Origin of the sequence: Tessaracoccus sp. OS52 (assembly GCF_020687685.1) — a bacterium.
In the GTDB taxonomy this organism is placed as follows: domain Bacteria; phylum Actinomycetota; class Actinomycetes; order Propionibacteriales; family Propionibacteriaceae; genus Arachnia.
Genome location: NZ_JAJEWM010000001.1, coordinates 514,774 through 571,218, shown reverse-complemented (window position 1 = coordinate 571,218; position 56,445 = coordinate 514,774). Strand labels below are relative to the sequence as shown.

The following is a 56,445-nucleotide window of genomic DNA, read 5'->3' as shown; positions in this document are numbered from 1 at the left end:
GGCGTGCTTGATGATGGCGACGCACGGGTCATCGAAGTCGTGGGCGGCACGGTAGGCGGCGTCGCCGTCGGTGTAGTTGTTGTAACTCATGGGTTTGCCGTGCAGCAGTTCGGCCTGCGTGATGCCGGCGGGCGCGCCACTGTCGGAGTAGAGCGCGGCGCGCTGGTGGGCGTTCTCGCCGTAGCGCAGGGTCCCGACCAACTCATAGGAGGCACCCAGCCAGGGCGAGAACCCGTCCTCGGGTGCGGCCACGACGGTCTCGGCCATCCAGGTCGCGACGGCGACGTCGTAGCTCGCCGTGTGGCGGAAGGCAGCGGCGGCGAGCTCCTTGCGGGCTGCCAGGGTGAATCCACCGGTGGCCAGTGCCGATCGGACCTCGTCGTACTGCGACGGGGAGGTCACCACTGCCACCGAAGGGTGGTTCTTGGCGGCGGCGCGGACCATGGTCGGCCCACCGATGTCGATCTGCTCGACGCACTCGTCCTCGCTCGCGCCGGAGGCCACTGTCTCCGCGAACGGGTAGAGGTTGACCACCACCAGGTCGAAGGGAGCCACCTGGAGTTCCTCGAGCTGGCGGACATGGTCGGGCAGGCGGCGGTCGGCGAGGATGCCGGCATGCACCTTGGGGTGGAGGGTCTTGACCCTGCCGTCGAGACACTCCGGGAAGCCGGTGAGGTCCTCCACCCGCGTCACGGGAATCCCCGCCCCTGCCACCTTCGAGGCCGTCGAACCGGTGGAGACGATCTCGACGCCCGCCTCGTGCAGCGCTGCGGCCAACCCCTCGAGTCCGGTCTTGTCGTAGACGGACACGAGTGCCCTGCGCAGCGGGATTTGGTTGGTCATCGAATCACTTCCGTTTCAGTTGTGTGCGCCTGCACGTTTCACGGTTTCCAGTCACGCACGGCTTTCACGAGGAGCCTGCGCTCCACCACCTTGATGCGCTCGTGGAGGCGCTCGACGTCGTCGCCGTCCAACACGTCGACTGCCTCCTGCAGCAGGATCCTACCGGTGTCGATGCCTGAATCGACGACGATGACCGTCGCCCCGGAGACCTTCACCCCGTAGGCAAGCGCGTCCCGCGGTCCGTGGACGCCGGGGAAGCTGGGCAGCAGCGCAGGATGGGTGTTGATGGTGCGTCCACCGAACCTCGCCAGGAACGCCTCACCCAGCAACTTCATGAAACCGGCGGAGGCCACGAGGTCCGGTTCGAACCGGGCGACGATGTCGGTCAGTTCCGCGTCCCAGGCCGCACGGTCCGCCCCCTTGGAAAGGGGATGGGCGATGGCCGGAACCCCTGCCCGCCTCGCTCGCTCCAGACCAGCTGCGTCAGCCTGGTCCGAGACGACCGCGACCACCTCCGCGTCCACCTCGCCGGCGGCGACTGCGTCAAGCAGCGCCTGCAGCAGGGTTCCGGATCCCGACAGGAGCACAACGACTCGTTTCACGGCCGTCATCCTACGGGGCCGGGAACCGGGCGCCTCACCAGTCCGAGCACCAGGCCAGCGACCAGCCCGGAGAGACCGAGGACGCTCGGCGCGACCACGAGCAGGTCGGTGACCACCGGCCCCAGCTGGGCCAGGCGGGCGCCGCCGAGGCCCCCGCCGGAGAGCGAGCACAGCACGACGAGCAGGAGCCCCGCCGCCACGCCCGACAGGCCGCCGACGATGGCGGTCTCGTCGAATCTCGCACGTGGGCGTGCCAGCACCACGACGACGGCTGCCGCGACTCCAGCTGCCACCCCGACCAGCAGCCACCACAGCGTCGTCTCCGGAGACAGGCCCGCATCCGGGATTGCGCCCAGAACAGGGATGGCGGGCAGGAAGCCCGCGTCGGTCACGCTGAGGTTGAGCAGCGAGTCGTCACCGATGGTTATGCCTGCTCCGAGCAGCCAGGCCGACCCCCACAGTGCGAGGTTGGGAAGGTAGAGCAACTGGATCAAGACCAGCAGGATCGTCCCCGAAAGATCCGGTTGGAGGGCGTCGTGGATGCCGGCGACGCGGTCCAGGTGCAGAAACAGCGTGCCCGCGATCACGGCGGCGCCACCTGCGAGGCAGATGCCGACGGCGGAGACCATGGCCGCGGGCACGGAGCGCAGCCAGGCGGGCCAGGTGCGGCGCGGGTCATGTCCGATGGCGCGGCTCGCACCCCACACGCCGGACAGGGCGCCCAGGACGAGTCCGCCCAGCCCCGCACGCCAGGCGTGTGCGGCGTCGTCGACGGTGGTCCCCACCAGCAGCAGCACCAGCGCCTGGACGAGGGCGAACGTCCCCGCAACCCGCAGCACCAGCCCCTGCCCATCCACCCACAAGCGGCCGGTGTCGTCCCGGGTCGCCTGCTGGTGCGCCAGTTGCCTCGCAGCCATGGCGGCCACGGGCTGGCCGAGCAGGACCATGCCCATGGTCATGGTGAGCGGAACGATCGAGACCAGTTGCCCACCGATCGCCACAGGGGTTCCGTGTGCGAGCAGGAGGATCTTCGTGGGCAGCGGCAGGGCGGAGGTGAGGTCCGTGTCGGGTGAGTTCACCCAGCCCAGCACCGACGCGCCGGCCAGCAGCAACCAGCCCGCCGCCAGCACCGCAGCGGCGCCGACGACCGCCACTGCCCACCACGGCCAGTTGAGTTCCCGCTGGGGCCTCTTCTCGCGCTGGGCATCTACGTCCACGGCGATCGTGCGGTGTCGTGGGCTTCGCTCTGCCACGTGGCTTCTCCCTCCCACTACGGTGGCCACCGGGCCACCGGGTACGCTGTTGCAACGGTTGTTCGGACAGACGTCGACTTCGAAGGGTGGAGGTGCTGCGTGGCTGAGATCGGGAAGAGCCGCCCCAAACGGGCAGCGGCCCCGGACCCGGAGAACGAACTCGACCCTCCGAACGGGCCCGACGATACACCGGAGCCCTCGGCCAGCCCCGCCCGGCGCGGCGCGCCGCAGGAGCCCGAAGTGACTGATCAGATCCCGGAGCAGGAAGCCTCGGCGTCCGGCCAGCAGTCCACTGGCAGCACCCCTACGGACCCCACCCCCGTCGAGTCCACCGATTTCGTGAACCCCTTCGCACGTCCCGGAAGCCAGAGCGCCATGGAGCCTCCCGTCGGGCCGGTGCTTCCGCCACGGGACTTCGAGACCCAGCCGGCACCGCAGCCCAGCGCCGGCCGGCGGATGGGTGGGTACGCCGCCGCTGGTTCGGACGAACCGACGCCGGCGCCCCGGCGCTCTGCGGTCAGTTCGACCACTCCCCCGGAACCGGTGATGATCCCACCGCCGCCGCCGAACATCGAAGGCGGACAGGACCGCGTCGGCAGCGAGGGTGCCGCTGGGAACTGGTTCGACCACCACCGCCGCACGCTTACGATCTGGGTGGTCGGCGCCCTGGTGGCCGCCCTCCTGCTGTTGCTCGGGAGCTACCTGGTGCGCAGGGCGACTTCCCCCGAACTGCCACCCGATCCCTCCGCGACAGCCACGGGCCCCGGGTCGCCGTCGGAGTCGGCCTCGCAGGTGCCCGTAGCGAGCACCGCGAACCTCCTGACGGTCGACGACGCCGAACTGATCGTCCCGGGAGCCTCCTGGGTCGTCGTGGACACGGTCGAGAACAAGTCCGACTTCCAGGGGCGCGCCGCCTGTCTCAGCGCCGATCTCGGTGAGGTGAACCCCGTGCAGGCATTCCAGCGGGTGCTGGGAACCTCTGATGCCGACCAGCTCGCCGCGATGCACCAGATCGACGTCTTCGCCAGCGATGAGGCTGCGCAGCAGGTGCAGGCTCAGCGGGTCGCCACCCTGGCAGCCTGCGACGAGCGTCCAGCACGCATCGTCAGTTCCACCTCCGTGTACGGCATCGCAGACGAGGCCCAGCAGCTCACGGTCGAGACCTACGAGGGCGACCCGACGATGTTCCACACCGTGTTGCTCATCCGCAACGGGCGTGCGCTCACGATGGTCGATGTGGTCCGCAACGCGACCCCGGTGGGAGTGGCCGAGCTGACCTCGGGAGTCCTGCGCTCCCTCGAGGACCTCTGCACCCGCAGCGAAGGCGCCTGCCCCGACAACCCGTCGTTCGCGGCCACCGTCCCACCGCCGTCGCCTCCCGAGGGTTGGCTGCTCACGGCGGACCTCCCCCGAATCACACCGGGAAGCGGAGCCTGGGAAAGCCAGCCCGGCGAGGTGACGTTCCAGGGCACCGCCTGCGAGAACCTCACACTGGCGGAGGGGGGCGACAGCCGGGAGCGTCGTACCTACATCCTCACGCAGGACGCCGCAGCACCAACCACCTTCGGGCTCGACGAGATGATCTTCGACTTCCAGACCCCGGAAGCAGCCGCGGCGTTCGTGACCACCCTCGGAAACAATCTCGCATCCTGCAAGGACCGGCTGTTGACCGCCACGGTGACCGAGAGCCCAGCCGTGGCGGGGAAGGGCGCTGGGGACGCTCGCCTGTCCTCACGCCTGTTCACCATCCAGCAGGCGACGGGGAGCACACCGGTGCTCTACCAGGCTGCCGTGGGGGTCACCGGAGCGCGAGTCAGCTACCTGGTGGCCACCGTCAGCGCGGACTACCGATTCTCCGATGAACAGTTCTCCTCGGTCGCCCTGCGGGCCACTGAGCGACTCAGCCAGTTGCCCTGAACCAGACAGGGCCGCCTCCCCGAGGAAAGGCGGCCCGGATTGGCGAACGATCAGCCCGTGGGCAGTTCGTGGCGTAGCTTGGCGATCGCGCTGCGCGCCAGTTCCGCCGTCTGGCTGGGGGTCTCCCCCACCAGGACTCCGGCCGCCTCCAGCGCCTTCTTCTTCGCTGCTGCCGTGCCCTGGCTCCCGGTGATGATGGCGCCGGCGTGGCCCATGGTCTTCCCCGTGGGCGCGGTGAATCCGGCCACGTAGCCGACCACCGGCTTGCTGATGTTGGCGGAGATGTAGTCGGCGGCGCGTTCCTCGGCGTCGCCACCGATCTCGCCGATCATCACGATCAGATCCGTCTCCGGGTCCTCCTCGAAGGCCTGCAGCACATCGATGTGGGAGGTCCCGATGACCGGGTCGCCTCCGATTCCCACGGCCGTGGAGAACCCGTGGTCCCGCAGCTCATACATCATCTGGTAGGTCAAGGTGCCGGACTTGGACACCAGGCCGATCCTGCCGCGCCCGGCGATGTGGGCCGGGATGATTCCGACGTTGGACTTGCCGGGCGAGATCAGGCCCGGGCAGTTGGGTCCGATGATGCGGGTCCGGCTCTGCCTGGCCGCCTCGTGGAACTCCAGCGCGTCGCGGACGGGGATGCCCTCGGTGATGACGACGCAGAGTTCGATTCCCGCATCCACGGCCTCCAGGACAGCGGCCTTCGCGAACTTGGGCGGGACGAAGACCACCGAGACGTTGGCGTGACTGTGCTCCACCGCTTCGTGGACGGAGCCGTACACCGGCACGGGGTCCTCCTCGAACAGGACGGACTCCCCGCCCTTGCCCGGGGTGACGCCGCCGACGACGCGCGTGCCGGACATGATCATGCGCTGGGTGTGCTTTCGGCCCTCACGACCGGTCATGCCCTGCACGATGACCCGGGAGGATTGATTGATGAAGATTGCCACGGTGTCAGTTCCTCTCGCTCGCGAGCTTGGCTGCGAGGCTCGCAGCGCCGTCCATCGTGGACTCCACCCGGATCAGCGGGTGGTTCGCCTCCTCGAGGATGGCCTTGCCCACCTCCACCGAGTTTCCGTCCAGCCGCACGACGATGGGCAGCTTGGCCTCGTCACCCAGGACCTCCAGCGCCGCGACGATGCCAGTGGCAACGTCGTTGCAGGCGGTGATGCCGCCGAAGACGTTCACGAACACCGACTTGACCTGGGGGTCACTCATGATGATGCGCAGCCCGTTGGCCATGACCGTCGACGACGCACCTCCTCCGATGTCGAGGAAGTTCGCGGGCTTGGGGGTGCCGGGCAGGTCTGAACCCGCCTTGTCCACGACGTCCAGTGTGCTCATGACCAACCCGGCGCCGTTGCCGATCACGCCGACGCTGCCGTCGAGCTTGACGTAATTGAGGTCCAGTTCCTTGGCCTGGCGCTCCAGGTCGACGTCCCCGGACGTCTCCTCGTAGGCCTCCCAGCGGGGATGCCGGAATGCGGCGTTGTCATCCAGGGTCACCTTGGCGTCGAGAGCAAGGATCATCCCGGAGCCGGTCTTTACCAGTGGGTTCACCTCGACGAGCGTCGCGTCGGACTCGCGGAATGCACGCCACAGCTTCTGCAGCACCGCCGCCACGGGGGCGCGGTCCTCCTCCGGGAACCCTGCCTCGGTGACGATCCGGGTGGCCACCTCTGGCGTGATGCCGTCGACGGGGTGCAGCGGCAGCTTGACCAGGGCCTCTGGGCGTTCCACCGCGAGCGTCTCGATGTCCATCCCGCCCTCGACACTGCACATTGCGAGATAGGTGCCCGCAGCGCGGTCGAGCAGGATGGAGAAGTAGTACTCCTCGGCGATGTCGGCACCGGGGCTCAGCATGACCTGCTCCACGACATGGCCCTTGATGTCAAGACCCAGGATGTCCGCGGCGGTGCTTTCCACCTCGTCCGCACTCCGGGCCAGCTTCACGCCGCCGGCCTTGCCGCGCCCTCCGACGCGGACCTGCGCCTTGACCACGGCGATCTTCGTCCCGAGCCGCTCGTAGGCCTGCCTGGCTTCCTGGGGCGTACTTGCCACCAGACCGGGCAGTACGGGGACCCCGAACGACTCGAAGACGTCCCTTGCCTGGTACTCGAGGAGATCCACCTTGACTCCAATCGTGCAAACGCGTGGGCGATTAGGTACGGTCCAAACACTAGCGCCGCCGACGCCTCCGTCCCAACCGATGGTGAGACAGGTTGCCCTTACCAGCTGCCGACTTTGAGAAATTCCTGAGAATTGCTAAGGTTTCTCCCGAACCCCCCGGATCGCAGTTACCTGGAGCAGAACTTGAAGACGTGGAGCACCCCGGAAGACCCTCGCAGGGCAGCAGTGGCCGACCCCGTCGAACCCGGAACCATTGAACCCGAGGTAGTGCTGGAGCCCGCAGCCAAGACCGCTCGCGGCCTACACCGCGCGAAGCTGGGCAGGGGTGCTGTAGGGGCGGTGCTGGCTGGGATCCTGGCCGCGGGTTCTTTGTTCGGCTACTCCTTCTCCCAGCGCGGCGCTTCCGAGGACCTCTCGTCGGAGAACGTGGCCGTCGACGCCGCCATTCCGGCTGCCGCCGCCGACGCAGCGGCCAAGGGCTTCGCAGACCGCACCCAGGATGCCTCCCGCAACGCCGTCCGCGACGGCCTCACCGTCGCCGTCGCAGGCGAGGCGGCCAAGCAGCGCGAAGCCGCCCTCGACGCCGTCGCCGAGGAAGCCAACGACACCCTCACCGAAGCCGCCCGCACCGAGCGTGACGCCCAGATGGACGCAGACCTCAAACTCGTCCAGCAGCAGGCCGCGCAGCTGAAGAAGGAAGCCGAGGAGGCCGCCCGCCGCCTCGAGGAAGCCCGCAAGGCCGCCCTCGCCAAGTCCGCCACCGTCGGCATCGACCCGGACAGCCTCAGCGCCGACGACGTCGCCGCCGCCACCACCAAGGGCGGCTCGATGCCGGTCAAGTCCGGCTACCGTGTCGGCGCCGGCTTCGGCGCCACCGGCTCCTGGTCGCGCTACCACACCGGACAGGACTTCCCCGCCCCCAGCGGCACCAAGATCTACGCAGCCGCCTCCGGGATCGTGCTCTCCCCCACCTCCGGATCCTGGGCCGGCATCAACGTCGTCATCCAGCACAACAATGGCGGGGCCACGCTGTACGCCCACATGTCCAAGCGCGTCGTCAAGCCCGGCCAGGCAGTCAAGGCCGGCCAGCTCATCGGCTACGTCGGCAACACCGGACGCTCCTTCGGGTCCCACCTGCACTTCGAGTACTACAAGCCCGGCGTCACCCCCGGCGACGTCTACAGCGCCTCCAACCCCATCAGCTTCCTCCGTAGCCTCGGCGTCCGCTGAGGGTTGCCCGGAGGAACCGTTGGGCTGAGCTCGTCCAACCGTTGTACTGAGCCTGCCGCACTGCGCGCCCCAGCGTCCCGGATCGGCGGCCAGGACGGCTCGCCGTCTCGATTTGGTAATGACGAAGATTGTGTGCGAATCTTTGGCCAGTAGCCTGAAGATTCCTCAGGATTGCTGGTGTTCTCCCGGACCCGCCGTCGTTACCTGGAGCCGAGCTTGAAGCCGACGCACGACCCGAACAGCCCTCGCCGGGCGGCAGCAGCCGACCCCCTCCCACCCGAGGTCGAGGTGCTCCTGGGCAGTTCCCGCCGGGCAGCGCGCCGTCGCGACGAAGGCCGGTTCGGCAGGGGTGCTGTAGGGGCGGTGCTGGCTGGGATCCTGGCCGCGGGTTCGTTGTTCGGCTACTCCTTCTCCCAGCGCGGCGCTTCCGAGGACCTCTCGTCGGAGAACGTGGCCGTCGACGCCGCCATTCCGGCTGCCGCCGCCGACGCAGCGGCCAAGGGCTTCGCAGACCGCACCCGGGATGCCTCCCGCAACGCCGTCCGCGACGGCCTCATCGTCGCCGTCGCAGGCGAGGCGGCCAAGCAGCGCGAAGCCGCCCTCGACGCCGTCGCCGAGGAAGCCAACGACACCCTCACCGAAGCCGCCCGCACCGAGCGTGACGCCCAGATGGACGCAGACCTCAAACTCGTCCAGCAGCAGGCCGCGCAGCTGAAGAAGGAAGCCGAGGAGGCCGCCCGCCGCCTCGAGGAAGCCCGCAAGGCCGCCCTCGCCAAGTCCGCCACCGTCGGCATCGACCCGGACAGCCTCAGCGCCGACGACGTCGCCGCCGCCACCACCAAGGGCGGCTCGATGCCGGTCAAGTCCGGCTACCGTGTCGGCGCCGGCTTCGGCGCCACCGGCTCCTGGTCGCGCTACCACACCGGACAGGACTTCCCCGCCCCCAGCGGCACCAAGATCTACGCAGCCGCCTCCGGGATCGTGCTCTCCCCCACCTCCGGATCCTGGGCCGGCATCAACGTCGTCATCCAGCACAGCGACGGGTCCACGCTGTACGCCCACATGTCCAAGCGCGTCGTCAAGCCCGGCCAGGCCGTCAAGGCCGGCCAGCTCATCGGCTACGTCGGCAACACCGGTAACTCGTACGGCCCACACCTGCACTTCGAGTACTACAAGCCCGGCGTCACCCCTGGTGACGTCTACAGCGCCTCCAACCCCATCAGCTTCCTCCGCGGCCTCGGCGTCATCTGAGCCCCCTCGCCTGCCCGGGAGGGCAGCAGCCCCAGGCGATGTTCGGGGTGGTGCAGCCCCTACAGCTTCTCCATCGGAGCGTGCTTGAGGCTCAGTCGCTTGGTGCCCGACGAGCCGAAGTCGACGTCGGCCTTGGTGTTCTCCCCGCTGGGATAGACCGCGACCACCTCACCCATGCCGAACATGGCGTGCAGCACCCTGTCCCCCACCGTGACGGAGGGCACCGTCTTGATCGGGGCGGAACCGCTCCCGAAGCTGGCCATGGCGTTCGAGGTCTGCCTGTTGCGCGTTGCCGACGTGGCCGCCCAGCTCGTGATCGCGTCTCCCGTGCGCTGCCAGTCGAGGACATGCGACGGAATCTCCTTTATGAATCGCGACTCCGGAGCGTACTGGGGCGAACCGAAGACCGTCCTGACCGCGGACCGGGTGAGGTAGAGCCGCTTGCGGGCACGGGTGATTCCCACGTAGGCCAGTCGCCGTTCCTCCTCCAGCTCGTCGTTGTCGGAGAAGGCGCGCTGGTGCGGGAAGATCCCCTCCTCCAGGCCGGTGAGGAAGACGGTGTCGAACTCGAGTCCCTTGGCCGTGTGCAGGGTCATCAACGTGACCACCCCCAGCCCCTCGTCGGCGTCGGGCACCTGGTCGGAGTCCGCCACCAGCGCGATCCGCTCCAGGAACGCGGGGAGCGAGTCGTCGGGCTCCGGCATGCCGGCTGCCAGGGACGAGACCTCCGCCTCATCCAGGTCGACGGTGTTGGCCGCCGCGACGAACTCAGCAGCGACGCTCACCAACTCGTCGAGGTTCTCCAGCCGGGTCTCGTCCTGCGGGTCCGTGGAGGCGCGCAGCTCGGGCACGTAACCCGAGGCCAGCAGGATGGAGGTGAGGACTTCGTCGGCTGGTTTCCCCTCCGCCACCTGCGCCCGGTGCAGGTTGATCACGTCGACGAAGCCCTGGATCTGCTTGGCCGAACGCGTCGCGAGCCCCGGAGCCTCATGGGAGCGTTGCAGGGCGTCGAAGAACGTGAGCCGCTCCGCCGTCGCCAGGGCGGCGATGGCAGCCTCGGCCCGGTCCCCGATACCGCGCTTGGGGACGTTCAGGATCCGGCGGACCGACACGTCGTCCGCGGGGTTCACGATCGCGCGCAGGTAGGCGATGGCGTCCCGGATCTCACGACGCTCGTAGAACCGCACGCCTCCCACCACCTTGTACGGCAGCCCGACGCGGATGAATACCTCCTCCAGCGCTCGCGACTGTGAGTTGGTGCGGTAGAACACGGCCGTGTCGCCATAGCGGCTGTGCCCGGCGTCGCCGAGACGGTCGATCTCGCCGGCGACGAACTGGGCCTCGTCGTGCTCGGTGTCGGCAACGTAGCCGACGATCAGCTCCCCGTCCCCGAGTTCCGACCAGAGGTGCTTCTCGCGCCTGCCCTGGTTGCGCGAGATCACCGAGTTCGCCGCCGTCAGCACGTTCTGACTGGATCGGTAGTTCTGGTCCAGCACGATCGTGGTGGCGCCCGGGAAGTCGGACTCGAAGTCAAGGATGTTGCGGATGGTCGCGCCCCTGAAGGCGTAGATGGACTGGTCGGAATCGCCCACGACCATCAGCTCGGCGGGTTCCACCATCGGAGTGCCCTCGACGGTGCTGGCGGTCTCCTCGCCGCACAGCTGGCGGATGAACTCGTACTGGGCGTGATTGGTGTCCTGGTACTCATCGACGAGGACGTGGCGGAACCGCCGACGGTACTTCTCCCGGACGTCGGGGAAGGCCCGAAGCAGGCTCACTGTGGTCAGGATCAGGTCGTCGAAGTCAAGAGCGTTGGCGGCCGCAAGCCGCGTCTGGTACTCCCGGTAGGCCTCTGCGTGCTTGCGCTGCCGTGGCCCTGCTGCTTCCCCGAGCGCCGTCTCGAAATCCACCAGTTCGTTCTTGAAGTTGCTCACCTGGTTCAGGACCCCCCGCACCGGGTACTGCTTGGGGTCCAGTTCCAGGTCCCTGCAGACCAGCGACATCAGCCTCTTGGCGTCGGTGTCGTCGTAGATGGAGAAGCTCTTGGAGATGCCGAACCTGTCGATGTCGGCCCTCAGGATCCGGACGCAGGCTGAGTGGAACGTGGAGACCCACATCAGCTTGGCCCTGTTGCCGACCAGGTCCATCACGCGATGGCGCATCTCCGAGGCCGCCTTGTTGGTGAACGTGATGGCGAGGATGGAGCCCGGGTGCACTCCGCGCTGGCTGACCAGATGGGCGATGCGACGGGTCAGCACCCGGGTCTTTCCCGATCCTGCCCCCGCCACCACCAGCACCGGTGAGCCGGCATGCAGCACCGCCTGACGCTGCGGCGGATTGAGGCCCTCCAGAAGTTCCTCCTCCGCCACTTTCCGTTTCGGGGCGGAGTCCTCCACCGGGCGCGACTTCTCCCTCGCCTTGGGGGGCGAGTCGGGCTGGAAGACGGCGTAGAGGTCGGGGAAAAGGGAGTCAGACATGTCGTCGAACAAGACTACCGGGGGTTTGGATAGGCTTCGGTCCATGAGGCGGGCGATTCAGACACTCCGACGGGCCCTGCCCTGGGTGGCAGTGACGCTGCTGCTGACGCAGCTGGCGGCCATGATCACCCTCACCGTGATGGAGAGCCTGCGCCGCAAGCACCGCAAACTGCGCCGCTTTCCCCACACCTCGCCCAAACCGCTGGCGGTCGGCGAGAACGAGGTGACCGTCTACACCTTCGGCAAGGACCTCTACGCCGACATGCTGAAGGCGATCGACGAGGCTAGCGACGTCATCCACTTCGAGACCTACATCTGGAAGGGCGACACCACGGGCCAGGCGTTCAAGCAGGCCCTTATCAACGCCGCGAACCGGGGCGTTGAGGTCAACGTCATCTGGGACGACTTCGCCAACCTCGTGGTCCCGAGGGCGTTCTTCCGCATGCCGGACAACATCCGCGTCGTACGGCACCCTGCGGTGCCTGTCCCCTGGTCCCCCAGGAAGTGGGGGCGCGACCACCGCAAGCTGCTCGTGGTGGACCGGAAACTGGGTTTCGTCGGTGGCTACAACATCGGCACCCTCTACGCCACGGGATGGCGCGACACCCACGCGCGCGTCGTCGGTCCGGCGGTAGCCGAGTTCGAGAACGCCTTCGTGGACTTCTGGAACGACCACGTCGCCCGCGGGAAGCAGCCATTGTTGTCCAACAACATGCCGCGGCAGTGGCACAGCGAGCTGACGCTGCACCGCAACACCCCCCGCATCCAGGTGTACCCGATCCGCAACATGTACCTGGAGGCGATCGACAGGGCCAGCGACCGCATCTGGCTCACCCACGCCTACCTGATCCCCGACGACGACCTCGTGGCCGCGCTGCGGCACGCCGCCCAGCGCGGAGTTGATGTGCGCATCATCGTGCCGGCGAAGTCCAACCACACCGTCGCCGACTGGCTCTCGCGGGGCTTCTACACCGACCTGCTCCGCTCCGGCATCCGGCTTTTCCTCTACCAGGCGGCCATGGTGCACTCCAAGACCGCGACGATCGACGGGACCTGGGCCACCATCGGAACCGCCAACCTGGACCGACTGAGCCTCCTGGGCAACTACGAGGTCAACCTCGAGATCCTCGACGACGACGTCGCAGCCCACATGGAGGATGTGTTCCGGGTGGACCTGTCCAACACCATCGAGATGACCCTCGACGAGTGGCACAAGCGCTCGTTCGGCGCGAAGGCCACCGAATTGCTGCTGAGCCCCTGGCGTCCCCTGTTCTGAGGACTCACCAGAAGACGGCGATCCCGGCGTTCAGCAACGTGAGGGCGAAGACGGACCAGTAGGCGTTGCCGGGGAGACGGTCCCGCTTGCCGTTGATCACCACCAGGACGAGGATCACGACCAGCACCAGACTCTTCACGGCAATCTTGAAGTGGTTGACCTCCCCGTCCCCCATCTCAAGGAACCCCACCAGGAGCAGTCCCGTGACTGCCTGGGTGAGGGCGCCGTGGAACATCGCGGCATTGATGACCCGGTCAGAGCCCTTCAGCTGGACGAAGGCGCCGCCGAACAAGGCGGCGAAGCCCACGAAGTGCAGCAGCAGGACTAGTTTCGCGACGATTTCCATGACTCGGAGGCTATCGGGTCAGGCTCGGTACCGACCAATCGCAAGGGCTCCCTCCAGCCCCTCACAACGGCTCCTGGGAGGTATGTGGCCCCAAGGCGTTCACTCTGGGCTTGATGGCGAATATCCGCCACGCGGGCGAAAAGCGCACGCGTGAACCCCAACTGGTGCATGCTAGAAGCATGTTGTGGACACTGATTATCTGGATCATCGTCGGCCTTATCGCAGGCGCCATCGCCAAAGCGATCATGCCAGGAACGCAAGGTGGTGGCTGGCTGGCCACCATCATCCTCGGAATTGTCGGTGCCTTCGTCGGTGGCCTTCTCGGCTCACTCATCTTCGAGGGAGAGCTTGATTTCGGGGCTCCTGAACTCTCCATCGGTGGCATCATCACCGCCGTCATCGGCGCCCTGATCGTGCTCGCCATCTACGGCATGGTCACCAAGCGCCGCGCCGTCTAGGTCAACTCCTACTACGCAACGAGGGGCCCCGCACTTCGCGGGGCCCCTCGTTGGTTTGTTGGCGGATCAGACCAGGTGTCGGTCAGTTGCCCACTTCGTCAATTGATGACGGTTGCTGAGCTGCAACTTGCGCAGGACGCTCGAGACGTGGGTCTCCACGGTCTTGATGGAGATGAACAGCTCCCTGGCGACTTCCTTGTACGAGTAACCCCTCGCGATGAGTTTCAGGACTTCGCGCTCGCGAGCGCTCAGGCGGTCGAGCTCCTCGTCGATGGAGGAGATGTCGACGGCGCCGGAGAAGGCGTCGAGCACGAAGCCCGCCAGCCGCGGCGAGAAAACCGCATCCCCGGAAGCCACGCGCTGCATACCCTCGACCAGTTCCTCCGACGAGATCGACTTGGTGACGTAGCCCCGCGCCCCGGCACGAATGACGCCGATGACGTCCTCTGCCGCATCGGAGACAGACAGGGCGAGGAACTTCACGTCCGGCTCCGTCTTGCCCACCTGCTTGATGACCTCGGCCCCGCCTCCGCCCGGCAGGTGGACGTCCAGCAGCACCACGTCGGGCTTGGTCTCCGTGATGGCCTTCACTGCGGTGGCGACGTCCTCCCCTTCGCCCACGATCTGGCACAGCGAGCCGATCTCGTGACGGACTCCGGCCCGGAACATGGCGTGGTCGTCCACCAGGACCACCCGCAACTCACTCAGGGGTTTGTGTTCTCCCGGCTGCGCCTGGGGTTCCTCGCTCATCGAATCATCTCCAGCTTGACCTCGGTCCCCTCACCCGGGGCGGTGCGCACCCGCGCGGTGCCCCCACTGCGTTCCATGCGGGCACGAATTGATTCTTTCACGCCCTGACGGTCCGGGCGAACCTTTTCCGGGTCGAACCCCTTGCCCCGGTCCCGGATGAACACCTCGACCCGCTCCGGCTCCACCTCGGCATAGACGTCGATGCGCTCGGCCCCGGAGTGCTTGCCCGCGTTCGTGACCGCCTCCCGCGTGGCGAGGACGATGGGTTCGAGCGCGTCGTCGAGTTCTGCGTCGCCGACGCAAACAACCTCGACAGCAATGGGAAAGACCGTCTCCGCGTCGAGCCGGATCTGCTCCAGCGCGCCCTTGAGGGTCTGCGAGCGAGCCGGCTCGCCGTAGAGCCAGGTCCGCAGCTCGCGCTCCTGCCGACGCGCCAGGGAAGCGACGGTGGCCGCGTCTCCGGATTGGCGCTGGATGAGTGCCAGGGTCTGAAGGACGGAGTCGTGGAGGTGGGCCGCCATGTCCGAGCGGGCTTCAGCCCGCAACCGCTTCTGCTCCTCTATGCGGATCCGCTGACGCATCCGGTACAGCCATGGGGCCGCGACGATGAGGAGGCCGCCCAGCAGGGCGGCTGACGCGCCCAGCACGGTAGGCAACTCCGCCAGTCCGATCTGCGAGGCGAGGATCCAGCTGCTTCCGAGTCCGACGAGGAGCAGCCCGCCCACCAGCCGTGCGATGCTGGCCGCGCCGGAACCGCGTGTCAGCCGCCGCCACAGTCCTCCGTCCGTGCCGGCCGGGACCGCATTGCTCGACCTGTCTGCCTGCAGCCACAGGATGACCACACCGATGCCTGCGACCAGAAGGGGCCAGAAGTAGCCGGCGGGGATGAACAGCCCGCCACTTACGAGGACCCAGAGGATGCCGGCCACCACGAACCCGACCGACATCACAATGCCGGGGTCGATCGGCGCGGCGTGGCGTTGGGGCCGCATGCCACGCCGGGTCGCGCTCTCAAGGCCGGCAGCCTCCGCGGGCAGCCCAGCGGGAACCAGAATCCACATCAGCGCGTACAACGCCACACCCAGACCATCGAGGAAGGCGAGCAGCACGAAGGCCGCCCTCACCCAGCCGACCTGGACACCGAGGTGCGCGGCGAGTCCCGTCGCGACGCCTGCGATGGCCTTTCGCGACGTGTCCCGTCGAAGCAGTGGGGTCCGGGGCGCGGGTGGGCGCCGGACCGGTGTCGGGGTAGTCATCTCCACCCCAGATTGGCACGCGCGCGCAAGAATTGGCAGTCCTGTCCCCCTGGTTCAGGGCTGTTGGGCCACGAGTTCAGGGTTGCACTCAGGGCCTGTCCCTATGGCGGGACGCGTCGGTGGGGGCGAGAATCGACTCATGAGCACCGTCGTCGACCTCGGCACGCTGGACCATCGTCTCGGCGACCTCCAGCGCCCCGCGGGCACCACCCTCACAAGCGGGTTGTGCCGCGCGGTGGCTGCCCGCCTGGGCGTCGATCCACTGGTCATCCGCCTTGCGGTCATCGGCCTGGTCTTCGCCGCAGGGCTCGGACTGGTGCTGTACGCCTGGGGCACCCTCCTGACTCCAAGGGTCGGCAAAGTGGCACCCATTCGCCGGTTCGTGCCCGCCTTCGAGCGCTGGTCGGCAAAGACTCAGGTGCTCGTCGTCATCATCAGCAGCCTCACCGTCGTCATCAGCTCTGCGGCGCAGGGAAACGTGTCGCTGTTCCCTGCGGTGCTGGTCGTGGTGCTGATACTGGTCCTGCGTCGCCGCGGACCCAGCTCCTACACCGACCCCGGCCAGCGGGCATGGGCTCCCCCCGCCATGCCGAACGAGCCCGGCCCCGCGGGGGCGGCACGCAGCATAGAGCAGTGGCGTTCCCGACTCGCCGCCTACGCCACGATCCGCAACACCCCAAGTGACCCGCTGCCCGTCGTTGACCTGTACGGACCGGAACCGGAAGCTCCCGTGGCACCCCCGCGGCGGTCGCTGGCGAAGGTGTCCTGGTTGGGGGCCCTCGCAATCGCCGTGATCAGCCTCGCAGCGGCAGGGTCAACAGTCATGTTCGGGCTCACGCCCACCTGGCTGTGGGCGCTGGCCGTCGGCACCGGGACGGCCGGCGTGGCCATGGTGCTGTGGTCGCTGCTGGTGCGCTCACGCCGCCTCCCGACGCTGATCCTCGTCCTTGCCCTTGGCGCTGGTGCCGTGGCCAGCGGCGCGGTGCTGCAACTGACGGCGCCGGCCCATGAGGTGATCGACGTCCCCGCGTCCGAGGCGTCCGTGGACTACGAGTTCGTGGCCCAGGGCAACGGTGTCGTCGACCTCACCGACCTGCCCCTGGACGCGACCACGATCATCAACGTCGACGCCACCTTCTCGAACGTCTCCGTGATCCTGCCCGCAGAGCCGGCGGTCCTCACACAGAACGCCGAAGCGGGCAACATCGAGATCGTCTCACCCTCCGGCAGATACGCGACCGGGGAACGGCCCCGCAGCGCGGCGACGGTGCACATCACCGCCGTGATGAGCAACGTGACCGTGGAGTACGTCTCATGACCAAGCGTCCGCGCCTCGACGTCGCCACTCTCATCACGGGCCTCGCGCTCACCGGTTTTGCGATCCTCAGTCTCGTGGTCGCCACCGGCCACACCCTCGTCCAGCCCGCCTCGATCTGGTTCGCCCTCGTGCTGCTGGGCTCCGGCATCGTCGGGTTGGTGGTCTCCCTGGCCCGAGGACCGGAAGAGCCCTGACGAACAACCCACCCAGTACCAAGCAACCAGTACCAACCAAATGGAGGAAACGAAATGAACCTCGACCGAAGGGACTCAGGAATGAAGCTGCAGAGGATTGACCAGGGGAAGTGGATCGCCGGTGTGGCGACCGGACTCTCCGCGAAGCTCGGGATCGACGTCACGATCGTGCGAATCGCATTCGCAGCGGTCTCGCTGCTCTGGGGCGGGGGTGTCCTGCTCTACGTGGTGCTGTGGATGATCATGCCTCGCCCAACCGGCGGCACCGTCGCCGAGGAGAGCATCTCCAAGGCGCAGCGTTGGTACGAGGAGAACCAGCGCAACAAGAACAACGGAGGCGGAAGCGGCGACGGCGGCTACCACATCTGAACCGTGATCAGGCCCCCGGTCACCCGAGGGTGGGAGTCACTCCCACTCGATGGTGCCCGGGGGCTTGCTGGTGATGTCCAGCACCACCCGGTTCACTTCGGGGCACTCGTTGGTGATGCGTGTCGAGATGCGTTCCAGCACTTCGTAGGGCAGCTTCGCCCAGTCTGCGGTCATCGCGTCGTCGGAGACCACGGGACGCAGCACGATGGGGTGGCCATAGGTGCGTCCGTCGCCCTGCACGCCCACCGAGCGCACGTCTGCCAGCAGCACCACGGGGAACTGCCAGATGTCACGCTCGAGCCGCGCCTCGGCCAGTTCGTGACGGGCGATGGCGTCGGCCCTGCGCAGGATCTCGAGCCGTTCGGCAGTGACCTCTCCAACGATCCGGATTCCCAGCCCCGGCCCGGGGAAGGGGTGACGCCACACCATGGCCTCCGGCAACCCCAGCTGAGCACCCACCGCGCGGACCTCGTCCTTGAACATGGTTCGGAGAGGTTCGATCAGCGTGAACTGGAGGTCCTCGGGGAGGCCACCCACGTTGTGGTGGCTCTTGATGTTCGCGGTTCCGGAACCGCCACCGGACTCCACCACGTCCGGGTAGAGCGTCCCCTGCACCAGGAAGTCGATGCCCCGCTCCCCAGCCAGTTCCGCGGCGGTGGCCTCGAAGGTGCGGATGAACTCGCGCCCGATGATCTTGCGCTTCTCCTCCGGGTCCGTGACGCCAGCCAGGGCGCCGATGAACCGGTCCCGCTCGTCGGCGACGACGAGATCCACGCCGGTGGCGCGGACGAAGTCACCCTTGACCTGCTCCGCCTCCCCCTCGCGGAGCAGACCGTGGTCCACGAAGACGCAGGTCAGCTGTGAACCGATGGCTTCCTGCACGAGCGCCGCGGCGACGGCGGAGTCGACGCCCCCCGAGAGCGCACACAGCACTCGCCGGTCACCCACGGTCTGCCTGATCTCCTCGATGGACTCGGCCACGATGTTCGCTGGCGTCCAGTCCGGACTCAGCCCTGCCAGCGTGAACAGGAAGTGCTCCAGCACCTGCTGGCCCCATTGGGACTGCACGACCTCCGGGTGCCACTGGACGCCGGCAAGCTTCCGGTCCCGGTTCTCGAAAGCCGCGACAGGAGCGCCCGCAGTGCGAGCCAGCACCTTGAACCCCTCCGGGGCGCGGGAGACCGAGTCACCATGGCTCATCCAGACGTTCAGGGTGTTCGGCAGGCTGGCCAGGAGACAGCCGCTGTTCTGGATGGACAGCGACGTGCGTCCGTACTCCCGCTGGCCGGTCTTGGCCACGGAGCCACCCAGCGCCTTGGCCATGGCCTGGAAGCCGTAGCAGATGCCGAGCACGGGGATGCCCGCCTCCAGGAGGGCGGGATCCAGTTGGGGGGCCCCGTCTGCGTAGACCGACGCAGGGCCTCCGGAAAGTATGATCGCGGCAGGCTTGCGCGCGAGGATCTCCTCGGTGGTGGCGTCGGAGTGGACGATCTCGGAATACACCGAGGCCTCCCGGACGCGGCGCGCGATCAGCTGCGCGTACTGGGCCCCGTAGTCGACGACGAGGACCAAGTCATGCTGGGCAATCATGTCAGCGAGTCTAGGGCTTCGCCGTCGGGGCCGGAAAATCGGTGAAGCTCGGCGCGAACGACGGAATAATCCAGTGATCCACTATGTTCTGCAGACATGACCATCTACTCGGACGTAACGGCCCTCATCGGCCGCACCCCCCTCGTCAAGATCAACCGAATCGCCGGAGACAACGCGACCGTCCTGGCAAAGCTCGAGTTCTACAACCCGGCCAACTCGGTCAAGGACCGCATCGGCGTCGCCATCGTAGAGGCCGCCGAGGCCTCGGGCGAACTCCAGCCCGGCGGCACCATCGTCGAGGCCACCAGTGGCAACACGGGCATTGCGCTGGCCATGGTGGGGGCGGCGAAGGGGTACAAGGTCGTCCTGACCATGCCCGAGACGATGTCAAAGGAACGACGTGCACTCCTGCGCGCCTTCGGCGCCGAACTCGTCCTCACCCCGGGCCCGCTGGGCATGAAGGGCGCCGTCGAGAAGGCCAATGAGATCGCCGCCGAGCGGGGCGCGGTGCTCGCCCGCCAGTTCGCCAACCCGGCCAACGTCGAGATCCACCGCCGCACCACCGCCGAGGAGATCTGGAACGACACTGATGGCGGCGTTGACATCGTGGTCGCCGGCATCGGCACCGGTGGCACCATCACGGGCGTCGGCCAGGTCCTCAAGGAGCGCAAGCCGGAGGTCAAGATGATCGCTGTGGAGCCCGAGGAGTCCGCGATCCTCTCCGGCAACCAGCCCGGCCCCCACAAGATCCAGGGCATCGGCGCCAACTTCATCCCGGAGATCCTGGACCGTTCCATCATCGACGAGGTCCTCCCGCGCAACATCGACCAGTCCATCGAGTTCGCACGCAAGGCAGCCACCGAAGAGGGCCTGCTGGTGGGCATCTCCTCCGGCGCCGCCCTCTCGGCCGCAGCCGTCGTGGCCGCTCGCCCGGAGAACGCCGGCAAGAACATCGTCGTGATCATCCCCTCCTTCGGTGAGCGCTACCTGTCCACCGTGCTCTTCGAAGGGCTCATCGACCAGTGACGCTCCTCGGTCGCCTCAAGCTTGTCGCCTCCCGGATGTCGGAAGACCTCGACGCAGCCATGCGCGAGGACCCGGCCGCGCGCAGCAAGCTTGAGGTGGCTGTTGCGTATCCGGGCGTCCATGCAATCTGGATCCACAGGATCTCGCATGCACTGTGGAGCAGGTCGACGGCGCTGCAGCCACCTGCGCGCATCCTGAGCCAGTTCGCTCGCTTCCTCACCGGCATCGAGATCCACCCCGGGGCCGTGATCGGCCGCCGGTTCTTCATCGACCATGGGATGGGCGTAGTGATCGGCGAGACGGCGGTCGTCGGCGACGACGTCCTCATGTACCACCAGGTGACGCTGGGGGGCCGGGCGCGAGGCCGCTTCAAGCGTCACCCCACGATCGGCGACCGGGTCCTCATCGGAGCCGGCGCAAAGATCATCGGCAACATCCACGTCGGTGACGACGCCAAGATCGGCGCCAACGCCCTCGTGGTCAAGGACGTCGCGCCGAAGGCCGTCATCGTCGGGATCCCCAGCACCATCCATGAGGGCGACGTAATCGCCTGACAAGCGCTGAAACAGTGGTGCGGCGCTCCCAGAGGGGACGCCGCACCACTGGTCTCTGAACCAGGCTCCTCAGGCGGCAGGCCGACCCCCCAGGTAGAGCTCTCCCAGCTTCGGATCCGCCAGCAGTTCCGCGGCTGGGCCGCTGATGTGGACCCTGCCGAGGTCCAGCACCAGGCCGATGTCGGCGATCTCCAGCGCCCTCCGGGCGTTCTGCTCCACCACCAGGACTGCCGTGCCCGCGTCGCGCATCCGCACGATCTGGTCGAAGATCACGCCAGTGGCCTTCGGGTCCAGCCCCATCGACGGTTCGTCCAGCAGGATGACCTTGGGATCCACCATCAGCGAGCGGGCGAACTCCACCTGTTTCTGCTGACCTCCCGAGAGGGCGCCCGCCAGGGCCGTCCAGCGGTCGGCGACCAGCGGGAACAGGCTCTTGACGTACTCGAGCCGCTCGTTCACGAACTTCTGGTCGCGCACGGTGAAGGCGCCGAGCTGGACGTTCTCCCCCACCGTCATCTCACGGAACACGCTGTGACCCTGTACGACGTGGGAGAGACCGCTCGCGAGCATCTGCTGTGGTCCCTGTCCGGTGACGTCCTCGCCGTCGACAAGGATCCTTCCCGACCGGGGGACGAGCATTCCCGAAGCGACCTTCAGGACTGTCGACTTGCCGGCGCCGTTGGGGCCGACCAGGCACACGATCTTCGAGGCCGGCACCTGGACGGTGAGGCCGCGCAGCACGAGTGCTGCCCGGCCGTAACCGGCCTGGATGTCGTTCATCTCCAACAAGTATTCAGACACCAAGGTAGGCCTCCAGAACGGCATGGTCGTTGCGTACCGCATCCGGGGCTCCGGCTGCGATGGGTGCGCCCCTGTCGAGGACGATGACGTGGTCACTGAGCGACATGACGAGTTCCATGTTGTGCTCGACGACGATGAAGGTCCGCCCTTCGGCGTTCAGCTCGCGGATCAGGACGGCGATTCGTTCGATCAGCGACGGGTTGACGCCACCGGCGGGCTCGTCGAGCATGATCGTCTCCGGGTCGGTCATGAGGACGCCGGCCAGTTCGAGCAGCTTCTGCTGGCCGTAGGAGATGTCGCGCGCCTCGGAGTTCTCCAGATGGTCGATGCCCACCCGGGTCAGCAGATCCCTGGCCTTGTCCAGATCAGCAGGTTTGCGGCCCGAGGTGATGAAGTCCTTGAACCCCTTGGGCCTGACACCGGCGAGCACGTTGTCGAGGACGGTCATCCGGGGGAAGATCCGGCACAGCTGGAAGCTGCGGCCCATGCCCGCGGAGGCCACCTGGTTGGCGGACTTCCCGGTGATCTCGTGGCCCCGGTAGAACACCGTTCCCGCGTCGGGCTTGATCATCCCGGTGACGCAGTTGAAGAAGGTCGTCTTCCCGGAACCGTTGGGCCCGATGAGGGCGTTGATCTTCCCGTGGAGGAAGTCCACGGAGGCTCCGTCCACGGCGTGGACACCTCCGTAGGACTTCCTGAGGTCGCGAACGGAGAGTCCAATCTCTCCGCCGGGGTCCACGGCCACTTGCGACGTTTGTCGGGTTTCGGTCATCGGGCACCTCCGGACGTGGTCGTGTCAACACCGGAGAGCTCCGATGAGTCCTGCGCGGCCTGTGACCTGCGGCGCTCGGCGAGCTCCTCCGCCGTTTCCTCGCGGATGGACGTGGCGGTTGGCCGCAGCCTGTTCAGTTGCTGGGCGACGGTGGGGATCACTCCTTCGGGCATCACGAGCACGACGATCACCAGGAGCAGCCCGAGGGCGACCAGGTGGAACTGGGTGTCCCCGTACTGGGCCTTGAAGAACTCCAGCCCGACTCCCACCACGATTGCCCCCAGCACGGGCCCGAACAGAGACCTGATGCCGCCCAGCAGCGACATCAGGACCATGTAGGAACCGATGAGGATCGAGAACTGGAAGATGGGGTCAAGGAATCCGAACCACAGCGCATACAGGCCACCGGCGACTGCGGTGAAGAACGCGGAGATGACGTAGACGCCGAGCTTGTAGGCGAACGTGGCGATGCCGAGGCTTTGAGCCTTGTCCTCGTCCTCCCGGATGGCGCGCAGCCCGGCGCCGAAGCGGGACCGGTCGATGGCCCACCACAGCGCCAGCATCACCACGAGCAGTGCGATGTGGAGGTAGTAGAACAACACGTGCTGTTCGGGCCGCAGGACTTCAGGACCGAACGGACGCGGCACACGAAGCCCGTTGGAGCCGCCGGTCACCGACGACCAACTCTGGAAGACCAGCAACAGGATGAGCACCAGGGCGATGGACACGATGACATAGGAGGCGCCGCGGACGCGCAGCGACGCGAACCCGATCGGGATCGAGAGGACGGCCACCCCGAGGGCGCCGATCAGGAGCGCCAGCCAGGGGTGCACGTCGAGGCGGAGCATGAGCAGCGCCGTGGCATAGCCGCCCAGGCCGGTGTAGCTGGCATGCCCCAGGGACATGTAGCCGGTGAAGCCGCCGGAGAAGTTCCAGCCCGTGGCGAAGCAGGCGTAGCTCATCACCACGACCGCGACGGACATGATGAACGAGTTGACCCCCAGCAGGGGGAAGCCGAGGAGCGCCACCGCGAGCAGCACGACGAGCCCGATCCTGCCGAAGCGGAAGGTGTTGTCGATCCGGTTGGTCGCCGTCGGGGCAACAGTGGTGTCAGAATCGCTGCGCAAGACGACCTCCGAAGAATCCGTGGGGCCGGAAGACCAGGGTTACGAACAGCACGGCGTAGAACACCGTCTGGGCCCAGGTGGTTCCGAGGGGGATCTGCAGCAGGGACTGCGTGATGCCCAGGATCATGGCGGCGATCGCCGCCCCCGGAATGCTGCCCAGGCCGCCCACGACGATGATGGCCATGAGCGGGCCGATCCAGTGCCAGTGGAGCGACGGGTAGATCGTCGCATCCAGCGACAGTGCCGTCCCCCCGACTGCGGCGGTGGCCAGGCCCAGACCGAAGCCGAAGCCAGCAGCACGTTTGGTGTTGATCCCGACGAGTTCCGCCGCCTCCTTGTGCTGGATGGTCGCCCGCAGGGCGCGACCGAACCGGGTGTAGCGCATGATCACGAACAGCAGGGTCAGCGCCAGCGCCGCCAGGATGAAGGCGATGAGCTTCACCGTCGCGATCCGGGCGCCGAAGACCTCGAAACTGGAGGACGCATACGACAACGGGATCCTGCGCTGGGTGCCGGTGAAGACGAAGCCCAGCAGGCCTTCGATCGTCAGCGCGATGCCGAAGGTCAGCAGGACCGACATCATCGTCAACGTCGCGGGCTTCAGCCGGGAGAGCAGGAAGCGTTGCAGTCCCCACCCGACGAAGAAGAACAGTGGGACGGTGATCAGCAGGGAGATCAGGGGATCAAGCCCGGTGGCCGTCTTGAACCACCACGCCAGGTAGGCCGCGAGGATCAGGAAGGCTGAGTGGGCAAGCATGACCACCCTCATGACCCCGAAGTACAACGTCAGGCCGGCGGCAAGCAGCGCGTACAGGCCGCCGAGCAGGATCCCAAGGAACAAGCTCTGGACGAGGAGCGCCATCACCACTCCGGCTTGGGGTAGACGAACTCTGCCTCGGCTGCGTCCTCGGGCAGGACGATCTTGATCTCGCCGTCGACGTACTGCTGGATCAGGTGCGCCGACTGGGGACGGCCTTCGGCGTCCCAGCTCAGGGGACCGACGACGGTGTTCACCTCGTTGCCATGCAGCCAGTCGATGAGCTGCCCCTGGCACTCCGGGTCGGGGCTGGCGCAGCCGACGGCCTCAACGGCAGCCGCCACGACCTCGCCCGTGGTCCAGGCGTTGGCCTCGTCCTCCGACGGCGGATTGCCGTTCTGTTCGGTGTAGAACTCGACGAACTCCTGGTTCTCCGGGTAGGGGGCTTCGGTGGTGTACCCGGTCGGGGAGAGGATCCCCTCGACGGCGTCGCCGAACGTCACCTTGAACTCGGGGTTCGTGGGCGCGGTGGAGAAGGCAGCCAGCTTGGGCTGGTAGTTGAGTTGCTGCAGGGAGATGATCAGGTTGACGGCGTCCTGGTACTGCGAACCGCCCACGACAATGTCGGCGTTGCTCGAGGCGATTTGGGCCGCGATCGAGGAGAAGTCGGTGGTGTTGGGAGGGTAGACCTCGTCGACGACGATCTCCACTCCCATCTCGGCAAGGCGGTCGCGCAGGCCGTAGGCCGTGCCCTGTGCGAACGGGTCGTCCATGGAGGCGATCGCCGCTGTTTCGGGACGCTCACCCTCAGGCAGGGACTCAAGGTAGACGGCCAAGTTGTTGTAGTGGTCCTGCGCGATTGCGGGAGCCGCATAGAACAGGTTGTCGAAGCCCTGCTCGAAGACCTCCGCAGCGGCGCCGGCCGGCTCGACGAAGAGGAAGCCGTAGTCCTGGGCGACCTGCGCCGCAGGAACCACCAGGCGGGTCGAGAACGGCCCGAACACCAGGTCCACGCCGTCCTCATTGATCAGCTTCTCGTAGTCCGAGGCAACCCGGTCGGCATTCGACTGGTCGTCCAGGATCAGGAGTTCGACGTTGCGGCCGAGGAGGCCGCCATTCTGGTTGACGTATTCGGCCCAAGCCTCGTAACCCCGCTGTACACCCTTGCCGGGCTCCGAGAAGTCCCCAGGATCCGGGAGATCGCCGAGGAGCTGGGCTACATCGTGAACCAGCAGGCGCGCTCGCTGGCGTCAGGCTCCTCCAACACCGTCGGCCTGCTGGTCCACGAGATCGGCGACCCGTACTTCTCCGAGATCGCGAGCGGTGTCATGACGGAGGCGGCACGTCTCGGGGTGTCGGTCCACCTGGCCCACGCCGGCCGCGACCCGGAGGCGGAGATCGTCCAGGCAAAGCTCCTCATCGCCAGCGGCGTCAGTTCCATCATCGTCGCGGGCTCGGGTCTCACCGATCCGGACTACCTGGACGAACTGGGAGGCGTCCTGCGGCGCTTCCAACAGCGCGGTGGCACGGTCTCGCTGATCGGACGTCACAACTTCAACGCAGCGAGCGTCCGCCCGGACAACGTCGCGGGCGGGAGGGCCGTCACCAACCACCTGCTCGACCTGGGCCATGTGCGTCTGGGGCTGATCCGCGGGAATCGGGAGCTCACCGCCATCGTTGACCGCCTGGAGGGCATAGAGGCTGCGCTCGCGGACCGCAGCCTGAAACTCGCGGACCTTCCGGTGTACCGGGCGCCGTTCCATCGCGAGGGCGGCTCGGACGCGACCCTGGCACTGATGCGGGACCACCCCGAGGTGACCGCCATCCTGGCCCTCAACGACGCGATGGCCGTCGGGGCGCTCTCCGCGCTGAAGTCTCTCGGGATCTCGATACCCGCCGAGGTCTCGGTGGCGGGCTTCAACGACATCTCGGTTGCCCGGGACCTGTCCCCGAGCCTGACGACGGTGAGGTTCGACCTGGGTGCGCTCGGCTCGACCGCCCTGCGCAACGCGCTCAGCGGAGAACCCGCCAGCGAGACCTGGCTCTCCCACGAGCTGTGCGTACGGGAGTCGACGGCGGTCCCGCGCGCCTGAGGCTGCCGGTCACTCCCCCTGTTCGCGGGCGATCTGCTCGTGGTGTCGGACCACCTCGGCAACGATGAAGTTCAGGAACTTCTCGGCCAGTTCGGGGTCCAGCTCGGCCTCGACGGCGAGGGCCCGGAGCCGACGGATCTGCTGCGCCTCGCGCTCCGGGTCCGCTGGGGGCAGCCCCGCGGCAGCCTTCAGCCTTCCCACGCGCTGGGTGATCTTGAAACGCTCCGCCAGCAGGTGGACCAGAGCCGAGTCCATGTTGTCGATGCTGCCGCGCAGTTCGGCCAGCGCCTCGCGAGCCTGGTTCTGGTCCATGCTCAGTGCAGGATCAGGTCGATGCGCTGGAAGGACTTCACGTCGGTGTACCCGGTGAGCGCCATGGCCTTGCGCAGGCCGCCCACCAGGTTCATGGTCCCGTCGGGGACGTGGGAAGGCCCGTTGACGACCTCCTCGAAGGAACCCACCTGGTCGAAGAAGACCCGCTCACCGCGCGGCAGGGTCTCGTGCCAGGCCTCCGGGCCCCAGTGCCAGCCGCGGCCCGGTGCCTCCGTGGCACGCGCCAGCGGGGAGCCCACCATCACGGCGTCGGCACCGCAGGCGATTGCCTTGGCGATGTCGCCGGAGCGCCCGACGGCGCCGTCGGCAACGAGGTGGACGTAGCGGCCACCGGATTCCTCCAGGTAGTCACGCCTTGCCTCGGCGACGTCGGCGACCGCTGAGGCCATCGGGACCTCGATACCGAGGACCGAGCGTGTGGTGTGGGTCGCTCCCCCGCCGAAGCCGACGAGCACGCCGGCGGCACCGGCTCGCATCAGGTGCAGGGCCATGCGGTAGGTGGCGCAGCCGCCGACCAGCACCGGGGTGTCCAGCCGGTAGATGAAATCCTTCAGGTTCAGTGGGTTCTCCGCGCCGTCGACGTGCTCGGCCGACACGGTGGTGCCGCGAATCACGAAGAAGTCCATGGCGGAACGCTGGATCACGTCGGCGAACTGCTCTGTGCGAGCCGGCGACAGCGCCCCGGCCACCGGAACGCCCGCCTCGCGGATCTCGGCCAAGCGGGCTTCGATGAGCTCAGCCTTCACCGGTTCGGCGTAGATCTGCTGCATGCGCTTGGTGGCCGTGACCTGGTCCATCGTGGCGGTCAGCTGCTCGTACTGGCTGGTCGGGTCCTCATAGCGGGTCCACAGACCCTCCAGGTTCAGCACCCCGAGGCCGCCGAGCTGCCCCATCCTGATGGCGGTGGCGGGCGACATGACCGAGTCCATCGGAGCCGCCACGAGCGGGGCCTCGAAGGTCACGGCGTCGATGGTCCAGGAGAGGTCGACCTCCGCCTCGCCACGGGTGCGCCTGGCCGGCGCGATGGCCACGTCGTCGAAGGCGTAGGCGCGGCTGGCGCGCTTGCTGCGTCCAAGCTCGTACATGGATCGTGTCTCCTAGTTGTGCGCCCAGTAGTTGGGCGCCTCGGCAGTGAGCTGAATGTCGTGCGGATGGGATTCTCGCAGACCTGCCGAGGTGATGCGCACGAACCGACCCCTTTCCTGCAGTTCGGGCACGGTGCGGGCGCCGGAGTAGAACATGGCCTGCCGCACGCCACCCACGAGTTGGTAGGCGACTGCCGAGAGCGGACCCCGGTAGGCCACCTGGCCCTCGATGCCCTCGGGGATCAGCTTGTCGTCACTGGAGACGTCGCCCTGGAAGTAGCGGTCCTTGGAGTAGGACGCCTTCCGCCCGCGGGCGGCCATGGCACCGAGCGAGCCCATGCCCCGGTAGGACTTGAACTGCTTGCCGTTGATGAACACCAGGTCTCCCGGGCTCTCGTCGCAACCGGCCAGGAGGGAGCCGAGCATCACCGAGGAGGCGCCGGCGACCAACGCCTTGGCGATGTCGCCGGAGTACTGGAGTCCGCCGTCGCCGATCAACGGGACGCCGGCGGGCTTGCAGGCGCGGGCGGCGTCGTAGATTGCCGTGACCTGCGGAACGCCGACGCCAGCCACTACGCGGGTGGTGCAGATCGAACCGGGACCCACACCAACCTTGACGCCGTCGGCGCCGGCCTCGACGATGGCGCGCGCCCCTTCGTAGGTGGCGACGTTGCCGCCGATGATGTCGACCTCGCTGGCCAGTGGCTCAGCCTTCAACCGGCGGATCATGTCCACTACACCGCGGCTGTGGCCATGGGCGGTGTCGACGATGATGGCGTCCACACCCTCCTCCACGAGCGCCATGGCCCGCTCCCAGGAGTCACCGAAGAAGCCGATGGCGGCGCCGACGCGCAGCCGTCCGGAGGAGTCCTTGGTGGCGTTGGGGTACTGGTCTGCCTTGACGAAGTCCTTCAGGGTGATGAGGCCCTTCAGCTTCCCGTCCGGGTCCACGATGGGGAGCTTCTCGATCTTGTGCTTGGCCAGCAGCGAGATCGCGTCGGCGTTGGAGATGCCCTCGGGAGCGGTGACCAGGGGCATCCTGGTCATCACCTCGGCGACGCGGCGTCCGCCGTCGTTCTCGAAGCGCAGGTCTCGGTTGGTGATGATGCCGACGAGCGAGCCCTGCTCGTCGACGACGGGGACGCCGGAGATCCGGTAGCTGGCACAAAGTTCGTCCACCTCGCGCAACGTGGCGTCGGGGCCGATGGTGATCGGCTCGGTGACCATGCCCGCCTCCGAACGCTTCACCTGGTCCACCATGTGGGCCTGGTCCTCGATCGAGAGGTTGCGGTGCAGGATCCCCATGCCGCCCTCACGTGCCATGGCGATGGCCATGCGGGTCTCCGTGACCGTGTCCATGGCGGCACTGACGAGCGGGATGCTGAGTGTGATCCGCTTGCTGAACTGGGTCTGGGTCAGAGCCTCGGACGGGATGACGTCGGATTCGTTCGGCTGGAGGAGGACGTCATCGAAGGTGAGCCCGAGAGCCTCGAAAGGGCCTGGGACACCGGAGCCAGTGAGCGCGGACAAAATAGGGGTCTCCTCCCGGTCGGACAGGACAGAAGTCTACCTCCGGCCCAGGGGCCCGCCCGACCATGCTCGCCACGGGCGAAACCTTCCACAGCGACTTCGCGATGTCCCTTGCGCCACAAGGTACTGATCAGGTACCTTGTGATACATGGCAGCAACACAGGCAGTCACCCAACTCCGCAGAGGAGTCCTCGAGTACTGCGTCCTGGCTCTCCTCCGCAACGATGAGCGCTACGGCTACGATCTGGTGACCGAGCTCTCGGAGGCAGGCCTGCTGGCCAGCGAGGGCACCATCTACCCCCTCCTGAGCCGGCTGCGCAAGGATGGTCTGGTCCAGACCAGTTGGGCGGAGTCGCCCGCCGGACCCCCCCGTCGCTACTACTCCCTCTCATCGGCCGGGCACCACGCGCTGGCCGAGTTCCACCAGTCCTGGGACGAGTTCAAGCGTTCCGTGGACCACATCCTGACAGGAAGGCAAGGATGATGATGACCGCACTCGCGCACCCCTTGGTCACCGACTACCTGATGCGACTCCGCCACGAAGCGGGCAGGCTCCCACGCGAGCAGGCCGACGAGCTGCTCGCCGACATCCAGGCACACCTGGTCGATGCTCTGGACGACCAGCCCGGCGACTCGCAGGTCCGGCAGGTCCTGGACCGGCTCGGCTCGCCGTCGGAACTGGTGGACGCGGCCGGCGGCACCGCCTCCGGGGTTCCCCCGGTCACCACCGACGGCAACGGTGTCAGGGAGACTGCTGCGGCGCTGCTGCTCGTGGGGTCGGGGCTGATCTTCCCCGCTTGGTTCCTCTCGGTGCCGATGTGGCTCGCGGGCATGTTCTTCCTGACCACCGCCCCGCGCTGGAACTCGCGGGAGAAGCTTCTGGGCGGCCTGTCGTGGGGAACCATGCCGCTGTTCACCATCGGCATGGCGCTCTCCGGGCTCGTGGCGTTCCGCACCTCCTCCTGCGAGGGCGTGGGGTGCTCGCCCGCCGACGAGGGCATGCCCGTCATCGGGATCATCCTGCTCATCGCGGCCGTCGCGTACCTGGCGTTCGTGGTCTGGGCCACCATCCGGCTGGCACGCGCGGCGCGGAGGCGTCCGACGGGCATCTGACCACTCGGAGTGCGCGGACGCGCCGGAGTGGACCCGGTGCTTGTTACATTCCGCTGGTCCTCCCCTCCCCGGGGAGGACCACGCCCGTGGTTGCGCCGCTGCAATTGAGGCATGACGCAACGCCTCACGGGCGTGCGGAACCCGACGCAAGGATGCATCATGGGTAACTTCATCAGATCAGCCGTGGCCCTGTCCGCCACCACAGCCCTGGCGCTGTCAGCCGCGCTGTCCTATGAACCGCCGGCCCCGCAGGCCGTGCCGCAGGCGGCGGTGGCCGAGGCGGGTGCGGTCGTCGAGAAGGACCCGGGGAGGCCGGCCCGCGGCCCCCAGGTCGAACTCGGCGTCGAACGGCTGCTCAGCACCGAGCTGGGTCTCCTGGAGGGCAAGCGTGTGGGGCTGATCACCAATCCCACCGGGGTGGACCGTGAGCTGGTCTCCACGATCGACCTCCTGATCGCCAACGAGGAACGGGGCGGCTACGAACTCACCGCCCTCTACGGGCCGGAGCACGGGGTCCGGGGTGCGGAACCCGCCGGCGCCTACATCCCCACCTACATCGACGAGACCACCGGCCTGCCGGTCTACTCGCTCTACGGCGCCACCCGCAAGCCCAGCCCGGAGATGCTGGCCGACGTCGACGTGCTGGTCTTCGACATCCAGGACATCGGCACCAGGTTCTACACCTACATCTGGACCATGTACTACGCCATGGAGGCGGCCGCCGAACAGGGCAAGGAGTTCATCGTCCTGGACAGGCCGAACCCGCTCGGACCGGATTCCGAGGGATACGTGCTCGACGAGTCGCTCTCGACGTTCGTGGGGCTCAAGGCTATCCCCCAGCGCCACGGCCTGACCGCGGGCGAGCTGGCGCAACTTTTCAACGGGGAGTTCCTGGCGACGCCCGTGGACCTTGAGGTGGTCGAGATGACCAAGTACAACGACCAGTTCTTCGCAGATGGCTACGGTCTGGAATGGGTACTGCCCTCGCCGAACATCCCGACGCTGGAGACCGCCTGGGTGTACTCCGGCACGGGCCTGATCGAGTCGGTCAACGTCTCCGAGGGCCGTGGGACCACGACCCCCTTCCTCTGGTTCGGCGCCCCGTTCATCGATGAGGCCGAAGTCAACGCCCTCGTGGCTGACCTCAACTCACGCGAGCTGCCGGGCGTACGGTTCCGCCCCATGTACGCCACCCCAAGCACCTCCAAGCATGCCGGGAGGTTCTCCGGAGGCGTCCAGGTCCACATCACCGACCCCGCAGCGTACGAATCGGTGCGCACCGGAATCCACATCCTCGAGGCGCTGTTCGACAACGTCGAGGAGGTGGACTGGCGGGAGGGCGCAAACTGCCGGACCATGGCGCAGACCTGCTGGATCGACAACCTGAGCGGGACGAAGGATGTCCGTGCACAGCTCGACGCCGGCGTGGACGCCGAGACGATCGTCGCCGGCTGGGAGGCCGAGCTGGCAGCGTTCGACGCGATGGCCCAGCAGTACCGCATCTACTGAGCGACGAGCAACGGCAAAGCCCCGGGGCCAAACGGCTCCGGGGCTTCGCTGTGCTTGGGCGAATCAGTGCTTGTGCTCGTCCTGCTCTTCCGGCTTGTCCACCACGAGGGTCTCGGTGGTGAGCAGCAGGGAGGCGATGGAGGCAGCGTTGGCCAGAGCCGAACGGGTCACCTTGACGGGGTCGATGACTCCGTGCTCGATGAGGTTCTGGTACTCGCCGATGCGGGCGTTGTAACCGTGACCCGGCTCCATCTCCGCCACCTTCGAGGTGATGACGTAGCCGGCCTCGCCACCGTTCTCCGCGATCCAGCGGAGCGGCTCCGCGAGCGACTTGCGCACGATGGAGACGCCGACCTTCTCGTCCCCTTCGAGACCGAGGTCACCGTCGAGCACCTTGCCGGCATGGATTAGGGCGGAGCCGCCACCGGCGACGATGCCCTCCTCGATGGCTGCACGAGTGGCCGAGACGGCGTCCTCGATGCGGTGCTTCTTCTCCTTCAACTCCACCTCAGTGGCGGCGCCGACCTTGATCACGCACACGCCACCGGCCAGCTTCGCGACCCGCTCCTGGAGCTTCTCGCGATCCCAGTCCGAATCGGTGCGGGCGATCTCGGCGGTGAGCTGGGCCACGCGGCCCTGCACCTCGGAGTGCTCGCCGGCGCCGTCGACGATGGTGGTGTTGTCCTTGGTGACGACGACGCGACGAGCGCGGCCGAGCACCTCGAGGCCCACCTGGTCGAGCTTGAGGCCGACCTCGGCAGCGACGACCTGGCCACCGGTGAGGATGGCGATGTCCTCGAGCATGGCCTTGCGACGGTCACCGAACGCCGGCGCCTTGACGGCGACGGAGGTGAAGGTGCCGCGGATCTTGTTGACCACGAGGGTGCTGAGAGCCTCACCCTCGACGTCCTCGGCCACGATGAACAGCGTGCCCTTGGCCCCGATGACCTTCTCCAGCAGCGGCAGGAGGTCGTTCATCGACGACACCTTGCCGGAGTGGATCAGGATGTAGGGGTCCTCTAGCACGGCCTCCATGCGGTCGGCGTCGGTGACCATGTAGGGCGACAGGTAACCCTTGTCGAACTGCATGCCCTCGGTGAACTCGAGCTCCGTCCCGAAGGTCTGGGACTCGTCGACGGTGATGACGCCGTCCTTGCCGACCTTGTCGAAGGCGTCGGCGATGAGCGCACCGATCTGCTCGTCGCGCGAGGAGATGGTGGCCACCGAGGCCATGTCGTCGGTGGTGTCGACGGGGCGGGCGTTCTCACGGAGACGCTCGACGACGGCCTCAACGGCCTTGTCGATTCCCCGCTTCAGCCCCACCGGGTTGCCGCCGGCGGTGACGGCGCGCAGACCCTCGTGGACGAGGGCCTGGGCCAGCACGGTGGCGGTGGTGGTGCCGTCACCGGCAACATCGTTGGTCTTGGTGGCGACTTCCTTGGCCAGCTGGGCGCCGAGATCCTCGTAGGGATCGTCGAGCTCCACCTCCTTGGCGACGGTGACGCCGTCGTTGGTGATGGTGGGGGCGCCCCACTTCTTGTCCAGGACGACGTAGCGTCCCTTCGGGCCGAGGGTCACCTTGACAGTGTTGGCGAGGGCGTCGACGCCACGCTCGAGCGAGCGGCGCGCTTCCTCGTCGAACTGCAGGATCTTTGGCATGTGGTGGTTCCTTACTTGGTGACTACGGCGAGGATGTCGCGGGCGTTGAGGAGCAGGAGCTCCTTGCCGTCGTACTTGACCTCGGTGCCGCCGTACTTGGAGAAGATGACGACGTCGCCCTCGGCGACGTCCAGCGGGACGCGGTTGCCCTTGTCATCGATGCGGCCGGGACCGGTGGCCACGACGCGCCCCTCCTGGGGCTTCTCCTTGGCGGTGTCCGGAATGACCAGACCGGAAGCGGTGGTCTGCTCAGCCTCCAGCGGCTCGACGAGGACGCGGTCCTCGAGCGGCTTGATCGTGCTTGCCACGTCAAACCCCTTTCTGTGTATACCCGGCGGTGCCGGATCAGTGTCTAAGGTGAGTGTCCGGACGTCGTCGCGGTGCCGCCCGGGCGTTGGCACCCGACGGGGTCGAGTGCCAATCCCCAAGCTATACCCCAATTAGCACTCAGGCAAGCCGAGTGCCAGACACGAATCGGCAGGCAGATCTACCCGCGGATGATCCTGTGCAATGCGATCATCCTCGCCCGCGAGGCGCGGGCGAGGATGTCGAGTCGTTGACCGTCGCTCAGAAGTGCAGCTCGCGCGTGTCGATCTCGGCCACCTCGTCGCCGAGTTCCGCCAGCAGCGCGTGCCGCTCGTCGCGGCGCCGCTTCTGCTCGAACGGGTCCGGTACGGGAGCCGCGGCGAGGAGCCGCCTGGTGTACTCCTCCTTGGGTTTCAGCAGCACGTCGGCACGGTCGCCCTTCTCCACGACCTTGCCGTACTGCATCACGACCACACGGTGCGCGAGGGCGTCGATGACGGCGAGGTCGTGGGAGATGAACAGGCAGGCGAATCCGAAGTCGCGTTGCAGGTTGATCAGCATCTCCAGCACCGAGGCCTGCACCGAGACGTCGAGTGCCGAGGTGGGCTCGTCGGCGATCAGCAGGTCCGGCCGCAGGGACAGTGCCCGGGCGATGGACACGCGCTGCCGCTGGCCCCCCGAGAGCTCGTGCGGGTAGCGGTTGTAGGCGCTCTTGGGCAGCTGGACGGCTTCCAGCAGTTCAAGGACCTTCTGCTGCTGAGCCTTGCGGCCGCCGCCGAGGCGGTGCACGCTCATGGGCTCGGCGATGACGTCGCCAACCGGGAGCCGCGGGTTCAGGGACGCCGCCGGATCCTGGAAGATGATGCCGATCCGCCGGCGCAGCGCCATCGCACCATTGCCCTTGCTGGCCAGCGCGTCCTCACCGAGCACGCGGACGCTGCCACCGTGGGTGGGGATGAGGCCCAGCACCGCGCGGCCGATGGTGGACTTGCCGGAACCCGACTCCCCCACCAGCCCCACGATCTCGCCGCGGCGGACGTCGAAGGAGACGTCATCGACCGCGCGAAACGGCTTCTTGCCCGCGCGGTGGTACTCGATGATGACGTTGTTGACCTCGAGCGCCGGTTCCGCGTTCGCCTCCACGGGGTGCGGCGAGCCGCCGAACTGCCCGTGCCCTTCCCCGAGGTGCGGGACGGCATCCAGCAGGCGCTTGGTGTAGGGGTGCTGCGGGTTGAGCAGCACCTCGCCGACGTCGCCGCGCTCGACGATGTCGCCCTTGAACATGACGGCCACCCGATCAGCCATGTCCGCCACCACCCCCATGTTGTGGGTGATCAGCAGGATGCCGGTGTTGAGCTTGTCCTTCAGCGAGCGCAGCAGATCCAGGATGTCTGCCTGCACGGTCACGTCGAGGGCGGTGGTGGGCTCGTCGGCGATGATCACCTCCGGATCGCAGGCCAGCGCCATCGCGATGACGACGCGCTGGCGCATGCCGCCGGAGAGTTCGTGCGGGAACTGCTTGGCGCGACGCTCGGCGCCCGGGATGCCGACGGCGTTGAGCAGGTCGACGGCGCGAGCCCAGGCCTCGCTGCCATGGGCGATCCCGTGCACCTCCATCGCCTCGGTGAGTTGCTCACCGATGCGGATGACCGGGTTCAACGCGGTCATGGGCTCCTGGAACACCATGGCGACGCGACGCCCGCGGATGGCCCGCAGGCCACGCTCGGACAGGTCGTTGATCACCTTGTCGGCGACCTGGGTCTCGCCGCCGATCCGGGCGTTGGACGGCAGCAGGCCGAGCGCCGTGGTGGCGGTGACCGACTTGCCTGAACCGGACTCGCCCACCAGGGCGACGACCTCCCCGGGCATCACCTTCATGTCCAGGCCCTTGACGGCGTGCACGACGCCGAACTCGGTCCTGAAGTCGACGTTCAGTCCGCGGAACTGGAGGACCGGGTCGGTCTCGGCGTCGTAAGTGGATTCGTGTTTCATTTGGTTGTACCTCAGTCCATCTGCTGGCGCGGGTCGAAGGCATCGCGGAGGCCGTCGCCGATGAAGTTGACGCACAGCGCGATGGTGAGGATCACGACGCCGGGCCACCAGAACAGCCAGGGCCTGGTGGTGAGCGCGTTCTGGTACTGCGAGATCAGCAGTCCGAGCGAGGTGTCCGGGGGCTGGACGCCGAATCCGAGGAACGACAGCGCGGTCTCGGTCAGGATCGCGGCCGCGATCAGCAGCGTGGCGTTGACCACGATGGTGCCCAGTGCGTTGGGCAGGATGTGGCGCACGATGATGCGGCGGGTGGGGGTTCCGATGGCGCGCGCTGCGGCGACGAACTCACGCTCCCGCAGCGAGAGCACCTCCGCACGCACCAGCCGCGCGAGGCCGGTCCAGGACACCAGCCCGAGGACGACGGCGAGCGCCCAGACGCCCGCGCGGGAGGCCATCTGGCCCAGCACGGCGGCCAGGACCAGCGTCGGGATGATGATGAACAGGTCAGTCATGCGCATCAGGAAGGCCTCGATGAGGCCCCGGACGTAACCGGCCGCCGCTCCGATGACGGTGCCTATGAACGTGGCCAGCAGGCCCACGGTGAAGGCGATGAACAGCGAGATCTGGGTACCACGCATCACCTGCGCGAAGTAGTCCTTGCCGATGGTGTCCTGTCCGAGCGGGTGCTCGCCGATGGAGAAGGGCCAAAGCGTCAGCGTCGGCTGCCCGCTGTTGACGGGCGGGTAGAGGCTCGTGTAGTCCTTCGGCCACCAGCCGGGGATGGGGCCGATGCCGATCGAGGTGAACGCCATGAGCACCACGAGCAGCAGCAGCACCAGGGCGATCATCGCCGCACGGTGCCGGACGAAGCGCCGGAGCACCAGCGCACCCTGGGAGTAGGACTTGTCGGTCTTGCCCTCGAGGTCCTCCTCGACGGTGAGCAACGCCGCGGTGGCGTCCACCTTGTCCGGCTCGTCCGCGTTGATGGGGGGCAGGTTCTGGTTGTCGTTGCTCATCGGGTGATCCTCGGGTCAAGCGCCGCGTAGGCGATGTCCGCCAACATGTTCATGACCACCGCGGCTGTGCCGGTCACGACGTAGAAGCCCATGACGGGCGCCGGGTCCACCTGCAACAGGCCCACCCGGAAGAGGTTGCCCATGCCCTGCCAGCCGAAGACGCTCTCGGTCACGACGGCGCCGGCGATGAGGGCCGCGAAGTCGAACGCGATGATGGTGGCCAGCGGGATCAGGGAGTTGCGCAGGGCGTGCCGGGTGATCACCTTGCGCTCCGAGATGCCCTTGGAGCGCGCCGTGCGGATGTAGTCCTGGTTCAGCACGTCCAGCATCGACGCCCGGGTGTAACGGGTGTAGCCGGCGATGGAGATCAGCGTCAGGACGATCGTGGGCAGCAGCAGGTGGGTGAGCGCGTCGATGAAGTGGCCCCAGTAGGAGGACGTGAAGTTCGGGCTCGCCGCACCGATCGTCGGAATGGGGCGGGGCATCTGCTGGAGGTAGCCGGCCCAGTTGCTGAGCAGCAGGTCCGCCAGCGCGAGCAGGGATGCGATGGCGGCCAGGATCAGCGACGAGGAGACCGCCTGCTTGCGGGAGAACCCGCCCAGTGCGATACCCGCCACCACGGCGATCACGACGGCGGCCAGGAGGCAAAGGAACAACTTCAGGGTGCTTGGGTCGGTCATCAGGTTCCCCCGCACCACCGCGTAACCGACGATCGCCGCGAGCGCGGTGACGCCGACGGCGTTGCGGACCCGCTTGTTCCCGAAACCGGAGCTCATGGTGACCACGACCACCCCAGCCCCGAGCACCGCGAGGATGAAGATCGGCAACCCGATCGCGGGACGCCGGAACCAGGTCACGGCGTCGAAGTAGAACATGAGGCCCGCGAGGACGACGGCAGTGGCGCCAGCGGTGATGAGGCGTCGCCTGACGTCACCGCCCATGGCGGCCTGGACGACGAAGGCGCCCAGGACAGCGGCGATGATGATCGTCGCGGGACTGAATGCCGCCTCAACTATCCAGTTGTTGAACTCGATGGCTGCGTAGTGCTTCAGCAGCACCGCGGCCCAGAAGACGGGCAGGGAGAAGAACACGAACGCCATCAGCGTGGTGGCGTAGTCGAAGCCGCTGTACTGGCGCACGGCGCTGATCACTCCGAGAGCGACGCCGATCACGATGGCGAGCAGCGTGGCGAGCACCACCAGGCGCAGTGTGGACCCGGCCGCCTGTGCGACGAGGTTGGTCACGTCCTGCCCGGAGGCGTTGGTGCCCAGGTCGCACTGTCCCACGAAGCACCCCAGCGCACCGCGGAGCCAGTTGAAGTACCGCAGCCACCACGGCACGTCCAGCTGCATGTTCGCGGTCCGCTGCCGGATCAGGTTCTCACGGTTGGGCGCGTTGGACTCGCGCAGGTCCTCGAGCGGATCCCCGGAGTTCACGGTCAGCACGTAGAGCAGCACTGAACCCAGCAGCAGGATCATGGTGGAGATCCCGAGCCGCTTGGCGATGAATTTGATCACGAATGGTCCTTACATAGTTCTGCCCGGACGACGTCGTCGAGCCCGCACCGAGCGCCCCCAGCATAGGGTACGAGCCTGTATCGAACGTCACGGTGCCTTGAACACGCTTGGGGCGGGTGGCCACGGAGGCCACCCGCCCCAAACTGTTTCTCACCTAGTACCGCGGCTCAGCGAGCCTCAGTTGAGGACCCACTGGCTTGCGTTCCAGCTGATCCCGTTCTGGGCTGCGGTCGGGCGCACGTTCTGGAGTCGTGCGTCCCAGGCTGCAACACCAGGGTGGGCGTACAGCGGGATGCCGAACAGGTCGTCCCACAGCAGCTTCTCGATGACCTTGACCTGCTCCGCGTGGACCTCGGGATCCAGGCTCGTGGCCAGGGTGGTCCAGGCCTCGTCGACCTCAGGGTTGGAGTATTCGCCGTAGTTCTGCGGCAGGTTGGTCGCGTAGATGTTCTCACCCGAGGCGATCTGGCCGGAGCCGGCCCAGGCGAACAGCGCGACTTCGTAGTCACCGTTGGGCAGCGCGACCTCGAAGAAGTCCTCGGCCGCGGTGTCCTGGACGTCGAAGCCGGCTTCCTTGCAGGATGCCGCGATGGCAGCCACCGTCTCAGTGCGACGCTGGTTGCCCGCACGGTAGCCGAGGCGGACCGTGACGGGGGTGGTGACGCCGGACTCGGCGACCTTGGCCTTGGAGGCCTCGATGTCGACCGCGTCGTAGCGACCGTCGTAGGCGGTCGAGACGACCTCGTCGTAGTTGTCCTGGAAGGGGAACACCTCGCGGGCATTCATGACTTCGGCGGCCGGATCGACGGGCTTGACCAGCGAGTCGACGATTCCCTGGCGGGGAACGCACAGCGCGAAGGCTTCGCGGAGGGCGAGGCCGCCCTGCGACTCGGAGAAGGCGCTGGTGTCGCGGAAGTTGAAGTCGAGGTGCTCCCAGGTGAGCTGGGCGAAGCTCTCGACGGTCACGGACGAGCCGATCGCCTGGAGTTGGGCCAGGGTGTCGACCGTGGGCTGGGGCTCGATGGCCTGGACGTCACCGTTCTGGAGCGCCTGGGACATCGCGGCGTCCTCGATGAAGCGGAAGATCAGGTCCTGGGTGCCCGCGGGGGTGCCCCAGTAGCTCTCGTTGGCGGTCAGGGTGAGTGCGGTCTCCTCCCAGCCTCCGGCCTTGATCTTGTAGGGGCCGCTGGAGGGGATGAGCGCCTCGTCGGGCAGTTCGCCCGGGTTGAAGGCCCAACCGGTGTTCCAGAAGTCAGCCGCCTGCTTCACGGTCTCGGCATCCTTGTCGAGGATGGCCTGCGCGAAGGCCTCCGGCTCCAGGCCGGCCTGTTCGGCGACGACGTGGGACGGGAGCGCAGAGGTGATGATGATGCGGTAGTCAGGGTTCTTCTTCTCGAAGGTGACCGTGAACTCCTTGGCGCCCACCTCGCCCACCGGGCCATCCGGGGCGTCGGCTGCGAAGCTGGTGCTGACGTGGTCGAAGACGGCCACGGCTTCCAGGTCCTCGCCACTGGCGTAGCCGGGCACGAGCCACTCGGGGTTCTGGCTGGCGTAGTCCATCAGGTAGTCGTTGATGGTGACCGGGGTGCCATCGGACCACACGGCGTCATCACTGATCGTGTACTTGACCTGCAGCGGGTCCTCGGAGACGACCTCAAGGGTGCCGAACTCGGTGTTCTCGCAGATGGAGCCGTCGGTGCCGAAGTAGACGAATCCGGAGAACATCTGGTCGGAGACGGCGTTGTTGTACGTCGAGTACGTCTTGCTCGTGACGGAGTTGTAACCGCTCCACGAGCCGGGACCGACGGTGACGGCCACCTGGCCCTCAGCGGTGTCGCTGATGCCCACGTCCTGGAGGCAGCCGGCGGCGCCCTCGGAGGCGTCGGGGCTCTCGCCCTCGCTCGGCTCCGTCGTGGCGTCCTCGGTGGTTTCCTCAGTGGTTTCAGCAGTGGCACTTGGGTCGGTGGTGGGATCTTCCTCGGGCGTCTCGCTGGTGCAAGCTCCGAGCAGCAGCGCGCTGCTCAGCACAAGGCCCAGGGCCGCGCCTGATCTCCTGAACTTCATTCTTTCTCCTCGTCGTGGTCCGACATGCCCAACATTGGGCTCAATGACCGGGACAATAGTCTGGATTTGTGGCCAATGGGGTCAACGAGGGCCTAAGACACCAGATCGTTACCCAAAAGTGGCCTTTTCCACGCTCCGAGGGGCCTCGGGAACCGTTTTCAGGTCACCCTGCGCGCCATCACCGCGACGGCACCGCGAGGGGTCCTCGAAAGGATCAGCGTGGCAATCCCCGGACCGTGGGGTTTCAGCCGCCGACGAAGTTCGGCCGGGTCGACGTCGATCCCCCGCAATTTGATCTCGAGGTTGCCGATCCGGTTGTCCCGCAGGTGGGTGCGGATCGCCTTCAGGTCGTGGGGCAGCACCGCGGTCACCTCGAAGCACTGCGCCAATGGACTCTCGAGCGGCTCGTCGCTGGAGAGGTAGGCGATGTGGGGGTCCAGCAGCCACAAGTCATGATCGGGAGCGATCTCGGTGACCAGACCGGACCGCACGACGGCGTTGTCCGGCTCGATCAGGTACCTCCCGACGTCGGCCACCGGCAGTTCGCGGAGCGCTTCCGGTGCCCTGAGCTCGATCGGGGCACCTCCTGAGCGCGGGGACACCACGGCGCTGCGGCCGGGAGGCCGCCGGTTCCACAGCGACACCTCCACCACCGATCCGCCGTCGGACACCCACGTGGCGGCCACGCCGTCGGGGATCAGTTCCTTGGGCAGCCCTGGGCCCAGCTTCACGCAGGTGAAATGGGGACCCGAGAGGTATCCCGTAACCACCGACCAGGGCGGAGTGAAGTCGCCGACGTCCCAGGTGCGGCCACGAGCGGTGCGGCGGGCCGGGTCCAGAAATACGCCCGCACCCTCGGGGACCTCGATCTCCTCGGCCAGTCCCTGGACGACGGCCGGGCCGCCGACCAGCGCGAGGTTCGCCGTCGCGAAGGATGCAGTGAGCGGGTCCGCCTCGACGCCGTGGGCCTCCAGCCCTGCGTCGGCGAACGCCATGGTGTCGGCTCCCAGCCCGCACCCCAGGTCCCACACCTCCCGCACCCCGGCGCCCGCGAAGATCCGGGCCCGCCACTGGGCGACGTTCCACCTGGTGGCCTGCTCGAGCCCGGTCGAGGTCAGGAACATCTCACCAGCACGTGGCAGTTTCTGCTTGGCTCGCCGTCGCAGGGACACCTGGGTGAGGGCGTCGGCAGCGAGTTCCGGCGGGAACTGCCTTCGCATGCGCTCGCCCGCGCCCACCGACGTCGGGTCCGGCTCGGCGCTGGCCGCCTCGAGCGCGGCCCGGCCCTGCGGCGAGAGGATGTCCACGCCCTCCAAGGTAGTGCCCCTGTAACCTGTTGCGACGAGGAGGTCGACGTGACAAGGCTGGACGTTTGGCTGTGGTCGGTGCGGTTGTTCAAGACCCGCTCCCTGGCAACCAACGCCGTCAAGGGCGGCCACGTCCGCCTGAACGGCGATCCGGTGAAGCCTGCCCACGTCGTGAAGGCCGGGGACCGGGTGAGCGTCAAGGAACCGGGTTGGGTCCGGGAGTTCGAGATCGTGGAGTTGCTGAGCAAGCGCGTCGGTGCACCGGTGGCGGTCAAGGCATACCGGGACCTCTCCCCGGAGCGCCCGGCGCACCTCGCGAACCCGGTGGCGAGGCGTGACCGCGGCGCGGGCCGCCCCACCAAGCGCGACCGTCGCGCCATCGACAGGTTGATGGGCCACGTGGACCCCTTGGACTGAGCCTCCGGGCGCGCTTGCTTCGGGGGTGGGATTCCAGGACGCGAACTCGGCGTGTCGTGGACGCGAGCCGTCCACGACACGCCGAGTTGGCGTCCGCGGATCAGACGACGATCGTCGACACCGGCAGTCCGGAGTTCGCTCCGAAGTCCGGACGCGACGGCGCCAGCCCGGCCAGGACCACCTCCGAGCCGACGGCGGCGACCATCGCGCCGTTGTCCGTGCACAGCGCGGGGCGCGGACGGCGCAGCTCGATCCCTGCGGCGTTAGCGCGCTCCTGGAGGAGAGTGCGCAGACGCGAGTTCGCAGCCACTCCCCCGCCCAGCAGGATCGTCCTCGTGCCGTGGTGACGCGCGGCGTCGACGGCCTTGGCCGTGAGCACGTCGCAGACCGCCTCCTGGAAGCTGGCGGCCACGTCGGCGACCGGGACGTCGAGGCCGTCGAGCCGACGCTGCTCCACCCAGCGGGCGACGGCTGTCTTCAGGCCGGAGAAGCTGAAGTCGAAGCGGTGCCTCTCCAGGTCATGGCGGGCGGTCAGTCCCCTTGGGAACCGGATGGCCAAGGGATCGCCTTCGGCCGCGAGCTTGTCGATGACCGGTCCACCCGGGTAGGACAGCCCCAGCAGGCGGGCCACCTTGTCGTAGGCCTCGCCCGCGGCGTCGTCGATGGTGGAACCCACCTCCGTGATGTCTGTGGCGATGTCGTTCACGTGCAGCAGCGAGGTGTGACCGCCCGAGACGAGCAGGGCGGTGCTGGGCATCGGCAGCTCGCCGTGGTCCAGCAGGTCCACCGCGACGTGGCCGACGAGGTGGTTGACACCGTAGAGGGGCTTGCCCAGGTAGGCAGCGAGCGCCTTGGCCGAGGAGATCCCCACCAGCAGTGCTCCCATGAGTCCGGGTCCGGCGGTCACCGCCACGGCGTCGACGTCGGCGAGGTCGACGTCGGCCACCTCGGCCGCGCGGTGCAGCGTCGGGATGATGGCTGACAGGTGTGCGCGGCTGGCGACTTCCGGCACGACGCCGCCGAACCTGACGTGCAGATCCACTGAACTGGCGACCTCGTTGGCCAGCAACTCCCGGCCCCGGACGATGCCGACGCCGGTCTCGTCGCAGGAGGACTCGATGCCGAGCACGAGCGGTCCGCTCATTTCGCTGCCTCCATTCCCCAGAGGCCGATGGCGTCCAGGTCCAGCCCCTGCAGGGGCAACTCCATCACCAACGCGTTGGCGCCTGCCGCGTAGTAGTCGCGCCGAACGCCGATGTCCCGGAAGCCGTAGGTCCGGTAGAACGCGATCGCCACCTCGTTGTCCTGCCTGACCTCCAGCACCATCCGGGACGCACCGGACTGCTTGGCCCAGTGCAGTCCCGCCAGCAGCATCACTCGTGCGAAACCGCGCCGCCGGTAGCCATCGGCAACCACCACCCGGTGCAGGTCCGCGGTGTCCCCGACGCACTGGAAGGTGGCGGCTCCCACCACCCGGTGGGGGGCGCCGTCCTCGTCCACGCGGGAAACCAGCACGAACCGGTCCTGGGCGGCCAACTCCTCGGCCCACAACTGCTCGCTCCACCGCTCGCGCTCGGGGAACCACTGCTCCAGCGCCACCAGACCTGCCAGGTCCGAGGCGACTGCCGCCTCGACGATCATCGCTTCACCCGCAATCGCGGGAGCGCGGACTTGGGCGGTCCACCGACGGTGGCGTCGGCCGGTCGCAGGTAGTAGGGCTCGTCCCCGGCGGGGACCAGTTCCGTCCAGCGCGCAGCCAGGACTGCGGGGTCCAGCTCGGTGGGGCCCCCGTCGGCGAACCGGACCCTGGACCGGAAGTTCTCGGGGACCGCGCCGGCGACGGGCAGGTCCGGTAGTTCCTCGGGTGCGGTGACCCTTGGCTGGCCCACGCGTGCCCCGTCGCGGTAGTGCGCCCAGTACAGCTCGTGGCGGCGGGCGTCGGAGGCGATGACGAACTCCGATGGCGCGTCGGACCACTGCAGTGCGACGGCGTCCAACGAGCACACGCCGCGGGGATCCTTCGCGGCCAGGGCGGCGAGGGTCCAGGCGGCCGCGACGCCCACGCGAAGCCCGGTGAACGGTCCCGGCCCCATGCCGACGACGAACTCGTCTAGGCTTGTCAGCGCCACATCGTGGGCCGCGCACAGTGCGCTCACCGCGGGCATGAGGGCCTCACCGTGCGCACGGGTGTCCTTGATGACGGTGGCTCCGACCGGGACGCCGTCGCGGGCCAGTCCCGCCGCGACGTGGAAGGAGGTGTCTATGGCCAGGGTCCAGGTCATCGCAGCTCCCGCAGTGGTTCCAGTGCCCCGGCCCAACGCTGCCCGACGCCGTCGAGCAGGACGGTGCGGGCATCGTCGGCGGAGCCCCTCTCGATGGTGATCTCCAGCCGGTCCTCGGAGAGCCATTCGGCCATGCCCTCGCCCCACTCGACCATCGTGACCGAGTCCAGGAGGGACTGGTCGAGGTCGATGTCCGCCAGTTCGGCGCCGCCTCCCAGCCGGTAGGCGTCGACGTGCACGAAGGCCGGGCCGGCGTTCAGCGACTCGTGGACCCGGGAGATGATGAACGTGGGTGAGGTGACCTGCCCGGAGACACCAAGTCCCTGCCCGATCCCCTGCGCCAGGGTGGTCTTCCCAGCCCCCAGGTCACCCGAGGCGATGATGACGTCGCCCTTGCGGAGCAGCCCGGCGATCCTGCGTCCCAACTCCTGCATCGCCTCGGCCGTGGGCACGCGCAGGCTGATGGGCAGGGGGCGAGAAAGGATGTAGCCGACTTCCGTCTCGCGCGCCACGCGGAAACCATGGCGCTGCCACCACGTCAGCAGTTCGGGGAACTCCCGCCGGGTGAGGAGTTCGACGGTGTGACAGCCCTCCTCGGCGGCCAGGGTCGCGGCTCCCTCGACGAGGCGGTGCGCCAGCCCGCTGCCGGAGTGTTCCGGCAGCACGCTGACCCGCCTCAGCGTCGCCACGCCGTCGGTCACCTTGATCAGTAGGCAGGCTGCGAGTTCGCCGTCGATCTCAAGGCAAACGCCGAGGCCCTCCCGCAGCGCGACGACGATGTCATCGACGGTGTCGGAGAGTGCCTCGGCAGGCGGATCCACCGGCCGCCGGGCGGCGAACGCGGAACGGATCACGCGCAACATCTGGGTGGCGTCCCCCTCGGCGGCCAGCCGGAGGGACGCCTCGGAGGAAGCGATCATAGGGAAGCGATTCTATCCCCGCCTCAGCGGTGGTCGCGACGGCGTCCCCCACGACGGAATCCGCCCTGTCCGCCGCCGCCGTGGCCGCCGTAGCCACCGCGCTTGGGGGCGCGGCGCTGCTGCTGCTTCGGGGCGATGATGGCCAGGTAGTCCGCCTCGGGAATCGGGGTGTCGGACGGGATCCGGGCACCCGTGGCCTCGCGGAGTTCGACGCTGCCGGGATGGACCTGCAGCGGCGTCGCGCGCACGCCCGCCTGGTCCGCGATGCGGCGGACCTGGTTGCGCTGGTGCGGCAGCACGATGCTGACGACGGAACCGCTCTCCCCCGCGCGGGCGGTGCGTCCTGCACGGTGGAGGTAGTCCTTCGGGCCCATCGGCGGATCCACCTGGAGCACGAGCGAGACGTCGTCGACGTGGATGCCGCGGGCCGCGACGTCGGTTGCCACAAGGACCCGGACTGTGTCCTCCTTGAAGGCCGCGAGCACGCGGGCACGAGCACCCTGGGTCAGGCCACCGTGCAGGGCCCCGGCGAGCACACCGGCGTCGCGGAGCTGGCCGGCGATGCGGTCGGCACCCATCTGGGTGCGGGCGAAGATCAGGCTCTTGCCCTCGCGGTTGGCGATCTCGGCGGTGATGGCGTTCTTGTGGTGGGGCGCCAGTTCCAGGAAGTGGTGCGTCATCGTCGTCACCGACGCCTGGCCGGAGTCGACCTCGTGCGTGACCGGGTCGTGCAGGTACTTGCGCACGATCTTGCCGACGGCCCCGTCGAGCGTGGCGGAGAACAGCAGTCGCTGGCCGTCCGCGGGGACCGCGTCGAGGATCGTCTGGACGTCGGGCAGGAACCCGAGGTCGCTCATGTGGTCGGCCTCATCGAGGACGGTGATCTGGACCTGCGAGAGGTCTGCGGCACCCTGCTCGAGCAGGTCGATCAGACGGCCGGGCGTGGCCACGACGATGTCGACGCCGCGCTCGAAGGCCCGGATCTGGGGACCGTACGGCATGCCGCCCGCGATCAGCGTGAGGTCGAGCTGCACGGCCGCGGCCAGCGGCGAGAGGTTGTCTGCGATCTGGAGGGCCAGCTCGCGGGTCGGCGTCATGATCAACGCGCGCGGCGAACCGACGGCGTCACCCGCAGCCAGGCGGGTCAGCAGCGGCAGACCGAACGCGAGCGTCTTGCCCGAGCCCGTACGACCGCGGCCCAGGACGTCGCGGCCTGCGACGGCGTCGGCGATGGTCGCTGTCTGGATCGGGAACGGCTCGGTGATGCCCTTGGAGGCCATTGCGGCGACGATCGGGAGCGCGACGCCGAGCTCGGCGAAGCCGGAGGCCGCGTCGGCCTCGGAGACCTGGAGGTCCACGGCCTCGGCCGCCTGCCAGCTCATCTGGTCGGACTCGGGTGATCCGCCGTCGTGGTCACGCGGGGCCGATTCACGCCAGGAGCTGCGCTCGCTGTGGTGCTTGCGGGGGGCGTGGTCGCTGAAGTCGCGGGCAGGACCGCGTCGGTCACGGCGCTCGCCGGTGCCCTCCGTGAAGTGGCGCACGTTGCGGGGACGCTCGGAGCGGTCGCCGGCCTCGCCCCACTTGCTGGGACGATCGTCACGGTTGAACGGCCGACGGTCGTCGCGGGCGGGACGGTCGTCACGGTTGAAGGGGCGACGGTCGTCACGGGCGGGACGGTCATCACGGTTGAACGGACGCCGGTCATCACGAGCGGGACCACGATCGTCGCGGTTGAACGAGCGGCGGTCGGAGCCGCGGTCATCGCGGTTGAAGGGGCGACGGTCGTCACGGGCGGGACGGTCATCACGGTTGAACGGACGCCGGTCGTCACGCGCCGGACCGCGGTCATCACGGTTGAACGGACGCCGGTCGTCACGCGCCGGACCGCGGTCATCACGGTTGAACGGACGCCGGTCGTCACGCGCCGGACCGCGATCATCGCGGTTGAACGGACGCCGGTCGTCACGAGCCGGACCACGGTCATCGCGGTTGAAGGGGCGACGGTCGTCACGGGCGGGACGGTCATCGCGCTTGAACCGGTCGTCCCGGGTGAAGCTGCGGCGCTCGCCACCACGGTCCTCGCGTCCGGAGTCGCGGCTGCCACGGTCGTCGCGACGGAAGCCGGTTCCACGGTCTGGGGTGCGGTCGCTGCGGCTGGCTCCGCGGTCCTCGGAGCCGGTGCTGCGCTCGCCGCGGTCGTCACGGGTGGCGAAGGAGCGCTTGGCCACTTCACGCTGACCGCCACGGGTGCGGGGACCGTGCCCCTTGGCGGCGCGCTCTGCTGCGCTCCAGCGCTTCTTGGGGGTGCCGTCCACCTTGTGGGACTTGGCGACTTTCTTGTTGGGCATAGCCATGATGTGTTGCTTCCTTCGCGGTGAGAGGCGGGCCCAACAACGGGTTTGCGTTGGGCACGGCGCGTCTCGTCACATCACGGGAAATCAACTACAAGACGGCCGATGGACGTGCCGCAAGGGGGCACGTCGCTTGGGTGCTGGCTGGGGCGGAGCAGGAGTCCGAACCCGGGAGAATTCGAAACCGAGCCAGATCGGTTCGCGACTGCCAGAAGTGGCAGACCTGTACATCCTACCCCGTCGCGACCCTCCCGCCCAAACTGCCACTGAGGCGGTCCCCTCCACCGGGTGCACCCAACGTGACCCTCATCGTCATCTGGTGTTCACCCGACGTTTGTTCGCCCCACCCCGGGTGGTTACCCGCCCGACTAGACTCGGAGTCGTGCGAGTCGCAATCGTGGCCGAATCCTTCCTCCCGCAGGTCAATGGCGTGACCAACTCCGTCCTGCGGATCCTGGACCATCTCCACGACCACGGGCACCAAGCGATGGTGATCGCCCCCGCCGACGGCAACCGGACGCCCACCCACTACCGCGGGTTCCCCGTCCACGCCGTCAGCTCGATCGGTCTTCCCGGCTACGAGGTCGTCCGGGTGGTGACCACTCCGTCGTTCAGCATCGAACGAATCCTGGCGGCGTTCAACCCCGACGTCGTGCACCTTGCCGCACCGTTCGTCGTCGGCTACAAGGCGGCGACGGCCACGGCAAAGCTCGGGATCCCGATGGTGGGGATCTACCAGACCGAGGTGGCCTCCTACGTGTCCCGTTACGGCTTCCCGCAGCTGGAACCCCTGTTCTGGCACCACCTGCGCCAGGTCCACTCGCTCGCCACGCTCAACTTCGCGCCGTCGACGTTCGCGCGCGAACAGCTGCTGTCGCAGGACATCCCGCGCGTCGGCGTCTGGGGCCGTGGCGTCGACTCTGTCCGTTTCCATCCGGCCAAGCGTTCCCGGCGACTTCGTGCCAGGCTGGCGCCGGGCGGGGAACGTCTGATCGGCTACATGGGCCGTCTGGCCAGCGAGAAGCAGGTGGAGGACCTGGCGGCCCTCGCGGATCTACCCGGCACGCGGACCGTGATCATCGGCGACGGCCCACTGCGCGCGCAACTGGAGCAACTGCTACCCACCGCCAAGTTCATGGGACAGCTCGACGGTGAGGAACTCGCCACCGCGCTGGCCTCCCTGGACCTGTTCGTCCACCCCGGAGAGCTGGAGACGTTCTGTCAGGCCATCCAGGAGGCCAAGGCGTCGGGGGTCCCGGTGATCGCACCGCACCGGGGCGGCCCCATCGACCTGGTTGACCAGTCCCGAACGGGGTGGCTGTACAAGCCCGGGGATCTGGCTGGAATGCGCAGCCACGTCATCGACCTCATCGGTGACGACGCGAAGCGACGCGCGTTCGGTCTGGCCGCCCGTCAGTCCACCCTCGACCGTACCTGGGACAACGTCTGCGCCGCGTTGGTGGTGCACTACGAGGAGGCCATCCGCCTCTCGGTGCGGCGCCGGCTGCTGGCAGCCTGAGTCTCCTCGTCGTCGGCTACCCGTCGCTGGGCGCGTGCGCGTGGTAGGTGTCCTGCTCCTCGGTGAACTGCTTCACGGGAGCCACCACCTCGATGGTCTGGTCGTTGTCGAACTCCAGCACACAGGCGATCTCCTCGGAGCCGGCCGGCAGCTGCCTGGTCAGCCCCATCAGCATCACGTGTGGCCCACCCGGCGCCATGTGCAGGTGCGACTCCCGGGGGACCACGAGTCCGTTCTCGGCCTTGCGCATCACCATGTCGCCGTCGAGCATCACCATCTCGTGGATCTCTGCAGCCTCCGCGACGTCGCCGCAGTCGGCGCCGATGATGGAGACGTCCTCGGGGCCGGGGTTGGTGAGGTTCACGTACAGCGCCGTCATCTCGGGCATCTGCGCGCCGTCGGTGGTTCGGACCCAGGGATCGGCCGCGATCACTCCGGTGACCCGTCCCTCCGCACCCGCGTCCCCGCAGGCTGTCAGGACCAGAAGGGCGACCAGGGCGAGAGGTGTCAGCTTCACCGGGCCAGATTATCGCCGGGTGACGCGTCGCCCTAAACTGGCCGCATGTCCCAGCCGGTCAACCGTCGCGCCCTCCTCGGGTACGCGGGGGCGGCGGGTGTCGGCGGGGCTGCCGGCTTCCTCGGCGGCCGGGTCACTGCGCGCGGCGAGGTGCCGGATGCGGCGGTGCGCGTGGCTGGGCTGGTCCACGACCCCCACGGCCCCCACCAGCCCGGAATCCTCACCCCCTCCCCGGCCTCGCACCGGCTCGTCGCGCTGGACCTGCTGCCCGGAACCGACGCGGCTGCGCTTGGCCGCCTCATGCGGGTGTGGACCCCCAGCATCCGCGCCCTGATGGCCGGCCGGGCCGCCCCGGGCGATACCGCGGCCGATCTGGCGCTCGCCGGCGTCTCGCTGTCGGTGCTGGTGGCCTTCGGCGAGGCGGTCTTCGAACTCGAGGGCCTCGAGAAGCGCAGGCCCGCGGGCTTCCAGCAGGTCCCGGCGATGGATCACGACCGCCTGGAAGAGCGCTGGGTGGGTGGGGACCTGCTGCTGTGGGTCTGCGCCGACGACGACACGTCCGTGGCCTACGGCACGCGGCGCCTGCTGCTCGACGCTGCCCCGTTCGCCTCCCACCGCTGGACCCAGTCAGGGTCCTGGCGAGGGATCGGGCCGGGAGGCGCGGCCGCCACAGGACGAAACCTCTTCGGCCAGTTGGACGGCACCGGGAACCCAGTGGGTGATGCCCTCGACGCGGCGGTGTGGTCCCGGGACGGCTGGCTCGCGGGCGGTACGCAACTGGTGGTCAGGCGCATTCGGATGGACCTCGACCACTGGGACACCGCCATCCGCGACCGCCAGGAGAAGTCCACCGGACGTCGCCTCGACACGGGCGCCCCGCTGCACGGCGCCGACGAACACGAAGCCCTCGACCTCTCCCTTATGGCTGACGGTGTGCCGGTGATCCCACTGGACGCCCACGCGCGGCGCGCGCACCCGTCGGAGAACCGTGACCGCGCGATGCTCCGCCGCTCGGCGAACTACTCCCACGTCGACGATTCGGGTACCGCCACCTCGGGGCTGATCTTCGCGGCATTCCAGGCGAGCATCGCCGAGCAATTCATCCCGGTCCAGCGTCGCCTCGACCAGCTGGATGCGCTCAACGAGTGGACGACGGCGATCGGCTCGGCCGCCTTCGTCGTGCCACCCGGATACGGCCCTGAGGGCTACGTCGGGGAGACCCTGCTCGCCTGACTAGGGAACAAGGATCAGCTTGCCGGTGGTGCGCCGACCTTCCAGTGCGTCGTAGGCGTGTGCTGCCTGGTCGAAGGTGTACTGGCCCCCGATGTCCAGCTTTACCTCGCCGGTGCGCAGCCACTCGAACAGCTCTGCGGCCCTGCGCTCGAACTCGCCACGTTCGGCGACGTAGTCGCCCAGTGTCGGCCGAGTGACGTAGAGGGAACCGCCGGAGTTGAGGCGCTGGAGGTCGAAGGGTGGCACCTGTCCGCTGGCGCCCCCGAACAGCACCAGCATTCCCCGGCGCTTCAAGGACGCGAGTGAGGCGTCGAAGGTGGCCTTGCCGACGCCGTCGTAGACCACCTCGACTCCAGCGGGCTCGATCTCCCGGACCGCGGCGGCGAGGTCATCGACCTCCGAGTAGTTGATGGTGTGGTGCGCCCCGCGCTCCCTGGCGATCCGCAACTTGGTCTCGCTGCCCGCAGTGGCCACCACTGTCCCCCCGCGCGAGGCAATCAGCTGGACCAGCAACTGTCCGACCCCACCGGCGGCGGCGTGGACCAGCGCGACGTCGCCCTCCCGGACCGGGTAGGTGGACGTGACCAGGTAGTGCGCCGTGAGCCCCTGCAGCATCGCCGCGGCGGCGTCGGTGAGACTCACCCCTTCGGGCACGGCCACGAGTCTGGTTGCGGGAACGTTGACCCGGGTCGCCTGGCTGGAGCCGGACTGCGCCCAGGCCACCCGGTCACCGACCGAGAAGCCCGTCACGCCCTCTCCCACCGCCGCGACCGTCCCTGCGCCCTCATTGCCGAGCACGAACGGAGTGGGAGTCGGGTAGACGCCCTGGCGCACGTAGACGTCGAAGAAGTTCACGCCTGCTGCGGCCACCTCGACCTGTACCTCACCCGGCCGGGGCTCAGCCACCTCCCACTCCAGGACCTTGAGGACGGAGGAATCACCTGGTTCTGTGACGACGACGGCGCGTGCGGTGCTCATGCCCCAACCCTAGTTCGCTGGCAGCGAGCCGAGCACCTCCGCGAAGAGTTCTGCGAGCCGGTCCGGAGGGTGCGGTCCGGGGAACCGGGCCGCCGTCATCGCCTGCAGCGACGCGGCCAGCAGAGCGGCACGCTCGGCCGGCAGTCCGGCCGCCAGCAGGGTCCCGCAGACGCCAGCCAGCACGTCGCCCGAACCGGCCTGGGCGGTCCAGGCGGGGCCCGCGACGGCGGTGGTGACGTGTCCGTCGGGCGTAGCGACGTACTGGGTGCCGCCCTTGAGCAGCACCGTGGCACCGAAACACCGCGCGGCCTCCAGCGCGTGCTGGACCGGTTCCGCCTCCACCTGTCCACGCCCGGTTTCCAGGAGCCTGGCCAGCTCCCCCGCGTGCGGGGTCAGCAGCGAGTTGTCCGGCAGGCGCGTCGGCAGCAGAGTCAGGGCATCGGCGTCGACCACCAGCGGCACCCCCCTATCGATGGCGGCAAGCAGCCGCGCAGGCGCGGCGCCGTCGCCCCACCCCGAGCCCACCACCAGTGCCTGCACGCGGCCGTCGGAGACCACGACGCTGGGGAAACGCGACACGATGAGCTCGGTTGGGGCATCGCCCAGGTAGCGCACCATGCCGGCACCCGAGTGCAGGGCGCCCGAACAACCCAGCAGCGCGGCACCGGGATACTGCGCCGAGCCGGTGTCGATCCCCACCACCCCTCGGGTGTACTTGTGGCTCTGGCGGTCCGGGAGCGGCCACCAGTCGGCCACGTCCTGGTCAGTGATGGCTTCGAAGTCAGGCATGTCCCCAGTCAACACCTCACCGGCCTCAGGCCTCGCAGACCACCAGGGCAGTGGCGAACCCACCGTCGTGGGAGATCGAGAGGTGCAGCTTGGAGATCCGGAGCTCAGCCACGCGGGCAGCCACCGTCCCCGTCACGACGAACCTGGGCACTCCCCCGTCGGTCTTGACGATCTCACAGTCAGTCCAGCGCATGCCCCCGGGCGAGCCGAGCGCCTTGGCCAAGGCTTCCTTGGCTGCGAAGCGAGCCGCCTGGGACTGGATGGACAGGGCTCGCTCCGCAGGGGTGAGCAGGCGCTCGCGCAATCCGGGACGGCGCTCCAGCATCGCCTCGAACCGCTCCACCACGCACAGGTCCGTGCCGACGCCGATGATCACCGGGTCAGCCTAGCCCGGCCGGCGGCAGCTCACTCGACAGTGACCGACTTCGCCAGGTTCCGGGGCTGGTCGACGTCGTGGCCCTTCAGCGTCGCGAGCTCACAGGCGAACAGTTGCAGCGGCACGATGGCGAGCAGCGGCTGCATCAGCGTGGAGACGGGCGGCAGTTCGATGAAGACCTCTGCGTTGGCGCGGGCCTCCTCGTCGGAGGCGTCACCCAGCACGATGGTCTTGGCGCCGCGAGCCCGCACCTCCGCGATGTTGGAGATCACCTTGTCGCGCAACTGGTCACGGCCCTTGGGCGGGACCACCACGAAGATCGGCAGATCCTGCGAGACCAGGGCGATGGGGCCGTGCTTCAGCTCACCCGCCGCGAATCCCTCGGCGTGGATGTAGGCCAGCTCCTTGAGCTTGAGTGCACCCTCCAGCGCGACGGGGTAGCCGACGTGGCGACCCAGGAACAGCACGGAGGTGGCGTCCTTGAGATCCGCGGCCAGGTCGAGGACCGTCTGCTGCTCGTCGAGGAGCTTCTGCAGGGCCTCCGGCATCCGCTCCAGTTCGGACAGGAGCGCGGCGATCTCGTCGCCGTACTTCATGCCGCGGACCTGGGCCAGGTAGAGGCCGAGGAGGTAGCAGGCCACGAGCTGGGTGGTGAAGCCCTTGGTGGACGCGACGCCGATCTCCGGCCCGGCGTGGGTGTAGATGACGGCGTCGGACTCGCGCGGGATGGTGGCGCCGTTGGTGTTGCAGATGGCGATCACCTTGGCGTGCTGCTCCCGGGCGTGACGGATGGCCATCAGGGTGTCGGCCGTCTCACCCGACTGGGAGATGGTGACCACGAGGGTCATCGGGTCGATGATCGGGTCCCGGTAGCGGAACTCACTGGCCAGCTCCACCTCGCAGGGGAGCCGGGTCCAGTGCTCGATCGCGTACTTGGCCACCAGACCGGCGTAGAACGCCGTGCCGCAGGCGACGATGACGATCTTGTTGACGCGGCGCAGCAGCTCGGGGCTCATCCGGAGCTCATCCAGCATCAGCTCGCCGTGCTCGTTGAGGCGTCCCAGCAGGGTGTCGGCCACCGCCTTGGGCTGCTCGAAGATCTCCTTGCGCATGAACCAGTCGTAGCCCTGCTTCTGGGCGGCCGCCAGGTCCCAGTCCACCCGGAACTCGTTGGTCTCGGCGGGCGCACCGTCGAAGGTGGTGACGTTGACGCCGTCGCGGGTGAGTTCGACGACCTGGTCCTGTCCCAGCTCGATGGCGTCGCGGGTGTGCTCGATGAAGGCGGCCACGTCGGAGGCCAGGAAGTACTCCCCTTCCCCGATGCCCACCACCAGCGGGGAATTGCGCCGGGCGGCCACCAGCCGGTCAGGGTCCCCCGCATCCAGCGCCACCAGGGTGAAGGCGCCGTCCAGGCGGCCGACCACGGTGCGCATGGCCGCGGGCAGGTCCGCCCCCCTGGCGACTTCGCGCGCCAGCAGGTGCGCGGCCACCTCGGAGTCGGTCTCGGAGGTGAAGCGCGCCCCGTCGGCCTCGAGTTCGGCCCGGAGGGCGGAGTGGTTCTCGATGATCCCGTTGTGCACGACGGCGACCCGCGGGCCCGCGACGTGGGGATGCGCGTTCTCGTCGGTGGGTGCTCCGTGCGTCGCCCAGCGGGTGTGCCCGATCGCGGTGCCTGAGGAGGGCAGCGGATTGGCCTCGATCTCAGCAGCCAGGTTGGCGATCTTGCCCGCCTTCTTGCGCCACTGGACCGCGCCGTCGCTGGCCAGCGCAGCGCCCGCCGAGTCATATCCGCGGTACTCCATCCGGCGCAAGCCGGACAGCACCATCTCGAGTCCGTCACGGTCACCCAGGTATCCAACGATTCCACACATGGCGACAACCGTACAGGAGGAATGCGCATTTCTTGACATTGAGCCCCGGGCGTGGTTCGGAGTTGACAGGGCCCGGATTGTTTGCTTCTTCCGCGCTGCTACCGCTGGTCCGGGGGACGACATACGCGCAAAGCAGGCTGGGCCGGGCTGCCGCCGCCGGGCCGCTGTTAGGCTTGCGCCCCTAGACAACTTGACTCTGGAAAGGTCACTGGTGGCTCGTCCGTACGTGGTGCTGCGCAGGAGGGCGTGGGCGGCACTGGCCGACACAACCCAGATCGATCTCGACGACGCCACCCTCACCCGCTTGCGCGGCCTCGGTGACCCCACCTCGAGTGCGGACCTTCGCGAGATCTACCGCCCACTCACCCAGCTCCTGCACCTCTACATGGCCAACACGGGCAACCTGGTCGACGACAGCAACCACTTCCTCAGGCTCAGGGTCCGACGCACCCCGTTCGTGATCGGCGTGGCCGGCTCGGTGGCCGTCGGCAAGTCCACCACCTCCAGGCTGCTGCAGGAACTGCTGCGGCGAGCCCCCGGCCACCCCAAGGTGGACCTGGTCACCACCGACGGTTTCCTGTATCCAAACGCCGAACTCGTTCGCCGCGGCCTGCTCGAACGCAAGGGATTCCCGGAGTCCTACAACCGGCGGGCGCTGCTGAAGTTCGTCACCGACGTGAAGTCCGGCGTGCCGCTGGTGACCGCACCGGTGTACAGCCACATGGTCTACGACATCGTGCCGGGCAAGCACATCGTCGTGAACAGCCCGGACATCCTGATCGTCGAGGGTCTCAACGTCCTGCAGCCCGCCAGAGTGGAGACCGACGGCACCGCCGGGCTCGCGGTGAGCGACTTCTTCGACTTCACGGTCTTCGTAGACGCCGACGAGGCTGACATCAAGGAGTGGTTCGTCGAGCGGTTCATGGCGCTCCGGGCCACTGCGTTCCGGGACGACCGGAGCTTCTTCCGGCGCTACACCGAACTCACCGACGAAGAAGCCATTGCCGGCGCCAACCAGGTCTGGGACACCATCAACGGCCCCAACCTGCGCCAGAACATCGCCCCGACTCGGGGCCGCGCCACCGCCATCCTCCGAAAGGGTCCCGACCACAGCGTCGAGACCATTGCCATCCGGAAGCTCTGAGCAGCCGCCCGACGGCGTTCAGCGGCCGAGCCGGACCCTCACCTTCTCCGCGAGCCGGTCAGCGATCTGCTGCGCCTGCGGCAGCGTGGGCGCCTCCACCATGACGCGCACCAGCGGTTCCGTACCCGAGGGCCGCAGGAGCACCCGACCATCGGAGCCCAGTTCCTCGGCCGCGGCCGCGACTGCGGAGGTCACCTCGGTGTCGACGCCCGCGCGCAGCTTGT

At 68.1% G+C, this 56,445-nt stretch carries 55 protein-coding genes (2 of these 55 cut by a window edge); 19 read left to right on the top strand and 36 right to left on the bottom strand.

Annotated elements, in window-relative coordinates; genetic code table 11:
- The 3 genes in view from purH to LKO27_RS02575 are tightly spaced (at most 38 nt apart) and all read right to left on the bottom strand, a layout consistent with a single transcriptional unit that may run on beyond the window.
- Positions 1-843, bottom strand: partial view of a bifunctional phosphoribosylaminoimidazolecarboxamide formyltransferase/IMP cyclohydrolase gene (gene purH / locus LKO27_RS02585; protein ID WP_227735330.1) — the 5' portion only. 714 nt of this gene lie to the left of the window's left edge; the window shows 843 of its 1,557 coding nt (coding positions 1-843); its start codon is at positions 841-843; its stop codon lies off the left edge, out of view.
- A 38-nt stretch (positions 844-881) separates the two neighbouring features.
- The gene (purN, locus tag LKO27_RS02580; RefSeq protein ID WP_227735329.1) at positions 882-1,454 is read right to left on the bottom strand and encodes a phosphoribosylglycinamide formyltransferase; all 573 of its coding nucleotides are present in this window, start codon (positions 1,452-1,454) and stop codon (positions 882-884) included.
- A complete protein-coding gene (locus LKO27_RS02575) occupies positions 1,451-2,698 on the bottom strand; it encodes a DUF6350 family protein (protein WP_227735328.1) in 1,248 nt (415 codons plus the stop codon). Before LKO27_RS02575 ends, purN begins: the two co-directional genes overlap by 4 nt.
- A 240-nt stretch (positions 2,699-2,938) precedes the next feature.
- On the opposite strand from LKO27_RS02575, the gene LKO27_RS02570 reads away from it, so the two are divergent.
- Positions 2,939-4,615 (top strand): hypothetical protein, encoded by a 1,677-nt coding sequence (locus tag LKO27_RS02570; protein ID WP_227735327.1) that lies wholly within the window; start codon positions 2,939-2,941, stop codon positions 4,613-4,615.
- 50 nt (positions 4,616-4,665) lie between these two features.
- On the opposite strand, the gene sucD is transcribed toward LKO27_RS02570, so the two are convergent.
- Both sucD and sucC read right to left on the bottom strand, forming a co-directional pair.
- On the bottom strand, positions 4,666-5,568 hold the full coding sequence (gene sucD, locus LKO27_RS02565; protein ID WP_227735326.1) for a succinate--CoA ligase subunit alpha: 903 nt from the start codon (positions 5,566-5,568) through the stop codon (positions 4,666-4,668).
- Between the two features lie 4 nt (positions 5,569-5,572).
- On the bottom strand, positions 5,573-6,748 hold the full coding sequence (gene sucC, locus LKO27_RS02560) for an ADP-forming succinate--CoA ligase subunit beta (protein WP_227735325.1): 1,176 nt from the start codon (positions 6,746-6,748) through the stop codon (positions 5,573-5,575).
- Between the two features lie 183 nt (positions 6,749-6,931).
- On the opposite strand from sucC, the gene LKO27_RS02555 reads away from it, so the two are divergent.
- Both LKO27_RS02555 and LKO27_RS15470 read left to right on the top strand, forming a co-directional pair.
- Positions 6,932-7,978, top strand: coding sequence for a M23 family metallopeptidase (locus tag LKO27_RS02555; protein WP_227735324.1), 1,047 nt, complete (start codon positions 6,932-6,934; stop codon positions 7,976-7,978).
- A gap of 177 nt (positions 7,979-8,155) precedes the next feature.
- A complete protein-coding gene (locus LKO27_RS15470; protein WP_227735323.1) occupies positions 8,156-9,229 on the top strand; it encodes a M23 family metallopeptidase in 1,074 nt (357 codons plus the stop codon).
- A 59-nt stretch (positions 9,230-9,288) separates the two neighbouring features.
- Here the strand turns inward: LKO27_RS15470 and pcrA are convergent, their stop codons facing one another.
- Positions 9,289-11,706, bottom strand: a complete 2,418-nt coding sequence (pcrA, locus tag LKO27_RS02545; RefSeq protein ID WP_227735322.1) for a DNA helicase PcrA — start codon at positions 11,704-11,706, stop codon at positions 9,289-9,291.
- 43 nt (positions 11,707-11,749) lie between these two features.
- Here pcrA and LKO27_RS02540 point away from each other — a divergent pair, with 43 nt between their 5' ends.
- The gene (locus tag LKO27_RS02540) at positions 11,750-12,982 is read left to right on the top strand and encodes a phosphatidylserine/phosphatidylglycerophosphate/cardiolipin synthase family protein (RefSeq protein WP_227735321.1); all 1,233 of its coding nucleotides are present in this window, start codon (positions 11,750-11,752) and stop codon (positions 12,980-12,982) included.
- A 4-nt stretch (positions 12,983-12,986) separates the two neighbouring features.
- On the opposite strand, the gene LKO27_RS02535 is transcribed toward LKO27_RS02540, so the two are convergent.
- Positions 12,987-13,328 (bottom strand): hypothetical protein, encoded by a 342-nt coding sequence (locus LKO27_RS02535; RefSeq protein ID WP_227735320.1) that lies wholly within the window; start codon positions 13,326-13,328, stop codon positions 12,987-12,989.
- Between the two features lie 179 nt (positions 13,329-13,507).
- On the opposite strand from LKO27_RS02535, the gene LKO27_RS02530 reads away from it, so the two are divergent.
- Positions 13,508-13,786, top strand: a complete 279-nt coding sequence (locus tag LKO27_RS02530; protein ID WP_227737190.1) for a GlsB/YeaQ/YmgE family stress response membrane protein — start codon at positions 13,508-13,510, stop codon at positions 13,784-13,786.
- 66 nt (positions 13,787-13,852) lie between these two features.
- Here the strand turns inward: LKO27_RS02530 and LKO27_RS02525 are convergent, their stop codons facing one another.
- Both LKO27_RS02525 and LKO27_RS02520 read right to left on the bottom strand, forming a co-directional pair.
- Positions 13,853-14,536 (bottom strand): response regulator transcription factor, encoded by a 684-nt coding sequence (locus LKO27_RS02525; protein WP_227735319.1) that lies wholly within the window; start codon positions 14,534-14,536, stop codon positions 13,853-13,855.
- Complete coding sequence (locus LKO27_RS02520; protein ID WP_227735318.1) at positions 14,533-15,792, bottom strand: PspC domain-containing protein; 1,260 nt, start codon at positions 15,790-15,792, stop codon at positions 14,533-14,535. The genes LKO27_RS02525 and LKO27_RS02520 overlap by 4 nt, the downstream gene beginning before the upstream one ends.
- Positions 15,793-15,931: 139 nt before the next feature.
- Between LKO27_RS02520 and LKO27_RS02515 the strand changes: the two genes are divergently transcribed.
- The 3 genes from LKO27_RS02515 (at position 15,932) to LKO27_RS02505 (ending at position 17,673) form a co-directional block, all read left to right on the top strand.
- Positions 15,932-17,110: a PspC domain-containing protein gene (locus LKO27_RS02515; protein ID WP_227735317.1), complete on the top strand. Its 1,179-nt coding sequence runs from the start codon at positions 15,932-15,934 to the stop codon at positions 17,108-17,110.
- A complete protein-coding gene (locus LKO27_RS02510) occupies positions 17,107-17,304 on the top strand; it encodes a hypothetical protein (RefSeq protein WP_227735316.1) in 198 nt (65 codons plus the stop codon). Before LKO27_RS02515 ends, LKO27_RS02510 begins: the two co-directional genes overlap by 4 nt.
- 81 nt (positions 17,305-17,385) lie before the next feature.
- The gene (locus tag LKO27_RS02505; protein WP_227735315.1) at positions 17,386-17,673 is read left to right on the top strand and encodes a PspC domain-containing protein; all 288 of its coding nucleotides are present in this window, start codon (positions 17,386-17,388) and stop codon (positions 17,671-17,673) included.
- A gap of 36 nt (positions 17,674-17,709) precedes the next feature.
- Here the strand turns inward: LKO27_RS02505 and guaA are convergent, their stop codons facing one another.
- Entirely contained in the window at positions 17,710-19,263 is a 1,554-nt protein-coding gene (gene guaA / locus LKO27_RS02500) for a glutamine-hydrolyzing GMP synthase (RefSeq protein ID WP_227735314.1), read from the bottom strand.
- Positions 19,264-19,359: 96 nt separating this feature from the next.
- Between guaA and cysK the strand changes: the two genes are divergently transcribed.
- Positions 19,360-20,289 (top strand): cysteine synthase A, encoded by a 930-nt coding sequence (cysK, locus tag LKO27_RS02495; RefSeq protein WP_227735313.1) that lies wholly within the window; start codon positions 19,360-19,362, stop codon positions 20,287-20,289.
- A gap of 35 nt (positions 20,290-20,324) precedes the next feature.
- Positions 20,325-20,843: a serine O-acetyltransferase EpsC gene (epsC, locus tag LKO27_RS02490; protein ID WP_227737189.1), complete on the top strand. Its 519-nt coding sequence runs from the start codon at positions 20,325-20,327 to the stop codon at positions 20,841-20,843.
- 69 nt (positions 20,844-20,912) lie between these two features.
- Here epsC and LKO27_RS02485 read toward each other — a convergent pair whose 3' ends face one another.
- Genes LKO27_RS02485 through LKO27_RS02465 form a run of 5 tightly spaced genes read right to left on the bottom strand, consistent with a single transcriptional unit; the run spans position 20,913 to position 25,532 of the window.
- Positions 20,913-21,623: an ABC transporter ATP-binding protein gene (locus LKO27_RS02485; protein WP_227735312.1), complete on the bottom strand. Its 711-nt coding sequence runs from the start codon at positions 21,621-21,623 to the stop codon at positions 20,913-20,915.
- 13 nt (positions 21,624-21,636) lie between these two features.
- On the bottom strand, positions 21,637-22,416 hold the full coding sequence (locus LKO27_RS02480; protein ID WP_227735311.1) for an ABC transporter ATP-binding protein: 780 nt from the start codon (positions 22,414-22,416) through the stop codon (positions 21,637-21,639).
- The gene (locus LKO27_RS02475) at positions 22,413-23,543 is read right to left on the bottom strand and encodes a branched-chain amino acid ABC transporter permease (protein WP_227735310.1); all 1,131 of its coding nucleotides are present in this window, start codon (positions 23,541-23,543) and stop codon (positions 22,413-22,415) included. Before LKO27_RS02475 ends, LKO27_RS02480 begins: the two co-directional genes overlap by 4 nt.
- Positions 23,527-24,405, bottom strand: a complete 879-nt coding sequence (locus tag LKO27_RS02470) for a branched-chain amino acid ABC transporter permease (protein ID WP_227735309.1) — start codon at positions 24,403-24,405, stop codon at positions 23,527-23,529. Before LKO27_RS02470 ends, LKO27_RS02475 begins: the two co-directional genes overlap by 17 nt.
- On the bottom strand, positions 24,405-25,532 hold the full coding sequence (locus LKO27_RS02465; protein ID WP_227737188.1) for an amino acid ABC transporter substrate-binding protein: 1,128 nt from the start codon (positions 25,530-25,532) through the stop codon (positions 24,405-24,407). Before LKO27_RS02465 ends, LKO27_RS02470 begins: the two co-directional genes overlap by 1 nt.
- Here LKO27_RS02465 and LKO27_RS02460 point away from each other — a divergent pair.
- The gene (locus LKO27_RS02460) at positions 25,524-26,393 is read left to right on the top strand and encodes a substrate-binding domain-containing protein (RefSeq protein WP_227735308.1); all 870 of its coding nucleotides are present in this window, start codon (positions 25,524-25,526) and stop codon (positions 26,391-26,393) included. The two genes, LKO27_RS02465 and LKO27_RS02460, sit on opposite strands and share 9 nt — an antisense overlap.
- Positions 26,394-26,402: 9 nt before the next feature.
- Here LKO27_RS02460 and LKO27_RS02455 read toward each other — a convergent pair whose 3' ends face one another.
- From LKO27_RS02455 to guaB, 3 genes are read right to left on the bottom strand one after another with little or no spacing between them, the layout of a single operon-like run.
- A complete protein-coding gene (locus tag LKO27_RS02455) occupies positions 26,403-26,705 on the bottom strand; it encodes a chorismate mutase (RefSeq protein ID WP_227735307.1) in 303 nt (100 codons plus the stop codon).
- Positions 26,706-26,707: 2 nt separating this feature from the next.
- Positions 26,708-27,811 carry a GuaB3 family IMP dehydrogenase-related protein gene (locus LKO27_RS02450; protein ID WP_227735306.1) on the bottom strand — a complete coding sequence of 368 codons (1,104 nt, stop codon included), beginning with the start codon at positions 27,809-27,811 and terminating at the stop codon, positions 26,708-26,710.
- A 12-nt stretch (positions 27,812-27,823) separates the two neighbouring features.
- A complete protein-coding gene (gene guaB, locus LKO27_RS02445) occupies positions 27,824-29,341 on the bottom strand; it encodes an IMP dehydrogenase (protein WP_227735305.1) in 1,518 nt (505 codons plus the stop codon).
- Positions 29,342-29,489: 148 nt separating this feature from the next.
- Between guaB and LKO27_RS02440 the strand changes: the two genes are divergently transcribed.
- From LKO27_RS02440 to LKO27_RS02430, 3 genes are all read left to right on the top strand, one after another.
- Complete coding sequence (locus LKO27_RS02440; protein ID WP_227735304.1) at positions 29,490-29,825, top strand: PadR family transcriptional regulator; 336 nt, start codon at positions 29,490-29,492, stop codon at positions 29,823-29,825.
- Positions 29,822-30,454, top strand: a complete 633-nt coding sequence (locus tag LKO27_RS02435; protein WP_227735303.1) for a hypothetical protein — start codon at positions 29,822-29,824, stop codon at positions 30,452-30,454. The genes LKO27_RS02440 and LKO27_RS02435 overlap by 4 nt, the downstream gene beginning before the upstream one ends.
- A 159-nt stretch (positions 30,455-30,613) precedes the next feature.
- Complete coding sequence (locus LKO27_RS02430) at positions 30,614-31,963, top strand: exo-beta-N-acetylmuramidase NamZ domain-containing protein (protein WP_227735302.1); 1,350 nt, start codon at positions 30,614-30,616, stop codon at positions 31,961-31,963.
- Positions 31,964-32,026: 63 nt separating this feature from the next.
- Here LKO27_RS02430 and groL read toward each other — a convergent pair whose 3' ends face one another.
- The 7 genes from groL to LKO27_RS02395 form a co-directional block, all read right to left on the bottom strand.
- On the bottom strand, positions 32,027-33,622 hold the full coding sequence (gene groL, locus LKO27_RS02425) for a chaperonin GroEL (RefSeq protein WP_227735301.1): 1,596 nt from the start codon (positions 33,620-33,622) through the stop codon (positions 32,027-32,029).
- An 11-nt stretch (positions 33,623-33,633) separates the two neighbouring features.
- Positions 33,634-33,930 (bottom strand): co-chaperone GroES, encoded by a 297-nt coding sequence (groES, locus tag LKO27_RS02420; protein ID WP_227735300.1) that lies wholly within the window; start codon positions 33,928-33,930, stop codon positions 33,634-33,636.
- Positions 33,931-34,189: 259 nt separating this feature from the next.
- The gene (locus tag LKO27_RS02415) at positions 34,190-35,920 is read right to left on the bottom strand and encodes an ABC transporter ATP-binding protein (protein WP_227735299.1); all 1,731 of its coding nucleotides are present in this window, start codon (positions 35,918-35,920) and stop codon (positions 34,190-34,192) included.
- A gap of 11 nt (positions 35,921-35,931) precedes the next feature.
- The gene (locus LKO27_RS02410; protein WP_227735298.1) at positions 35,932-36,936 is read right to left on the bottom strand and encodes an ABC transporter permease; all 1,005 of its coding nucleotides are present in this window, start codon (positions 36,934-36,936) and stop codon (positions 35,932-35,934) included.
- Entirely contained in the window at positions 36,933-38,453 is a 1,521-nt protein-coding gene (locus LKO27_RS02405; protein ID WP_227735297.1) for an ABC transporter permease, read from the bottom strand. Before LKO27_RS02405 ends, LKO27_RS02410 begins: the two co-directional genes overlap by 4 nt.
- 177 nt (positions 38,454-38,630) lie before the next feature.
- Positions 38,631-40,517 (bottom strand): ABC transporter substrate-binding protein, encoded by a 1,887-nt coding sequence (locus LKO27_RS02400; RefSeq protein WP_227735296.1) that lies wholly within the window; start codon positions 40,515-40,517, stop codon positions 38,631-38,633.
- A 158-nt stretch (positions 40,518-40,675) separates the two neighbouring features.
- Entirely contained in the window at positions 40,676-41,824 is a 1,149-nt protein-coding gene (locus LKO27_RS02395) for a class I SAM-dependent methyltransferase (RefSeq protein WP_227735295.1), read from the bottom strand.
- Between the two features lie 48 nt (positions 41,825-41,872).
- Here LKO27_RS02395 and LKO27_RS02390 point away from each other — a divergent pair, with 48 nt between their 5' ends.
- Positions 41,873-42,241: an RNA-binding S4 domain-containing protein gene (locus tag LKO27_RS02390; RefSeq protein ID WP_227735294.1), complete on the top strand. Its 369-nt coding sequence runs from the start codon at positions 41,873-41,875 to the stop codon at positions 42,239-42,241.
- Between the two features lie 100 nt (positions 42,242-42,341).
- Here the strand turns inward: LKO27_RS02390 and tsaD are convergent, their stop codons facing one another.
- The 5 genes from tsaD to LKO27_RS02365 are packed head-to-tail and all read right to left on the bottom strand — an operon-like array spanning position 42,342 to position 46,984.
- Positions 42,342-43,385, bottom strand: a complete 1,044-nt coding sequence (gene tsaD, locus LKO27_RS02385) for a tRNA (adenosine(37)-N6)-threonylcarbamoyltransferase complex transferase subunit TsaD (protein ID WP_227735293.1) — start codon at positions 43,383-43,385, stop codon at positions 42,342-42,344.
- Entirely contained in the window at positions 43,382-43,882 is a 501-nt protein-coding gene (locus tag LKO27_RS02380) for a GNAT family N-acetyltransferase (RefSeq protein WP_227735292.1), read from the bottom strand. Before LKO27_RS02380 ends, tsaD begins: the two co-directional genes overlap by 4 nt.
- Complete coding sequence (gene tsaB / locus LKO27_RS02375; RefSeq protein ID WP_227735291.1) at positions 43,879-44,523, bottom strand: tRNA (adenosine(37)-N6)-threonylcarbamoyltransferase complex dimerization subunit type 1 TsaB; 645 nt, start codon at positions 44,521-44,523, stop codon at positions 43,879-43,881. The genes LKO27_RS02380 and tsaB overlap by 4 nt, the downstream gene beginning before the upstream one ends.
- Entirely contained in the window at positions 44,520-45,443 is a 924-nt protein-coding gene (gene tsaE, locus LKO27_RS02370) for a tRNA (adenosine(37)-N6)-threonylcarbamoyltransferase complex ATPase subunit type 1 TsaE (RefSeq protein ID WP_227735290.1), read from the bottom strand. The genes tsaB and tsaE overlap by 4 nt, the downstream gene beginning before the upstream one ends.
- A gap of 23 nt (positions 45,444-45,466) precedes the next feature.
- Positions 45,467-46,984, bottom strand: a complete 1,518-nt coding sequence (locus tag LKO27_RS02365) for a DEAD/DEAH box helicase (protein ID WP_227735289.1) — start codon at positions 46,982-46,984, stop codon at positions 45,467-45,469.
- Here LKO27_RS02365 and LKO27_RS02360 point away from each other — a divergent pair.
- A complete protein-coding gene (locus LKO27_RS02360; protein WP_227735288.1) occupies positions 46,976-47,821 on the top strand; it encodes a hypothetical protein in 846 nt (281 codons plus the stop codon). The two genes, LKO27_RS02365 and LKO27_RS02360, sit on opposite strands and share 9 nt — an antisense overlap.
- A gap of 355 nt (positions 47,822-48,176) precedes the next feature.
- The gene (locus LKO27_RS02355) at positions 48,177-49,313 is read left to right on the top strand and encodes a glycosyltransferase family 1 protein (RefSeq protein WP_227735287.1); all 1,137 of its coding nucleotides are present in this window, start codon (positions 48,177-48,179) and stop codon (positions 49,311-49,313) included.
- 16 nt (positions 49,314-49,329) lie between these two features.
- Here the strand turns inward: LKO27_RS02355 and LKO27_RS02350 are convergent, their stop codons facing one another.
- Positions 49,330-49,830, bottom strand: coding sequence for a copper chaperone PCu(A)C (locus LKO27_RS02350; RefSeq protein WP_227735286.1), 501 nt, complete (start codon positions 49,828-49,830; stop codon positions 49,330-49,332).
- Positions 49,831-49,875: 45 nt separating this feature from the next.
- Here LKO27_RS02350 and LKO27_RS02345 point away from each other — a divergent pair, with 45 nt between their 5' ends.
- Positions 49,876-51,063, top strand: a complete 1,188-nt coding sequence (locus tag LKO27_RS02345; protein ID WP_227735285.1) for a Dyp-type peroxidase — start codon at positions 49,876-49,878, stop codon at positions 51,061-51,063.
- Here LKO27_RS02345 and LKO27_RS02340 read toward each other — a convergent pair whose 3' ends face one another.
- From LKO27_RS02340 to glmS, 4 genes are read right to left on the bottom strand one after another with little or no spacing between them, the layout of a single operon-like run.
- Complete coding sequence (locus LKO27_RS02340) at positions 51,064-52,041, bottom strand: quinone oxidoreductase (RefSeq protein ID WP_227735284.1); 978 nt, start codon at positions 52,039-52,041, stop codon at positions 51,064-51,066.
- Between the two features lie 9 nt (positions 52,042-52,050).
- The gene (locus tag LKO27_RS02335; RefSeq protein ID WP_370629929.1) at positions 52,051-52,830 is read right to left on the bottom strand and encodes an NAD(P)H-hydrate dehydratase; all 780 of its coding nucleotides are present in this window, start codon (positions 52,828-52,830) and stop codon (positions 52,051-52,053) included.
- Between the two features lie 25 nt (positions 52,831-52,855).
- Positions 52,856-53,206 carry a holo-ACP synthase gene (locus LKO27_RS02330; RefSeq protein WP_227735283.1) on the bottom strand — a complete coding sequence of 117 codons (351 nt, stop codon included), beginning with the start codon at positions 53,204-53,206 and terminating at the stop codon, positions 52,856-52,858.
- A gap of 29 nt (positions 53,207-53,235) precedes the next feature.
- Entirely contained in the window at positions 53,236-55,077 is a 1,842-nt protein-coding gene (gene glmS, locus LKO27_RS02325; RefSeq protein ID WP_227735282.1) for a glutamine--fructose-6-phosphate transaminase (isomerizing), read from the bottom strand.
- Positions 55,078-55,267: 190 nt separating this feature from the next.
- Here glmS and coaA point away from each other — a divergent pair, with 190 nt between their 5' ends.
- Positions 55,268-56,221 (top strand): type I pantothenate kinase, encoded by a 954-nt coding sequence (coaA, locus tag LKO27_RS02320; RefSeq protein WP_370629927.1) that lies wholly within the window; start codon positions 55,268-55,270, stop codon positions 56,219-56,221.
- Positions 56,222-56,239: 18 nt separating this feature from the next.
- Here the strand turns inward: coaA and glmM are convergent, their stop codons facing one another.
- Positions 56,240-56,445 carry the 3' portion of a phosphoglucosamine mutase gene (gene glmM / locus LKO27_RS02315; RefSeq protein ID WP_227735280.1) on the bottom strand. It continues 1,147 nt past the right edge of the window, so 206 of the gene's 1,353 nt are visible here — the last part of the coding sequence; the start codon falls outside the window, past its right edge; it ends in the stop codon at positions 56,240-56,242.

Bases quoted from the DNA above. Each gene is read 5' to 3' on its own strand.
- purN (WP_227735329.1), bottom strand. From the start codon at position 1,454: ATGACGGCCGTGAAACGAGTCGTTGTGCTCCTGTCGGGATCCGGAACC.
- pcrA (WP_227735322.1), bottom strand. From the start codon at position 11,706: ATGTCTGACTCCCTTTTCCCCGACCTCTACGCCGTCTTCCAGCCCGAC.
- LKO27_RS02540 (WP_227735321.1), top strand. From the start codon at position 11,750: ATGAGGCGGGCGATTCAGACACTCCGACGGGCCCTGCCCTGGGTGGCA.
- LKO27_RS02535 (WP_227735320.1), bottom strand. From the start codon at position 13,328: ATGGAAATCGTCGCGAAACTAGTCCTGCTGCTGCACTTCGTGGGCTTC.
- LKO27_RS02530 (WP_227737190.1), top strand. From the start codon at position 13,508: ATGTTGTGGACACTGATTATCTGGATCATCGTCGGCCTTATCGCAGGC.
- LKO27_RS02525 (WP_227735319.1), bottom strand. From the start codon at position 14,536: ATGAGCGAGGAACCCCAGGCGCAGCCGGGAGAACACAAACCCCTGAGT.
- LKO27_RS02520 (WP_227735318.1), bottom strand. From the start codon at position 15,792: ATGACTACCCCGACACCGGTCCGGCGCCCACCCGCGCCCCGGACCCCA.
- LKO27_RS02515 (WP_227735317.1), top strand. From the start codon at position 15,932: ATGAGCACCGTCGTCGACCTCGGCACGCTGGACCATCGTCTCGGCGAC.
- LKO27_RS02510 (WP_227735316.1), top strand. From the start codon at position 17,107: ATGACCAAGCGTCCGCGCCTCGACGTCGCCACTCTCATCACGGGCCTC.
- LKO27_RS02505 (WP_227735315.1), top strand. From the start codon at position 17,386: ATGAAGCTGCAGAGGATTGACCAGGGGAAGTGGATCGCCGGTGTGGCG.
- guaA (WP_227735314.1), bottom strand. From the start codon at position 19,263: ATGATTGCCCAGCATGACTTGGTCCTCGTCGTCGACTACGGGGCCCAG.
- cysK (WP_227735313.1), top strand. From the start codon at position 19,360: ATGACCATCTACTCGGACGTAACGGCCCTCATCGGCCGCACCCCCCTC.
- epsC (WP_227737189.1), top strand. From the start codon at position 20,325: ATGTCGGAAGACCTCGACGCAGCCATGCGCGAGGACCCGGCCGCGCGC.
- LKO27_RS02485 (WP_227735312.1), bottom strand. From the start codon at position 21,623: ATGAACGACATCCAGGCCGGTTACGGCCGGGCAGCACTCGTGCTGCGC.
- LKO27_RS02480 (WP_227735311.1), bottom strand. From the start codon at position 22,416: ATGACCGAAACCCGACAAACGTCGCAAGTGGCCGTGGACCCCGGCGGA.
- LKO27_RS02470 (WP_227735309.1), bottom strand. From the start codon at position 24,405: ATGGCGCTCCTCGTCCAGAGCTTGTTCCTTGGGATCCTGCTCGGCGGC.
- LKO27_RS02455 (WP_227735307.1), bottom strand. From the start codon at position 26,705: ATGGACCAGAACCAGGCTCGCGAGGCGCTGGCCGAACTGCGCGGCAGC.
- LKO27_RS02450 (WP_227735306.1), bottom strand. From the start codon at position 27,811: ATGTACGAGCTTGGACGCAGCAAGCGCGCCAGCCGCGCCTACGCCTTC.
- LKO27_RS02440 (WP_227735304.1), top strand. From the start codon at position 29,490: ATGGCAGCAACACAGGCAGTCACCCAACTCCGCAGAGGAGTCCTCGAG.
- LKO27_RS02435 (WP_227735303.1), top strand. From the start codon at position 29,822: ATGATGATGACCGCACTCGCGCACCCCTTGGTCACCGACTACCTGATG.
- LKO27_RS02430 (WP_227735302.1), top strand. From the start codon at position 30,614: ATGGGTAACTTCATCAGATCAGCCGTGGCCCTGTCCGCCACCACAGCC.
- groL (WP_227735301.1), bottom strand. From the start codon at position 33,622: ATGCCAAAGATCCTGCAGTTCGACGAGGAAGCGCGCCGCTCGCTCGAG.
- LKO27_RS02415 (WP_227735299.1), bottom strand. From the start codon at position 35,920: ATGAAACACGAATCCACTTACGACGCCGAGACCGACCCGGTCCTCCAG.
- LKO27_RS02410 (WP_227735298.1), bottom strand. From the start codon at position 36,936: ATGAGCAACGACAACCAGAACCTGCCCCCCATCAACGCGGACGAGCCG.
- LKO27_RS02400 (WP_227735296.1), bottom strand. From the start codon at position 40,517: ATGAAGTTCAGGAGATCAGGCGCGGCCCTGGGCCTTGTGCTGAGCAGC.
- tsaD (WP_227735293.1), bottom strand. From the start codon at position 43,385: ATGAGCGGACCGCTCGTGCTCGGCATCGAGTCCTCCTGCGACGAGACC.
- LKO27_RS02380 (WP_227735292.1), bottom strand. From the start codon at position 43,882: ATGATCGTCGAGGCGGCAGTCGCCTCGGACCTGGCAGGTCTGGTGGCG.
- tsaB (WP_227735291.1), bottom strand. From the start codon at position 44,523: ATGACCTGGACCCTGGCCATAGACACCTCCTTCCACGTCGCGGCGGGA.
- tsaE (WP_227735290.1), bottom strand. From the start codon at position 45,443: ATGATCGCTTCCTCCGAGGCGTCCCTCCGGCTGGCCGCCGAGGGGGAC.
- LKO27_RS02345 (WP_227735285.1), top strand. From the start codon at position 49,876: ATGTCCCAGCCGGTCAACCGTCGCGCCCTCCTCGGGTACGCGGGGGCG.
- LKO27_RS02340 (WP_227735284.1), bottom strand. From the start codon at position 52,041: ATGAGCACCGCACGCGCCGTCGTCGTCACAGAACCAGGTGATTCCTCC.
- LKO27_RS02335 (WP_370629929.1), bottom strand. From the start codon at position 52,830: ATGCCTGACTTCGAAGCCATCACTGACCAGGACGTGGCCGACTGGTGG.
- glmS (WP_227735282.1), bottom strand. From the start codon at position 55,077: ATGTGTGGAATCGTTGGATACCTGGGTGACCGTGACGGACTCGAGATG.